Consider the following 57,671-nt stretch of genomic DNA (forward strand, 5'->3'; position numbering starts at 1 on the left):
TTGGAGGTACTCAGGCGGCCTGATTATCAAATCACGGAGAAAGAATTGCTGGCGGCCTGGGTATTATTCGCCAATCAGTTGCTCAAATATGGCTATGCTATGGCTGATTTATGAGGGGATCCTTCAGAGCTACATGACTAAAGATTTACATAAACACAATAACCTAGGCTACGTTTCTTACTCTCACTTTTGCTAAAATTGTTGCTGAAGCATACTTCCTTCATAAATGGCAAAAGTTAAAAAATCATTACTTTCTGAACTTAATGTTTAGTAGCGAAGCGTATCTGTTATTTAATAATTTTATAAAAAACACAAATTAGATTTATTAAAGCTGACACAAAAGATAGGGATGCGTAGCTTGCGAAGCATCTAACCTATCTTTTGTTGGAGCTTGACTAGCAGAGCTAGACAAGAAAAATTCGTCTTCAGTCACGACGCATTAATGATCTTAATTTAGCAGATTTAACCTTTAACTCTTTAACATTTTCTTCTTTTACCTCAGCATCAATTACAGGATTATTTATTTCATTTAGTTTGTTTTTTAATGTACTAATTCGAATATCATTTATAGTTCTTGGTATTTCTTTTTGAGCATGTTCTGAACGCGAAAAACAATAACGAGGTGCACCTATCGCGTCTAGTGAAGGCTCGGAACCTGCGCTAAAATCAACATTACGATCTAAACATACTTGAAGACTTGCATCTTCACATAGAAGCTCCTGTAACCTTTCAAAGGCCTTCTCATACATGCTCTGCGTCTTATTCCATAGCGCAATTTTATCGTTAACTGGTGCGCTCGCATTAGCTGATAATTTTTCATACCGATTGTTTACTTTATCGGCTTTATCCAGCATATCTGCATAATCACTCAACTGCTCCCACAGCTCTTCTTTGTGCTCACGTATACTCTTTTCTGCTTCCCATTCACCATTCATTTGCTCAATTTCTTCGCTAGTAAGCACGGCTTTTAAGTCACGTTGAGTGACTTGCGAGCCTGCTTGTAGTTTAACGATATGTGATTCAAGTTTGGCTTTGAGTTTATCTGGTGATTTTAGGGTCACAATTACTATTCATGGGATTACTCGTCTAAAAACAGTACACGTTCTATCACTAGTAATGCAACTAACGCTCAGCCAAGCAATATCAAATTAATTCCACAGCAGCAGTCAACATCGCATCATTAACATCAATATAGCGTTGTGTTGTACTCATGTGCTTATGTCCTGCCAAGGTCATTAGAACCTTAGCAGATACACCTTTATGAGCCAGATTTGTAATGAATGTTCGGCGTCCACTATGGCTACTAGCGCCTTCTATAGCAGCCGTTGCGTAGAGCCGTAAAAACACCTGACAAAGCGAATTACCTGAAAAACCATTGCCTTTTTGAGAACGAATCAACGGCTGCATTGGATTTCTACTAGACAAGTTATTGCCCGTATAAAACAACTCCAGTAAAGCCATCAACTTTTTACTCAGTACCACTGTCCGCCCTTGGCGCCCCTTTGTTTGCTCAGCGCTAAGTAGCACAAAGTGATTAGCTTCACCTTTGTCATTAAATACATCGTTAATTCGCAGAGCTGCAATCTCCTTAACACGCAAGCCAGCATAGTATGACAGTGACAAAGCGAGGACGTTACGCTCAGCGTGTTTACCAGCATTCGCCACTGCGATTACTCGCTTAAATTCACGCTCATTAAGTGTCTTTGCTTGTTTCATATAGTAACCCAACATCATCTATTGTTGTGTTTAGTATATTTTATTATGTTTTAAGCGGACGACCTAAATCATGCATTTGATTTACTATTTAGAATCAAATAGTTAAATATAGATATAATCTTCTATGTATTTGATTATATTTTCCATATTCATAGTGTCTAGGCTTGATATGAACAGTAGTGAATGAATGAGTTGGCTTATATGTAGGGATAATTTTCCCCCTCAGTGTGCTGCACAGCAAATCCGGTCAAATCCCTGACCGCGTTGAAACCGCGCAGCTATTTTTTTCGGCACAGTATATGGGGATGAAGCTATGCACCTTTAATGTTAACGGTCCTTTCTTTAACTATCGCGAAGTTATCTGTAAACCCAACGCTGCTAACGTAGTAAATCTCAGGCGCAGGTTTAGTTACGATGCGTTTTTTGACACTGTGCTTGTACACTTGGTACTGGTCTTCAATCACTTTTGGCGCTCCTTTCTTATCATGCGCCCACCCAACCAAATACTTCTGCCGCTTTTTAGTTGCTTCCGATTTTCGCTCATTGTCTACAAGCAGCTTTCCTAATCCACTAATATTGCTAAAAGCGCCGTCTTCCCTGTAGGGTTCGGACAACAGTCCTTGTTCTAGCAATCTCAATTCATCCTGGTCATCATTTTGCTCACTTAATGCCATCCAAGCTAACCCGTCAAACGCCAGAGTCATACTCGTTCTATGTGCTTGTATTTTTAGGCCATTAGTAAACTTAATATCAAATGCAACATGCCCTTGTGTAACTTGAAAACAGTTAATTTCAGAGACTGTGTTTAATAATTTATTGCGCATCGCAATACGTAAGTCATGCTCATCAAAATTTAATACTCGCTCATCAATCTCTTCCCATACAACGATATCTTGCAACAGTGCTTGCCTGCGACGTTTAATCTGTTCATTTTTCTGTTCTATTAATTTTACATCACTAGTAAGTTCATTGATGCGTTTAACCAGTGGTTGAGATTCAACGCCTTTACTAACAGCATCAACCAAATTAGAGATTTCACGTTGTTTGGCTGCTAATTCCTTTTGTAAACGCTGTTCAATCAGTGCCACATCACTCTCCATCTGATTTGGCTTATATGTGTTGTTGGCAGCAAGCCTTAGAACTGTATCTTCTACCCAAGTCGCATTAAATGACCAAGCACGACACCCTAAATTTTGATGGCCTTTGCTGCAAATGTAACGGGGCTTTTTTCGCTGTGTAAATGCATACATATTACAACCACAATGCCCACATTTAAGAACTCCAAGACCCGATAACAGGGGGCTGCTTTTATTAGAAGTAGGCTTACAGCATTTAGCTCTTTTGATGTGCTGAAGCTTGTAGTACGTATCTTCATCTACAAGCGCTGGGTAATAGCTTTTCAGCACATATGACACGCTATCAATGGTAATGTGCTTCTCACCAAGTAGCGCTCTGTTTAAATGAAATCTAGCAACAAGATTGGACGACCAATGATTGTGCTTGTTTTGCGTTGGGGGGATTAGTCCTTTCTTGTTGAGCAACTCCAGTATGCGATAACTACCATAGCCTTGTAGTATAAGTTCTACCATTTCTTGGGCGACTGCATAATAAACTGCATGGGGCTTCACCGTTCCATCAGTACAATCACTCCACCAAATATTACTACCAACTGACTTTATTGCGTACGCATAACCATTATTCGCTCTCTCACCCGCGAGATGTAGTTTAACTATCGTAAGAGCATTACCATATGTCCGCTTTGATTTCGTTTTGGACTCTTCATGTGCCCGTGCAAACAGCATTATTGAATACATTAATTCCATTGGATTTTTGATAACACTAGCACTGGTGTATATCTTTCGGTCCATGCCTGTAACGATAGTAATTCCGAGTTCAAGCATTTCCATAAACAAGCGTTGAGCTTTTAAAATGTCTTCACGGCTCAAGCGATCTAAATTTTCGACAACTAACCATGAATCAGATGGCACAAGCTGACACTTAACAGCATCCATAAACGCACCTAACATACCATCTAAACGATTTTTGCCCTTAAAAGCACTTACGCCACTATCTAATAGCTCTATTAGTTCAAGTCCATGTTCATCGGCAATAGCCTTTGCTGTAGCTAACTGCCGCGCTAACGTTGTCCCAGCCGCTTGCTTATCGCTAGACCAACGGATATATGAATAGCAGCGTCTTTTGGTATTGGTCGTAAACCACTGTTCAAGAACCATTGTTGTTATTTCATATCTCCTAATTCTGTTACATCTGGATACATGACAGTCTGGTAGACAGTCATTAGAGAAAAGCGAGGCAATTACAGCGTAAAATTTTGTACATTTTTCACGCTGTACCTTTTAACTAGCTGCGGTATAATCGCCGCCTTATTTTTCTGGGCCATAGGCTCAGCCAATTAATAGCATCGCGGAACGCCTATCTTGAAAAATTCAGTTGAAACTTTTAATCCTAAGCAAACAACCACGCTTGAGACCCCTGCCAAAACATTGGAAGCCGCCAGTGCTGACTCTGTTAATACGGGCAATGCTGCCACAGGCAATCGCATCGGTTTTGTGTCTTTAGGTTGCCCAAAAAACCTAGTGGACTCAGAGCGCATTCTGACCCAATTACGCATCGACGGCTATGAAGTCACCAACAGCTACGACAATGCCGATCTGGTAATCGTCAACACCTGTGGCTTTATCGATGCGGCAGTTGAAGAATCCTTAGATGCGGTGCGCGAAGCCCTAGAAGAAAACGGCAAAGTGATCGTGACCGGCTGTTTAGGCGCCAAGGAAAACCAAATCCGTGAAGTACACCCAGACGTGCTCGAAATCACAGGTCCACACAGCTACGAAGCCGTGTTAAAGCATGTACACAAGTACGTGCCAAAACCAGCGCACAACCCATTTACCTCATTAATCCCACAAACTGGGGTTAAGTTAACGCCTAAGCATTACGCTTATTTAAAGATTTCAGAAGGTTGTGATAACCGTTGTACCTTCTGCATTATCCCTGCACTGCGTGGCGATTTAGACAGCCGTCCAGCGGGTAGCGTATTAGACGAAGCCAAGCGTTTGGTTGAATCGGGCGTGCAAGAAATTTTAGTCGTAAGCCAAGACACCTCTGCCTACGGCAAAGACAAGGGCGGCCGCACCGACTTCTGGAACGGTATGCCAGTGAAGCAAGACATCACTAGCCTTGCTCGCCAACTGGGCAAGATGGGCGCATGGGTACGCTTACACTACATCTACCCATACCCATGGGTTGACGATCTGATCCCATTAATGGCCGAAGGTTTAATTCTGCCTTACTTAGACATTCCAATGCAGCACGCCAGCCCACGCATCCTGAAGATGATGAAACGCCCAGGCCGTGTTGACCGTCAATTAGAAGCGATTCAACGCTGGCGCGAAATCTGCCCAGATTTGGTTATCCGCTCAACCTTTATCGTGGGCTTCCCAGGTGAAACCGAAGAAGACTTCGAAATGCTGCTCGACTTCCTGCGTGAAGCGCGTCTCGACCGCGTAGGCTGCTTCAAATATTCAGAAGTCGAAGGCGCAGTCGCCAACACTATCGCCGAGCTTATCAGCGAAGAAGTCAAAGAAGACAGATACCACAGATTTATGGAAGTCCAAGCCGAGATCAGCGCTGAGCGTTTAGCTCGTTTCGTTGGCCGCACAATGGATATTCTGATCGATGACGTAGACGAAGAAGGCGCGATTGGTCGCAGCTTCGCCGATGCTCCAGAAATCGACGGCATGGTATTTATCAACGGTGAAACCGAACTCGAACCCGGCATGTTAGTCCGCGCTGTGATCACTCACTCGGACGAGCACGATCTGTGGGCCGAGTTAGTCGACGCCGATGCAGAAGATGATATCGAGGCCTAAGCACTCGACTTAAGCGTGCTACTTAAGCGCTTGCCCTTCGCATTCGATTAACCGGATTAAAAACATAAATAGCGAGCCCTTGATATTAATACTAATAATCAAGGGCTCGCTTTTTTATGGGCAATCGTTACTGGCCTAGTGATAGGCATTGAAGGATATAGGCTGCAAATGGCAGAGCAAATAAGTCGAGGAATAGGCTCAGGAATAGCGCTTTAAGAGGTTTACAGGATAAGCATCAAAGAGAAATCGAGCCGAGATAAGGGAAAAACAAGTTACAAGGCGGGCAAAGTTAAGGTTTCAACACTAAGCACCTATGATACAAGCCCCCATAAAGCCGAAAGGGGTATCGCCCCTATGCTGATACCCCTTTCGGTTTGCTGCTTTACGGTTGTAAGACCCTTTGCCCTTTTTCGGCTTTTCGGTGCGCATTCTAAACAGTGAACTCGTCACCACTGCCTTAAGTGCGTTGTCGGTAATAGTGCCGCGACCATTTTCATGTTCGAGCACGCTAGTATTTTTAAGCTTTGCCATAGGAACTCCTCAATTAATTTCATACAGGCCAAATGTACCTCACCCGACCTGCGGCGACACTATAGCGCAATATGACAGGATGTACAGAGTTTGTGCAGTAGTGCAAAGAATCGCACTTTTTATTATCTAAAAGTATGATAGATTAACTCAACAAAAATAACACATTAGAACAACAAAGCCTTTTCTTAAAGACTACTTTGGGTCGCCATTAATCGACACGATTACCCTTGGTAATCACAGCAGAAGGAGATCATTTTGCAGTTTGCAGTTATTTATCGGCCTTTGCTTTGCTTAGTAGTCCTGTTACTCAGCCTCTCCCCTAGTCTATCGCAGGCTTTTTCAAGCTCTGAGTGCATCATTACCATGGGTTATCGCACCAGTGAGCGCCTTCCTTTTATCCAACACGAACCCAATAACCAAGGGTTTTACCACGATATCTATCAGGCCGCAGCAGAGAAAATTGGTTGCAAATTGCGGGTAATCCGAGCCCCAAAACTGCGGATTTTACGGGATCTCAAACTGGGTAATGTCGATTTTTATCCTGGGCTGCATTTTAGTGAAGAACGAGCCCAATTTACCTATTTTATTCCTAATGGTCTGTCGGAGCGCATTATTGGAATTAGCCGAGCGGGTGCGGCAAATGTTGGTTCATTAGAGCAGTTATCACAGAGCGGTATGACGCTATTAATTGCCCCGGGCAGCTACGACTTTAATGGCATATCCGAAACCATGTCGGTCCGTAAACCGCCAGAACTCAATGTGCCTAAGGCCTTAGATTACCTTATTAGTGGCCAAGGGGACTTTTTTATCTACGATCAAGCAACCATCAGTTATTACCTTAAAAATCGAGATACAAGCCAATTTAAGCTACACCCTAATTGCTGCCAGCAACCTCAAGCTATGTATCTGGGATTTTCGAAAAAAAGCCGCCATTTTCGTGGGCAACATAACCCTAACTATCGCGCCGATCTTCCCTTAAGTCCGAATAACAGCCCAAGCGTACTCGCTGAAGATTCAAAGGCATACGAATTTGCCAAAGCACTCGCCGCGATGGATGCAGAAGGGGAAACCCAGCGTATCTACTTTAATCACTTCGGTTAATCCAAGGGCGTGTTAAACCGCGCCGCTTGATATCCTCACCTTGGCGCTAGCTTATCCTCATCTTGGTGCTAGCGAGAACTTCAGGCCGCTATTTCAGCTTTATCTTTATAAGCTCTGCGACAATATGCCGCACTTGTCACACTTAGATGATCTTTATAATGCAGCGCAATTTATCTAAGTGAATGGAAGACAATAAGATGGCTGCAAACGCTTCAACTATTCCCCACGGCTTTAAATGCTCCGCAATCGCCAGCGCGCTGACCTTAGCATTAGGCGCTTCAGTTGCCTCACAGGCCATGGCCGACGAGACAAATCAAACTCAAATTGAACGTATTCAAGTCCATGGCGAACAGAGTATTGGCCGTAATGCCTTAGGCTCGGCCGATGCTTTGCTAAAAGACCAAGGCGTGGATTTTTCCGAAGCGGGCGGCGTTTCCGCCTTGCCCGTGCTTAATGGCATGATGGGCGATCGCATTAAAGTGTTAGTCGATGGTGCGGATATCACCGCCTCCTGTGCCAACCAAATGAACCCACCACTTTCCTACGTTTCCGCTAACCAAATCAGCTCGGTAGAAGTGGTCGCGGGCGTGTCCCCCGTCAGTGCGGGCGGTGACAATATCGCCGGAGTGATTAAGGTTAATAGCCTGAATCCTAAATTTAACGACAGCGAAAACCTCAGCTTTGAAAGCGGTGAAATCTCATCGGGATACCGCAGCACCAGCGATGCATTCCTACTCGGCGCTAAGGCAGGGATTGCCAGTAAGGACTTAAGTTTCAGCTATCAAGGCGCCTATGAAGACGCCAATAGCTACCACGATGGTCACGGCGATAAAGTACTCGATACCCTCTATCGCGCCCAAAACCATGCGTTAACAGCGGCATGGCGCGATGACACACAACAACTGGCGATTAAGCTAACGCACCAGGCAATTCCATTCCAAGGTTTTCCTAACCAATACATGGATATGACGGATAACAAGAGCTACGGTGCCCTAGTCCGCTATCTGCGGGATTTAGACAACGACGGCGAGTTTAGTGCCCAGTTAAACTGGCACAGTGTGAAGCATGAAATGGGCTTCTTCACCCCAGAAAAAACCGGCAAGATGCCAATGAATACAGAGGGTAGCGATTACAGCTACCAACTGCATTGGCGCCTACCCATGGGCGATAACAGCACGCTACTCGTCGGTCAGGAATTTTATAACTATCAACTCGATGATACTTGGCCAGCTGTGCCCGGCACTATGATGGCACCCAATGACTATATCAATATCAATGACGGTGAACGCCGCCGCGCCGCAGTTTATGGCGAGTGGCAGCAAAACCTCACGCCACTCTGGTGGTTGTCTGCTGGGGTGCGTTATGAATATGTCACCACAGATACGGGCGAAGTGCAGGCTTACAGCAATATGCCCATGATGGGCATGCCCAATGTGGATGCCGAGGCGGCAAAAGCCTTTAATGCCATGGATAGAAGCCGTGACGATAACCTTATTGATGCGACATTGCTGGCACGCTATCAATTGTCGGCCAAACAACAATTGGAATTTGGCTTAGCCCGTAAAAACCGCGCACCAAACCTGTACGAGCGTTACAGCTGGGGCCGCGGCGTGATGGCAACCACTATGATTGGCTGGTATGGCGACGGTAACGGCTATGTCGGCAACCCCGATCTTAAGCCCGAAACGGCGCATACTCTGAGCGCGGCCTACAAGTTTAATGGCGATGAATGGCAATTCTCTACCACGGCTTGGTATAGCGCGGTGACAGACTATATTGATGCCGAGGTGATTGGCAGCTTTAACCGTACTGGCCTTGCCAGTGGTAAACGCAATATCCTTAAATTCACCAACGAAGATGCCAATTTATATGGCGCTAAGTTTAGTGCGGTCTACCTATTAGCCAATACCGACAGCGGTAAATGGCAGATGCAGGGTAAGCTCGATATCACCCGCGGCGAGCGTGATGAGGGTAATGAGCCACTTTATCAAATCAAACCGCTACATACCGAGTTAGCCCTTAGCCATCAACTGGGTGATTGGGAAAACCGCCTATCATGGCAATGGGTAGCGACTAAGGATAAAGTCGATGAGCGCCGTTTAGAAAATGAGACCGACAGCTATTCGCTGTTAAATTTAAGCAGTAGTGTTAAATGGCAAGAGCTGAGTTTAACCTTTGCAATCAACAACCTGTTTGATACTTACTACGAACTACCGCTGGGTGGTGTCAACCTTGCCGAGTTTAAGGCTGATAGCACGGGTGGCTTTAGCCAAGTTGCAGGCTCGGGTCGCTCATTTGAATTAAGTGCCAGCTACAAATTCTAATGAGCACCGCCGCTAACAAGTGGCAATGCTATTTAGGGCGGGTCAGTTAAATCAAAAAGGGCAAATGCAGCTGCATTTGCCCTTTTGTGTTTCAATTGACTGAACCGTTATATGCCGATGGCTAGTTACCCGCAACCTTCATCTCGGATAATAAGATCCCGCCGGTGCGGATAGATGAACGTAAATCGAAGTCCTTACTGACCGCCTGAATCCCACGGAACATATCCTTAAGATTGCCAGCAATGGTAATCTCTTCAACGGGGAACTGGATTTCACCATTTTCGACATAAAAACCGGCAGCGCCGCGGGAATAATCCCCCGTTACCATATTCACGCCTTGGCCCATCACTTCTGTGACAATCAAGCCAGTGCCCATGCCTTTGACTAACTCATCAAAACTTTGGCCAGTGTGCGCCAGCGTCCAGTTGTAAATGCCGCCCGCATGACCTGTGTTAGGTAGGCTCAATTTGCGCGCCGAATAACTGGTTAGTAAATAGGTTTCTAATATGCCACTGTCGATGATGCGTCTATCTTGGGTCGCCACACCTTCGCTATCGTAGTTGGCACTGGCGAGTGCGCCTAATAGATGCGGCTGCTCTTCAATGCTGAACCAGTCAGGGAAGATTTGGGTGTGAATGGCATCGAGTAAGAAACTTGATTTACGATACAAACTACCGCCACTGATGGCACCAATCAAATGGCCGATTAAGCCAGTCGCAATCTCTGGCGCCAGTAATATTGGCAAACGGGTGGTGGCAATCTTACGTGCCCCTAAACGGCTCACGGTTTTCTCGGCGGTTTTTAGCCCCACCAATTCAGGTGAAAGCATCTCATTGAATTTACGGGCGATAGTGTAATCGTAATCCCGCTGCATATTGCCGTCACTGTCTTCACCGATCACGCTGCAACTTAAGCTATAGCGCGAGCTGCAATAGCCATTTAAGAAGCCGTGGCTATTACCGTAAACCTTAACCGACGTATGGGCGTTTGCACTGGCGCCGTCAGAATTATTGATGCGCGGATCGGCATCGAGCGCCGCGGTTTCGGCGCGAATGGCCAATTGGGCTAATTCGTCGGGGGAAATATCTTCAGGATAATAGAGTTTAAGATCGCGGATCTCAGTCGCCATTAAGGCTTTATCGGCTAAACCGCTAAACGGGTCGGCCGAGGTGTAACGGGCGATATCATCTGCCGCTTTAACCGCAAGAGCAATTGCTTCAGGACTGAGATCTGAGGTAGATGAACTGCCCTTGCAACCATCGCGATAAACCGTAATACCGAGGGCGCCATCTTTATTAAACTCTACCGTTTCAACTTCCTTTAAACGGGTTGAAACCGATAATCCCTGTTGTTTACTGATCGCCACTTCAGCGGCATTTGTCCCTAATTTATTCGCATATTCGAGGGCCACAGCAACCGCATCTTTCAGCGCGGTCAATTCACTATCGATTCTGTTCAAAGACACAAAGCAACTCTTTAGTTATAGGCAATGGCGCTAGCATAACAAACACCTATCCCATTCTCATTATTTATTGCGCGCTTTACTGATTGAATCGCGCTTTAACTAGGCGAATTTTGGCGGGAGATGTTATTATTAGCGCGTTATTTAACTGAGGTTTTATCTATATGAAGATTGTTGGTGATTCAGAACATTTTAAACAGCCCTATGACAGTAACGACGATTATGTCAGTAAAACTGAGGATAAGCGTGACTGCGAAGCGGCTCAAAAAGTCGGTATGGAACTGGTCTCACTCAGCAAAACCCAGCTAGATAAAATCGAGCTGGACGAGCACTTGTACGACAGCATTCAGCAAGCTCATAAGATTAAGCCAAAGACCGAAGCCTATCGCCGCCATATGCAGTATATCGGCAAGCTGATGCGTAACGTCGATATTGAACCTATCAAGGCATCGCTCGCGGTCGTGCTTAACAAAAACAGCAACGAAACCGCCAAGTTGCAAATGTTCGAGAAAATGCGTGAGCGTTTACTCACCCAAGGCGACGGTGAAATCCAAACCTTAGTGGAACATTACCCACAGTTGGACAGACAAAAACTGCGTACCTTAGTGCGCCAAGCAACCAAAGAGCTGGCGAAAGGTCCTGAGTCTAAATCCTCAAAAGAGCTGTTTAAATATTTACGCAGCGAAATCCAAGACTAGCGTGTTGAGTTTTTGAGATTACATTTTACTGTTCAAGCAAGCTCTAGCTCGCGAAGCGAGGGATAACACACCGTTATTCAACTCAAATGACGGGCGGCTCTTATGATTAAAAGTAAGAGTAAGAGCTTGCCAGAACACCCTCTTGGCCAGCATATGGCTGCAAAATAACCCTGAAAGTCAACACGCCCCAATCCCCGCACTTCGGAATATTGCCTTAGGCGCTAGGCGCGATTTAGCAAAAGTTAATGTCTCTAACCTTGCTTTCTATGGGTCAACAAAACTGGGAAAATTTTATCCACGAGTTTTGCAAACGAACAACATGGCGTCTCCAGTCGGCGTAAAAAAATGTCGTTCACTCTTAAGCAAACGACATTAGCATGCCTCAGTGCTGTTACTTTATGAGTCAATACCTTAGTTAACTCTGCAACTCTACCGCTTTGCGCAAACGTAGGCTGCGCAGCGCCAAATACAACATCCCTACAGCTCCCCAAATTAAGCCAAGTTCTAAGGACTGAGGCTCGAGGTTTATCCACAGCACGCCAATGGTCGCCGCACCACACAGGGGCAAGATAAAATACTGCAAATGTTCCTTAAGGGATTGATTACGTTTTTCTTTAATATAAAACTGCACTATCACCGACAGGTTAACGAAGGTAAAAGCCACTAAGGCGCCGAAATTGACCAAAGCCAAGGCCATTTCTAAATCAAATGACACCGCCGAAAGCGCCAGTAACCCCACCAGAATCACGTTAAATGCCGGAGTACGCCATTTAGGGTGAACATAACCAAAACCTTTATTGGGCAGCATATTGTCGCGCCCCATCACATAGAGGATGCGCGCCACCCCCGCATGAGCCGCCATGCCCGATGCTAGCACCGCAATCGTTGTCGCCACCAGCACGATAGACTGGAATAAATTACCACCCACATACAGGGCAATCTCAGGCAGCACAGCGTCTAACTGCTGGAAGCGAGAAATATCAGGGAAATAGAGTTGTAAGAAATAGGACACGCTCACAAAAATCACCCCGCCAATCAGCGCTGTCAGTACAATGGCGCGGGGGATCACTCGCTTAGCGTCCTTGGTTTCTTCACTCAATGAACTTAAGCCATCAAAGCCTAAGAAGGAGAAACACAGAATGGTCGCGCCAGTAAAGAGCGGCGCTAAGGTTATCTGCTCCGAATAGAATGGACGCACGCTGGCAATCACCCCTTCACCTTCGCCAAGGAACAAGCTATTGGCCATTAAACCGATGAAGACTAAGATAATGGCTATCTGGGCAAATACGATAACGCCATTAAAATTCGCGACTAAATCAATGCCCCTCAGGTTGAGTACCGTCATGACAGTGACTAAACCAAAGATGAAAATCCAAGGCTCCACGTTGGGGAACATGGCAGTAAGGTAGATTTTGGCCAATAGCATGTTGATCATCGGCATAAACATGTAATCGAGTAGCGATGACCAACCCACCATAAAACCGACATTTGGGCTAAAGGTTTTTTGGGCATAGGTATAAGCCGACCCCGCATAGGGATATTTACGCACTAAATGACCGTAGCTAAAAGCGGTAAACAGGATACCCGCTAATGCGAGCAAGTAAGAGGTGGCCACATGGCCTGAGGTGATCTCTGAGACAATGCCAAAGGTGTCAAACACGGCCATAGGCGTGAGATAGGCTAATCCCATCACCACCACTTGCCACAGACTAAGGCTTTGCTTTAAGCCTGGATTTTGTTGGCTCATATCCAACCTCCCTTTGCAGTAGGTGGAATGGCAAACGCAACAGCTTGATTTACGGCAACTACCGAAAATCCGGTAAACAACAGCCCCATTGAATTGTCCTCAGTAAAGTAGGTTCAAACGAACCTCATATCATTTCCGGATGTTTACCGGCCTCATTTGGTTTAAAACCCATACGCTCAAAAAGAAAATAACCGGGATACTGAATACCCCGGTTATTTTTGCGGCGCGAATTTTCCCCCAAAACAGAGGAGAAGACAACCCAATAAGGACATTAAGTTGCCTATCTGTGTCGTCTGCACGGTAAAACCGCTAAATACAGATAAACAAACCAGACCATTAAGGCTATGTTTAAAGCAAAGGAAAGCTTATTTTAGATGCAGAGACTATGTAGTAGATGCAGAGACTATGCGGCAATAGGAAAGATGAACAGAGCGACTCCCATTCCCGCGCCCGACGTTTAATTCCTAAAATCGCAAGACCAAAAAACAGCACAAATAGGCCCCAAAGCTGTAACCATTTTGGCAGCACATTCGCCCAGCTTGCGCCCATTTGATTCAGCTCCAGCATCCCCATAATGGCGGGCACCGCAGGGATAATCTGCGAGCCCAGCACCAAAGGCTCGGGGATTAAAGCAATCGGCCAGACAAAGCCGGAGACGAACAGAATCGGCATAGAAATCAGCAGCAATACTTGGGTCGGTAAATCGCGGCGGGTAAACAAGGTGCTCATCGCAACTCCAGCCGCCGCCGTCGCCAGTAAAAACGGCAACAACCAGAGCGCCACTAGCCCAAAACTCGCTTGAATACTCACCTTATACCAGTGGTAGCAATACCCCACATAAAAGCCGGTAAACACCATATAAATCAACATAAAGGCAAGAATACGACCACAGACCAATTGCAACGGCGACACCTGTTGCCAATAGCTGCGGCTGCGCCACTGACCCGCGCCTAAGATCCCAGTCCCAATCAATAAAGTTTGATGCAGGATAAGTAAGAAGAGCCCAGGCACCACGTAGGGCGTATAACCCAGACTAGGGTTAAAGGCAGGCACGCTGTTTAAGTGCAGCGAATTCAGGTTTTGCTCAGCTTCTTTCGGATTTTTCCCCTGCGCGAGCATCCCAATCAATTGCACTTGTTTGCCCGCATCCATCCCCGCGCTGACAAGCCCCTCGGCCACCGCCGAATAAATCAAGAAGTAACTGGCATCGCCGCCGTAGCTTAAAGTCACGCCCTTGCCCAGCAGCAAGTCGCGGCGAAATCCTTCGGGGATCACCAATAAACCATGGGCTTTGCCGGTTTCGATAAAACGCTTCGCCTCGGTAATGGAGCCAACTTGACCTATCACCTGAATTTTTGCGCTGGCATCCGCATGGCGAATAAGTTGACGGCTCAGGGAGGAATGATCTAAATCCACCACGATAAGCTGTTGTTCTGTTGGGACTTGGTGCAAGTAAGGCAAGGGATAGAGCACCGAATAAAACAGCACTCCGCCGAATAGGGTCACGGCAATCGCCTTGTCACTCACAATCGCCTTTAATTCTGTCAGCACTAACTGCCATAAATTCATGCTATTGCCCCTTCGCAGGCAGAGGCGCCGCGTCGTATTCCGCCGCTTCCGCCTGAGCTTTTACCGTCATCGGCAAAAGTTTGTTCGCCAAGACATAAATCACGGGAAATAGGCAAATAAATCCCCAATAGCTACTCAATTGCTGTGCCACCGTTGGCCAAGCAGCACCATAGCTGACCACACTCACATGGGACTCAATATAATGGCTAGATGGCATAACAAGTCGCCACCACTGGGCGAGTTGCGGCATATCATGGGTAGGAAAAGTGATCCCCATAAAGGCAAAGGCAGGCGCAAATAACGCCGTGCAAAAGCTGATAACCCGCGCGCTATCGCGCATCAGCACAAAGATAAACAACACTAGGCTCCACACCGCCAGTAGCATAATCAACTGGGCAAACAGCAGCAGCGCTAAACTGCCAGCAAAAGGCAAAGCCAGATACAGATACAACCAAGTGAGGATAAACCCGCCTTGCAGCATCAATATCGGAGTAAACAACAGAATTTTAGCCAACACCTTAGGCCAAAAATGCTCGATCAATCGATTAGAGATCCCATCCTCTGACTGCGCGACATTAAGGTGCAACTCGCGATTTAAGCTGTTGGCCATCACCAACATAGATAATAGCTGCCACAGCGCGACCAATACCGGCGGCACTAAAAAACCTATGTAGTTGTTATTACGGTTAAACAGCGCGGTCGTTTGGCTCTTTACTGGGCTTAAATTCACCGCCACTTGGGATTTTGGCGTGCCCGTCATCAGTTGCTTAAGGCCTGCGACCTGTAACAGCCCATCGCCTAGGCTCAGCTGAATTTGGCTCGATAGCAGTTTTCCCACCAACAAAAACTGGCTGTTGTAACGCACATCGATTGTTGGTTTATGGCCGGTGAGTAAATCCTTTTTCATATCATGGGGAAATACCACCACGGCATAGACCTGCGCCTGCTGCATCGCGGTAATGGCCGAGGAAAGATCGGTAAAACTCTGGGGATCTGTCACAGGGTTGGCTTTGAGTTGACGGGTCAACATTCGGCTCAATTGGCTATGGTCTTGGTCGACAATCGCCACGGGTAATTGCCGTGGTAGCCCAGCACTAAATAGCCACCAGAGACACAAGATGCCCAGCAGCGGGATGTAACTGATAAGGGCCAGTTGCCAAGGATCGCGCCATAGCGCCCTAAGCTCGCGCCGCACTAATGCAATGATGCCTGAAGATGCAGGATGCGCCGCATTCTGAGCCTTATTCAACGGCTTAGGCTCGCTCAAATGCGTTTGCTCGCTCGGTGACTTGGCCACAATGGTTACTCAGCACTGAGCAGCACAGACATACCGACACGCAGATCGGGGATCGGCGCAGTTGGGCGCAGCTCTACCTCGAAGGTGCGCATATCAAAATCGTGGCCACTTTCGGTTGAACGCCAAGTCGCAAAGTCGCCCATCACACTGATATGAGAGACTGTGAACTCCACGGTTTTATCCAGCGCGGGAATGGTTAATGGCAGTTTGTCGCCCTTTTTAAAGCGTTTGAGTTGATCTTCACGCACTTGGAATACTGCCCAAGCGTCCTGCATGTCGATAAGGCTGACCACTGGGAAGCCGCTCGGCGCTAACTCTCCAGCTTGCAACAAGACTTCGCTGATTTCCCCAGACTTAGGTGCGCGCATTTGGCTGTCGGCCATAATGGCACTGACTTCTTTCACCGCCCCTTCGGCCATGCGAGCATTACCCGCCGCCGCGGCTTTGGTTTCGACCCGCGCGCCTTCTTCGGCCATTTGATACATGGCTAACGCCGCTTGTTCTGTGTACTTGGCCGCTTGCCACTGGGTAAAGGCTTCATCACGTTTTTGTCTTGCGGCAACCCCTTCGTTAAAGAGATTTTCCACTCGGGTATAAGTGGTTTTCGCCAGCGTCGCCGCTGCTTGCGCCTTGAGCCATTGTTCCTTAGCCGCCATCACCTCTTGGGTGCGGGCGCCGTTATTCGCTTCCTGTTGCAACGCCTTAGCCGCATCTCGGCCGCCTTCGGCCTGCATCAACTTGGCATCTAACTCTGGGCTATGAATGGCAAACAACAAATCACCTTCGCTGACGCTATCGCCACGGCGCACAAGCACTTGCTCTACCCGCCCAGGTACTTTGGAGGATACGTTATATTCACGGGCTTCAATTTGCCCCTGTAATAGACTCGGCTGCGGGCTGTAAGCCAGTTTGAGCCCATAGGCTAAGATAAGGCCTAATGCGACCAACGCCGTTAGGGCAAGAATTCTGTTAGCGCGCATTGATAGTCTCCTGCGATTGAGCGCCTGTGGCACTGCGACCGATAAATTCATCTAATTGACCACTGATGGCCATTAATCTGGCATAGGCTTGCACATAGCGATAACTGGCACCGAGCTGCTGGGTTTTAACGGCGCTCAGTTTTAATTCGGCATCGACCCTGTCGATAGAAGTGGACAACCCTTGGTTAAAGGCGATTTCCCTTAAGCGCAGGTTTTCACTCGCCAGTTCGAGTGAGGTATTCAGTGCCTTGACCTCTTCCTCAGCCTGCAATAACTGGCGATAACTTTGGTCCAGCAGCAAACTTAAGTCTTGGCGGGTCTGCGCCTTAGTGTAACGGGCTTGCAGCAAGGCACTCTTAGCCGCTTCCACTTTACCGCTGCGACCATCACGACTCAGCAAGGGCACTTTTACGCCGACACCGACCATCCAGTCCGGCTCCACTTTAGAAAACAAGCTGTCATCTTCGTATAAGGTGTAATTACCAAAGAGGAAAACCGTCGGGTGGTATTTGCCTTTCTCTAAGGAAACCAAGCCATTCGCCTGCGCTTCTTTAGCCTCGAGCAGTTTAAGTGCGGGATGTTGGCTCAAGGTCACTTGGGTCAAATCCCCCAATGAAGGCGCCTGTGGCAACACAAATAGGGGTGAGTTAGTGCTGACATCGCTCTGCTGCAACATGCGTGATAGGGCGATTACGGCCATTTCATGTTGACGGCGGGCGCTGCCTAAATTGACCTTAGCGTTGTCTAAGGCAACTTGAGCATTCAGGCGCTCGACCTTAGCGATTTGCCCTTCGCGCTCCAGCGCTAGCGCGTGGTCAACGTGCTTAGTTAAGGAGGCTACCAGCTCGGTTTGGGTGCTGACGAGGGATTGAGTCACATCAACGGCATAGTATCTATCGACTAACTGAGTGAATAAGTCGCGGGTCGCTAACTGTAACTCCTGTTGCTTCTCGGCCACCATGGCGGCATGAATGCCTTGAGCCGCGGTGATCTGGCCGCCAGTATAAATCGGCCACATCGCCTGTAAGCTGGCGCGGAAAATATCTTGCTCGGTAAATGGCGTGACAAATAATGAACCCGGAATACTCGCCAAGGCACCGCCGAGAGCGGGTGGCAAGGTCGAGGGGTCAAGCGAGGCTAAGGGATTAAGATCCCTTAAATCTAATTCGATTGGTTTTTCGAGGTGGGTATAACTGCCATTCAGGCTGAGGGACGGCAGATTTAAACTCTCGCCCGCCTCTTGTTCGCCCTTGGCGCGATTCACCTCTTGGGATTGGGCCTGGAGTTTATCGCTCACCTTAAGCACTTGCTGCCAAGCCTCAGTAAAGCTACTGGGCTGGGCACTAGCCGCTAACGGCAATAGCGAGGGCAAAGGCAATAAACACAGCCATGCCAAACGTGATAGTTTCATTAACACCTCTAGAGTAGTTACTCTAATTTCCTTTGCAAATGATAACATCCATCATGGAAGGCGGCTAGAACCCACCACAGGAAGTGTTGGGTAGGTTCGAGGTTTCTAGATTCTAGATTCTAGATTCTAGATTCTAGGCTCTAGCTCTCGCTTTATGCAGTACCGCCTACAGTCAGCTTGTCGAGCTTAAGGGTCGGTTGACCGACACCCACAGGCACACTTTGACCATCTTTACCACACACACCAACGCCCTTATCTAGGGCCATGTCGTTACCCACCATGGAAATCTGGCTCATGGCTTCTGGGCCATTACCAATCAGGGTAGCGCCCTTAATCGCTTGAGTCACTTCACCATTTTCAATCAGATAGGCCTCAGAAGCGGAGAACACGAACTTGCCCGAGGTAATATCCACCTGACCGCCGCCAAAGTTAGGCGCATAAATGCCCTTCTTCACCGACTTGATGATCTCGCTCGGATCAGACTCGCCCGCCGTCATATAAGTGTTAGTCATACGAGGCATAGGCAGATGCGCATAGGATTCACGGCGACCATTACCCGTCGGCGCCACGCCCATCAGGCGCGCATTTAATTTATCCTGCATATAGCCTTTGAGAATACCGTCTTCGATTAACACGGTTCTCTGGGTTTGTACGCCTTCATCGTCGATGCTCAGTGAGCCACGGCGATTCGCAAGTGTGCCATCGTCCACCACGGTCACGAGTTTCGAAGCCACTTGCTCGCCGACCATGCCACTGAAGGCGCTGCTGCCCTTGCGGTTAAAGTCACCTTCTAGGCCATGACCCACGGCCTCGTGCAATAACACGCCCGGCCAACCATTACCGAGTACCACAGGCATCTCTCCGGCGGGCGCATCAATAGCATTGAGGTTAACTTGCGCCTGACGCACCGCTTCACGGGCGAAGGCAAAGCACATAGGTAAACCGGTTTCATCCGTCACCATAAACACGCTGTAATCGTGACGACCACCGCCACCGGCGCTGCCACGTTCACGCTTACCATTTTCTTCTAAAATGACGCTGCAATTAAAGCGCACTAACGGGCGAATATCGGCGGCCAAAGTACCGTCACTGGCGGCAACCAGAATTTCTTCATGCACGCCCGCGAGGCTAATGACCACTTGGATAATGCGGCTGTCAAGGCTACGAATATAGGCATCGGCCTCTTTCAGCAGGTTGATTTTTTTCACTTCTTCCATGGCAGCGATAGGATCGAGACTATCGTACAGCGCCAAGGCTTGTTGACGTTTGAAAGCCTGAACCTTGGCCTGCTCACCCGCCCCAGCAATACCACGCGCCGCCTCGGCCGCAGCGCTTAATGCCGCTGGCGTAATATCATCGGCATAGGCAAAACCAGTTTTCTCGCCGCTGATGGCACGCACACCTACACCACGCTCGATATGGAAGCTACCATCTTTAATAATGCCATCTTCGAGCACCCAAGATTCATGGCGACTGCCTTGGAAATAGAGATCGGAAAAATCGACTTTATGTTGATGTATGGTGTTTAAATAACTCTGTAACCCATCTAGGGCTAAGCCACCCTTTAATAAACTTTGCTCTACTTGTGCTAAAAAAGGCATCGCGGTTCTCTCTGAAAGCTTGGCTAAAATTGGCAACTCACTCATTTTTAAAATAACTTAAATTCGCTGTGAGTCTATTTCATCTAAATCTGTTGAAGGCTTAATCTGTTCAAGGCTTGATCTGTTCAAGGCTTAAGGTTCGGTGCAGTAAAGCGATTATGTTGCGTCACGGGCATTTTACTGCGGATGCTGTGCACCTCGGCCACATTGATATCAGCATGCACCCAACCTGTACCGGTTTTCTGCTCGGCAATCACCTCGCCCCAAGGGCCTATTACCATGCTCTGCCCCCAGGTCTCGCGACTGCCTTCGTTATGAGCGCCCCATTGGGCGGCGGCCAAAATAAAGCATTGGGTTTCAATGGCTCTGGCCTGTAATAACACCTGCCAATGGGCTTCTCCCGTGACCTTAGTAAAGGCCGAAGGCACGGTAATAATCTCGGCTCCCGCGAGGCGCAACGCCCTGAATAAGTCCGGGAAGCGTAAATCATAACAGATGGTCAAGCCAATTTTGCCAAAAGGGGTGTCGATGACGCTGATATGATTGCCAGGGCAGAAGGTTTCACTCTCGCGGTATTGCTTAGTGCCGTCGGCGACATCCACATCAAACAGATGCAGTTTATCGTATTGCCCTAAGGTATCACCTTTATCATCAAACAGATAACAACGGCTGTAGACGCGTCCATCCTCCGCCAGCGCAGGGATGGTTCCCGCCACCATATACACGCAGTAACGGGCGGCTAAGGCACTTAAGGCGGATTTTAACGGGCTAAGATGACTGTCGCCAGCATAGGCGAGTTGCTGACTCTCATGGCCACCAAACAGCAGGCTGCATTCTGGCAGCACCGCTAAATGAGGAGCATCTTTATCCCATTGCAGGCGCTGACGGGTTAATTCCTCAAGCTGCGATTCGATAAACAACAGATTCGCGCTGACGTCGCGACTGCTCTGACATTGCAACAGGCTGATGCGCATGACTATCTCCTTGAATTGTGTTTATCGACAATACCACCTTGGTGCTCAAAGGCTTAGGCTGTTCTGGTTCGACTTGGGGCGGCTCAGCAGGCTCTACCTTGGGGAGCATTGGCGCTTGCGGCGATGCTTCTTCCTCAATCGCTTTTACTGGTTCCTCTTTAGGTTTATCAGCATCTGGCGCAGGCTGCCCATTGTTTTTTTCAGGCTCGATGGGCGGCGTAGCGTCAGTCTTAGTCGGAGCGCTATTCTTGATGGGCGCCGCATCAGCCTTAGGCTCAGCGCCCTCGGTTGGCGCAGGCAATTCGCCCCCCACCATAGGCAGAATCGACTCGGGGATCTCAATCTCTTTGCTCTTACGTTCGAGCTCTTCCACCACAGGATCGGACATAGTGCCAGTGACTCGGAAGCGGATTTCCGAAATCACCTCAATCACAGGCTCGAGCACTTTGGTGAGTGCAAACGCGCCAAGCCCGAGCGTCCACGCACTGGTACTGAGCAGCACCACAGTTGGCACACTCGACGCCAACTGCGGCACAAAACGGATATCGTAATTTAAGCTTTCGCTGGTGAGGTCCGTATAGCCGCGCACCTTCATATTGCCCGCAATCGCATCCATTTCGGTATCCGTGGTTTTAACCACGCCATTATCGATTTGCAGATTGCCGCTAAAAGAGTTGAAGTACATGCCCTGGCCGAACACGTCACTGAAATCTAAGGATAACTTACGCACTAGGGAGTCGAGGCTGAACAAGGAGAATATCCGCGCGCCCTTATCGCTCACTTGGGATAAATGCCCCTTACCCAGCTCAAACTTCACTTTGCCGTTTAAGGTATTGAGGGAGAAAGCATAGGGCGCACCTTGCCACTTAAGCTCGGCATTCACCTTCAAAGGCGCCTCATTCACACCAGGATCGATGCCCAATTGCTGACTCAAATAATTAAACTGACTGGCGTTTAAGCTCACCGTTAATTCAGTTTGGTTTTGACCATTCTGCTGCTGCCAAATGCCGTTGCCCTGTAAGGACACCTCTGGCGTCGTTAACGATAGGGTCTGAATGCGATAGCCCAAAGGTTGCGGGCTCGCCTGCAATACCAACTTACCGAAGGCTTTGTCGAAAAAGCGAAAATCTTCCACATTCACGGCAACCGGCGGTAAATTAGTGAGCACCTGATCCGCAGCGAAATCCGCTTCCCCTTCGGGTTTCACTTCGGGGGAGAAATAAAACTTGCTGGCGTTAACTTTTAATCCTTGGGTCATCCAGTTGGGATAAAAATCAATAGTTCCTTCAAATTCACTGGCTTTAGCATCAAAACGCCAGCCATTGTCGTTAGGGTTGGCGCTCAGTCTTAAATCTGTCAGTCCCTGTCCCAGTAAATCAAATTTGCCGATATTGGCGTCTATCCCAACAACGGCAGGGAACAGAGCGGAATGATCAGCCTCTTCGACTAAAATACCAGTGCGAGTGGGCTTGTTGTCTGTGCCGACAAAGGCATTAATTACAGGTAACCAATTGGCGAGCTTGCCGCTGGTCACATCAATCTTGATATGCCCCAGCTCGGTATTGGGCACCTCGGCCGCATCGAAGAGTCGGCCCAATAACAAATCAAAATAGCTGAATTGAGTGCCCTTTTCCGCCTCGAAGCCACCGATAAACTCGGCCTGTTTATCCAGTTTTACCCTTAGCGTTGCCGTTTGCTGATCGCCAGAAAACTCCGCCATTAAGGGTCTAGGCTCATCTTCGGGTTTGGCAAAGGCACCTGGTAATTTCAAGGTGGCACCAACCAGATCTGAGCCCAGATTGGCTTGAATTTGATAACCTTGATCGTCGAACACCATATTCAAGTTGCCGCCCCAAGCGACTTTACCTTGGTAAAATTCACTCAAGGGATTTTGCAGCTCTTGTGGTAATCGGCTGAGATCCCAACGGCTCTTCATATCCACATTAAGCGCAAAGTCTTTGCCTTCGGGTTTAGTGGCAAAACTAAATTCGAAGGGCTGCTCAAATAAGCGGGATTTAATGCCTTTGCCTTCAACAATCTCATTTGCAAACTGCACTGTGCCCGTCACGGCCTTGAGCTGTAAGCCAGGTTGGGCAATAAAGACGGGAGTGTTATCAAAGGCTATTTGACCACGGATATCCTCGGCCTCACCCTCGTACAAGGGGATGCTGATATCTAAGTTCCCCGTCACCGCGCCCTGCACTTGCACAACGCTTAAGGTCTTGCCCACAGTATCGGCGAGTGGTGATGCCTGCAGTACTTGAGTGGCGGCGCTACCATTGGTGGCGAGATCGGCCTGAATTTTTAACAGCGAATGCTCGCCTAATTCGGGGATAAACACATGGGCGCCATCGGCCACCACATTCATCAATTTGCCTTGGTTAACCCAGATATCCATGCGGGCATTTTCAAATAAGGCATCGAGGGAAAGCTCAGTGACTGCTGGCCAATCGGGTTGAAATTGGTACTCGGCGTTATCTAAGGTAAAGGCCGCTTGGAATACTCCGCTATTATCCTCAAAGGGAAAATGCGCTAGGGCGCCCTGCCATAACACCTGAGCATTTTGGCTCTGACCCGCCTTGATAGCACCATCAAGATACTCAGCCAGTGATTCCCCCATGGCTTTAACGGGAAAGTATCTATCCGCATTAGCGGCATTTTTAACGGCCACATTGGCGGCGAGTGACATGCTGGCTTCGGCGCTAAAATCCAGTTTTAGGGCGGCAGACACGCCAATATCGTCGTTTTCGAGCAGAACCTCAGGCACAGATAAGGTCGCCCTTTGAGTATCGAAGGCGCCAGTTAACTCAGCGCCATGCAGCACTAGAGGGGCTGAAAATTGATCGCCAAAATCGAGGGTATAGGTCTGCTCTGGCAGCGAAAACACTAAGCTGTCATTCTGCCACTGCAACTTAATGTCTAATGGGTTGGTGTTAGGTATGCCTTCAACTTTCTGCCAATGCAATTGCTGGATATGTGTACTGGCGAGCAAGGGTTGCTTGGCGCTTTGATAGAGGCGAATCGGCCCAACACTGCCTTCGGGCGCGAGATGGAACCATTGCTCAAGTACGGCTAAATCGACACCAGGAAATAATGGTAAGAGTGGAAATAAGGTCGGTAAATCCAAGCGGCTCACATAGGCATAAAAGGCATCATCTTGCTGCTTGGCCGCGAGCTTAAGATCGGGCCAATGCTCGCCGTTAGTGACAAAGTCCAGATCGGTGCTGCTGATTTCCCAGCCTGTGTCCTTGGGTGCCCAGCTAATACTGCCAGACTGGATTTCAAACTTTTGTGGTGCATCTTCCATCGACCACTGCAACCAACTGGGTTCAAACTGCACTAAGCCCGCGCTGATGCTACGATGGGCAAAATCAAACCACGCCTTAAGATTGACCACCCCTTCTAAGGGTAACTTCTTGCTCGGATCATAGGGATTCGGTTGGCGTGATGCCCATTCGCCCAAATCTAAGGACTGGGCCGCAAGATAGATTTGCCCCTTCAACGTATCAGGCGCAGTTGCGTCACCCTGAAGATCGAGTTGCAAACCCAGCGACTCATTTACCATGGCATTATTATCGAGGTAAATTTCCCCCGCGCCGCGGTGGCGCTCACCACTATTACGCCAATTGAGGTGACGAATATGAATGGGTCGATATTCATGTTGCAAGCTAAGCAGTTGCACCGAAGCATCCGTCAGCGAGAAACGCTCGAGCTGCTTTAAGAGCAGCTTATACAACCAATCGGTTTGCGCCGTTTGATTGGGAGACCCCTGCGCCTTATTACCCGATAATTTATCGATATCGAGGGCAATATGAACACCATCGAAATTGACATCTTCAATTCGTGGACTGGTGGTCAGTAGCGATTGCCAAAAATCCAATTTGATTTGGACATGCTTCACCAACACGGTAACAGGGAGCTTGTCCTGCGTAGGGATCACTAGATTATCAACCGTTACCGCTGGGCCAAAGGCCTGCCACTGGGCGGATAACTCGCCAACTTGGATATCAATTTGATATTCACTTTTTACATACTCAACTAACTGCTGGCGTACTTCATCGACCTGAGGCAATAATCCACGGATCAAGCTTACCGTCAAGGCAAACAAGACTAAGATCAGTGCCAGTAATTGCCAGCAAAAACGGCTTAGTTTTTTAGCAGTAAAAAGCGTTGCCACTACATCATCACCACGTCGTATTTATGCTGGGAATACATAGGCTCATTTTGCAGGCGAATACGCTTACCTATATAAACTTCAAGCTCGGCGACCAAATGACTTTCATCTCCACTTAAGCTGTTATAGACAGCGGGCGAGCAGTAAAGCAAAAACTCGTCGGCGTCATAGGCCCGATTCAAGCGAATAATTTCGCGGAAGATTTCATAAGAAACAGTTTCTACCGTCTTCATGCTACCCGTGCCCTGACAGGCTGGACACTCACTGCATAGCACATGCTCTAGGCTCTCGCGGGTGCGCTTACGGGTCATTTCAACTAGACCCAACCCAGAGAAACCACTGACATTAGTCTTAACTCTGTCCTTGGCGAGCGCACTATTTAAGCTATTGAGTACCCGCGTTTTATGCTCGTCGCTCAGCATATCGATAAAGTCGATAATGATGATGCCGCCGAGATTTCGTAGCCGCAGTTGCCGTGCAATCGCTTGGGTGGCTTCAAGGTTAGTGTTAAAGATGGTTTCTTCAAGATTACGGTGGCCCACAAAGGCACCAGTGTTGATATCGACCGTAGTCATAGCTTCAGTCTGATCGATAATCAGATAACCGCCAGATTTAAGCTCCACCTTGCGTCCCAGAGCGCGCTGGATTTCATTTTCGACATCGTACAAATCGAAAATTGGCGCTGGGCCAGAATAGTGCTCAATCTTGTCAGCGATTTCCGGCATAAACTCTTGGGCGAAGGCTTGCAGCTCGGCAAAGGTGCGGCGCGAATCGACTTGAATTCGGTCTAATTCGGTGCCGACAAAGTCGCGCACAATGCGCACCGGCAGGGCCAGATCTTGATAGAGTAATGCTACGCCACGGCGCTGACGCCGCTCGGAGACCTTAGACCATACTCGGCGCAAAAAAGCCGCATCTTGGGCAAGTTCATCCTCACCTACGCCTTCGGCGGCGGTACGGATAATAAAGCCGCCGTCTTCATCGACGAATGGCAGAGTGATTTTTTTAAGACGACTGCGCTCTTCTTCCTGCTCAATCCGCTGGGACACCCCAACATGGCTAGAGCCAGGCATAAACACCAAATAACGGGAAGGCAGTGTGATATCTGTGGTTAGGCGCGCACCTTTAGTGCCCAGAGGGTCTTTCACCACTTGCACCATAATATCTTGCCCTTGGCGAACCAGCTCGGCGATATCACGGACCACAAAATGGCCCTTCTCCACATCGGCGACGCATTCGGTATGCGGCACAATGTCGGAGGCATGTAAAAACGCGGCTTTATCTAAGCCAATATCCACAAAGGCGGCTTGCATGCCGGGCAACACACGGCTGATTTTGCCCTTGTAAATATTGCCCACCAGACCACGCTTCATGCGCCGTTCAATATGGACTTCTTGCAGCACGCCGTGCTCGACCAAGGCAACGCGCGCCTCAGAGGGGGTTACATTAATCAGTAATTCTGAACCCATCTTGCGCTGAATTTTATTCGGATTTAAGCGACTGGTATTCACGACTCACCCCATTAGGGAAATTAAATTAATCTCAGTATGTTCTAAGCCTGAAAACCAATACCGCAGACTAGATAATGCCCGCCTCAGATAAGAGTTGGCGAGTTTCGACTAATGGCAAACCGACAACACAGGAGTAACTACCATCAATTGACTCGACAAAACAGCCACCTAATCCTTGGATCCCATAACTGCCCGCTTTATCCATGGGCTCTTGTGAGGCAACATAGGCATCGATATCTGCATCAGAAAGCACACAAAAACGCACTAAGGTTTCAACTAAACGCACTGCGGTATGATTGACACTTGCTAAGGCGACGGCAGTCATTACTGTGTGCACCTTGCCAGAAAGCGCACGCAGTACCCGCTTGGCATCGGCCTCATCAACTGGCTTACCTAATATTTCATTTTCAAGCACCACGATAGTATCAGAACCTAATACAGCAGGCTGTGACATACCTGAGCATAATGCAAGCCCAGCCTGGGCCTTTTCAGCCGCAAGGCGCTGAACATAATCCCGTGGTAACTCTCCTGTCTTCGGAGTTTCGTCAATATCTGGTGCTACTTGCGCAAACGTAAAATCAGCCCGTCCGAATCCAATATGAGTCAGTAATTCTTTCCGGCGCGGCGATGTCGAGGCTAAAACTAAATTCACAACTAACGAACCTTATAATGACGTCGAATGCGACGTAAAATCCAAAAAATCCAAGGCCAAAAAACGAGGCCCGATAGTGCAGGCAAAAACAGTTCAGAGTGGAATATTGCGCCATCCATCACAAACTCAACCCAATAAACAATGAGGTGATAGATAGCAATTAACAGCATTATGACCAGCGACTGTTGCCATTTCGGGAAGTTACGTAAACGCTGACAATGTAAAATAGCAATATAAATCACCAGCGACATTGCCAAAGAGCGAACACCTAAAGTCGCGCCCAAGAGAATATCGAGGGCTAAGCCCATAACCCAAGCCGTCAGAATGTTATATCTGTGGGGCAATGCAATGGACCAATAGATCAAAATCATCAGTAACCAATCAGGACGCCAGGCCTCAACAATTACTGGCAGTGGCATAATTTGGCTTAAGAGCCCAACAAATAGGGTTAGCCAAACCGCGATGCGTCCATTAGCAGCTTGTAAACTCATTAGTGCACCTCTGCTGGCGGTTGGGTAGTAGCAGCGTTAGATGCCCCATTCGCGTTACTGGATGCTGCATTGGGATTACTGGGTACCACATTGACATTTGTGCCCTGAGTACCGCCTTGAGTCGTTGGCGTTCCATTACTGGTATCAGGCTTAACGTCTTGTGCAGGATGATCTGCGGCTGGTACTGGCACTTGATTAGGCAGTGTCACACCCGAATCTGGCGATGGCCAAATTAACAGGAGATAACGAATACGGTCGAGTGCCGCCAGAGGCTGAGCCGTGACTCGCGCATAACTTTGGCCATCTTCGGTAAAGACTTCCACTACCCGCGCAACCGGATACCCTTCAGGGAAGCGGTTACCTAAGCCAGAAGTGACCAGCAGGTCGCCCACACGAATATCGGTACTCTTGGCAACATGGCGTAACTCAATTTCATCAAGTTCCCCCGTCCCGTTGGCGACAAGGCGCACATCATTACGGGTAATCCGTACGGGTAAACCATGGGACACATCAGACAGTAGTAACACTCGGCTAGTCATCTCACTGACCTGCACAACTTGCCCCACCACACCTTGCGCATCCACAACAGGCTGACCAACAAAGACGCCACTGCGGGAACCTCGGTTTAAAACCACATAATGATGGGAAGGATCGCTGGCAACCTCCATGACCTCTGCAACCATCTTGAGAGAATCCTGATAGGCAGGCGAACCTAGCAAGGCGCGTAAACGTTCGTTTTCCTGACGTAAATGCTCGAAACGCTGTAAGCGTTCACTCATTAATAATTGTTGCCTTAACAGCTCTTTATTTTGCAATGCCAACATATTGCGGGTCGCAAAACTCTCAGAAGACCAATCGAGGATCGCACTGGGGACACTCGCGAGGTATTGAATAGGGCTTAAAGCGGATGAAAGGGATTCACGGGCAGGCTCAAGGCGGTGATTTGCCGCAAGCAAAATCACCGACAGGATAATTGCCAGTGTTAAACGGAACTGGTTCGAAATACCACGAACAAAAATTGGCTTCATAGGAAAGCTAAGGCGGTGATTAGCCGCCCTATACCGAAGTTAGATTAGGTTTCTTCGGAGAACAGATCGCCGCCGTGCATATCAATCATTTCAAGGGCTTTACCACCACCGCGCGCTACGCAGGTCAATGGATCATCTGCCACCATGACTGGAATTCCCGTTTCTTGCATCAATAAACGGTCTAAATCACGCAATAAGGCGCCACCACCGGTTAACACCATGCCGCGCTCAGAGATATCAGAAGCTAATTCTGGTGGTGATTGCTCTAGTGCCACCATAACCGCACTCACAATGCCCGATAATGGTTCTTGCAACGCTTCTAAAATTTCGTTGCTGTTGAGCGTAAAGCTACGAGGTACACCTTCGGCCAAATTACGACCACGGACTTCAATCTCTAATACTTCATCACCTGGATAAGCAGTACCGATAGTGTGTTTGATACGCTCAGCGGTCGCTTCACCAATCAAACTACCGTAATTACGGCGAACATAATTGATGATGGCATCATCAAACTTGTCACCGCCAATACGCACAGAAGAAGAATATACCACACCATTCAAGGAGATAATGGCAACTTCAGTGGTACCACCACCGATATCAACAACCATTGAACCTGTGGCTTCAGACACAGGTAAACCTGCACCGATAGCCGCAGCCATTGGTTCTTCAATCAAATACACTTCACGGGCACCCGCGCCCATGGCTGACTCGCGGATCGCACGGCGTTCAACTTGCGTTGCGCCAACGGGAACACAGACTAAAACACGTGGGCTTGGGCGAAAAAAGCTGTTGTTATGCACTTGCTTAATAAAGTGCTGCAACATTTTCTCTGTCACATAAAAGTCTGCAATCACACCGTCTTTCATTGGACGGATTGCTTGAATATTGCCAGGAGTACGGCCTAACATCTGTTTAGCTTCTGTACCTACAGCCGCTACAGATTTCTGACCAGAGCTGTTACGCTCGCCACGTATAGCAACAACTGAAGGCTCATTGAGGACGATGCCTTCATCACGAACATAAATTAAGGTGTTAGCTGTACCCAAATCGATCGATAGATCATTAGAAAAAATGCCACGCAGCTTCTTGAACATGTAACTAGCCTGTATTCTGTGGAGTCAGAAGAAAAGAAAAATCAGCTAACTTTATCAATGCCACCCTGATTCCACAAGACCGTTGAGGTTAACAATCGCTAATGGAGTGATTTTTTTTCAAATAGACCACTCAAAAACACTATTTAATCGATAAACGCGCCTTATTGAACAAAAATCAAACAACCCAAAACCCCATTTAATACAAGCTGGCAACATGCGTAAAACCTGTATCTTGCATTTTAGCCTCAGCATGATGCTTTGAGTTCATGCGACAAAACGCATCGCATAACGATAAATCACTACGGACTAATTCCAATTCAGCAAAATCGATCTACCCCACTAATTAACTTCTCGCCAGTAGATGATTCTGTCATGACCTCGGTAACGCCCAAAAAATGCACTCGCACGGGGTTCGGCTAAGCTAGTTGGAGAGACCCCATTCCAGTTCCAATACCATTCTAACCAGGTTGGTACATCTAAAGGCGCGGTCACTTGACCGCGATATAAGTTGCCACTAGAGGTGAGGGCTCGCCACAGCAAATCAAATTGCCCCGCTTGAAATGCTGAAGATGCGCCAGTGCGAGTAATACTCTGCCCCGTGGCTAAATCGGGATCAAAGTTGTAGCCAAGGCCTGCATTATCCACCTGCGACCCTAGGCCATAGGTGGCAATCGTGCAGCTATCATTTCCATTTATTACCCAACTAGTGCCATTCCAATACTCAGCTCTTGTCGGCATTTTAAGGATTTCAGTCTCTGGGCCATAGGTATTGTCCATCACCACCCTGCCGTGGCGCAGGATCTGTGTGGAGATTTTCTTGGCATTACAGTTAGTGCAATTACCCGTGGTTGCTGCATCCATATCCGGTAAAGCCACATAGCTGTATACCCCATTTGGTCTTGGGTCGTTGTCCAGCAATTGCACGCCAATATCAAGCAGTTCGAACGGGCCATCCTGATACAGATTGGCAGCAAGATTTGGCGTTATTCGACTAAAGGTTGCTCGATAAGCGCCATCCACCGTCGCCACACCCTGACTCCAACTATCAACCTTTACAGGCAAGGCACTTAAGCGACTCTGTAAATCGACACCATTGTTATTGTTTTCTCCGACCAATTTCGCGGTCGCAAGGGAAAATGGTGGGAAATAGTTTTGTGTCACCGCGCCGCCGATATTCAAGGCTTTGATGCTCATTGACATGGGAAAAGGTTGATCCATATAACTAAAACTGCCACAGGCAGGTAAGACAGAAACGTCTCCCACTAAAAATCTATCGGGCACAAAGCGACCAATATTGGCTGAATAGCCAATCGGAATATTCAAACTGCTGGCTGAGCCAAGATAATTAGGACTCGCCTGCGCCGTAATTTGAAATACGCCAACTTCGCTAATACTTTGATTACTGATGGTGTTGAGATTATTAGTTTGCGCGGTATGGCTATAGGAAGTGACGCCTAACACCCCATCATGGCCACCACTGGCGATACTAGGCGCAACAACTTTACTGACAAGCTTCATGGCTTGGTCGCTAAAGTTAGGTGTCGATAAGTTGCCCGAACAAAAATCCGTATCGCCATCTTTTTCCCATGCCATGGCTTGTAGTGTCATACCGAAATTCTGCCCCGCTTTACGGTAAGCACTACAGCTCATATCCGCACTTGGGCAGCTGGCACTGGCATCCACGGGTTTGACACATAATCCTGCCGGCACACTGACAAACTGATCGGAGCCTGTCATGACTAGACCTTGTTCATTACCACTACCAATATATTGCGCATCGAGCTGTAATTTACCCGCATCGGGATAATTCACCGAAATATTTGCTTGTCCGTTCGTATCAAATAACAGACTCAGCGCCGTTGGCGAGGCGCTCGAGCTACTAATTGCCGTATTGTTGATCGTGACGGCTTTCGGCGAGATGGGCGCACTTGGGGTCTGATAACTGCTCCAGAAATTCAGCGTCTTAGTCTGACTTTGGAAGCTTGGAACACACTGCTGAGTCACATCAGATTTTTTCACAGCCTTAACTACTACCTGCTCGGGGCGATTCGCACGCTTATCAGGCACATCGAAGACAAAACCACTGTCGGCAAAGGTGAGTGAACAGTTGTTTTCACTCAGGCCACCATTTCCGATACGGCAAAGGGTTTTACTTAAAGGTTTGGTTGTCGGGCTCGAACCTTTTACACCTAAAGTCACAATGCCAGCAGTATTGCGCCGTAATTGTAATTGCGTAGTACCCCCACTAAAGCTCACCTGATTACCACCAATCCATACGCCTTCGGAGGAGGATTCAGGTAGCAAGGTCGCCGTCAAAGGGTCAGTAAAAAGCTGGCTACAACTGGCGTTTGCACAGGCTCGAATTGTCACAGTTTCGGGATTACAGGTTAACCCCTGACCCGTATGGTCAAACTCAAAATGATCGATTTGCGCGCCAATAGGATTAGATTTCAACGCACAAATCTGAACGTTATCAATTTCATGGTTGTTATTCGAGCCACCGGTTGACCCTGTAAGCGAGAGTAAGAAATCACTCGGTGTTGCCGCTTGTCCCGTTTGCGCGATGGCATTAAAAGCGGGAATTAAGGTGACAAATCCCGAACCCGTATTACGTTCAATCTTCACCATCGACTGACCGGATACCTGCGAGTCGATAGTGATTTTATATCTATGTGCTGGTGACACATTGTTGCCATCGACCGTGGGAGATAAACAGTTACCACTGGTATTGGTCGTGCCATTATTACAAGTCCCACGCAAATAACGGTAACCGGATGTGCCTGAACCAGAACCGCGAACAGCAACTGACTGACGCCGTTGTCCCGAAAGATTTATGCTCCCGCCTTCACCGGAAAAGTTGCCAAACTCATCGATCCCGATACCTAGCCAGCCCCCCGCAAATCCGCTAATACCGGGCTTGAATCCATAACCTAAGGGACCACCAAAGGCACCAGGCTGGGGAGTGATGGCCGCATCTGATAACACCAACGCGATACCGTCGGCACCACTACCGCCATAGGCATAGTGATCAAACTGGATCTCAACTAAGTTATTGGCCGCGGGGAATAATCTTTGATAGGTCGAGGCCGTGGATTGATTGGATTTTGCCTCGGTTAAGCGCATACGACCACTGACAATAGCAGGGGTAAAAGTACCACTACTACGGGATACTACCCAGTCGTTACTTAAGGCACTCTGAGAGAAGTTATCGTTAAAGCACTCTAAAACGGGCGCAGGATTACAATTTGGAACAACATCAATCTTTGCAGCATTATCATCAAATTTAATACTACTGTTGCCACCTAAACTTATATTTCTTGCAGTAATAGCTCCTTCCAAATAAGAACTACCGTCTAGCACCGCATTTCCTTCTGCAACAACATAGGATTTAAGAGATGCCCCTCCATTGAGAGTGAAATTTGAATAGCTATAAATGAGAAATTTTTCAGCCTGGCCAATGGTGTTTAAGTTGTAATGTCTATAGTTATTCTTAATAAAAAATGACACAGTACCAGTTGATGGAAAGACCAGAGTTACACCGTCATTAATAGATAAAGTTTCAATCCAATATTGCCCTGCAGCCAGTTCGATCCGACCCGAAGTAGCTGTAAGGGACTTCATTTTATATATGCCACCTTCACTAACAAAACGAATTGTCTTATCAGAACCGCCCTCCAGTAAAATACGATTATATTCACCTTCAACGATATCAATTTTTGTATTATTCCATGTTGGAGGGCCGACATTTACAGCACTTGAAGACGAACATTGAGAGAAATCAATACGATTAGAAGGTAAACTGGCAATATAATTTCCTGCTCGGCACCAACGATAGGAGTTATTAGTCGTCAAGCATAAAGTATCAAGGTTGTATCCACCTTGAATATAGTTATATGTTGGTAAATAGCTATACCAAATGAGCGCATTATCAGGTGCATTATATAAATAAGAGCTATTGAAGGTAATTGAACCATTTCTACTGTAATTGTTTACACCTTCTATAAAGGTTGTAGTCCAATCAGCTTTCACCAGATGGGATGTGAATGCCATGATTATGGGCAAAAGAATTAATGGGAATTTGGCTATTATTTTGTTAAATATCATTTTTGATAGCTTAGTTGCCACGGGCTTCTACCTCTACTTGGCGGCTCACTCGGGTATCCCCACTCTCACACACCGCTTTACTATTAATCCGAAACTGAGTGACAGTACCGACGGAATAGGATGCACAACTTAAATTCACGCTACAGGCATGAAACCCCACCACATTGGGTGGCGTCCAAGAGTTTGCAACACTGGTACATGTCGCCGTCGCATTAGCGGGGGCGTTTAATGGGAATAATTGCGCTAATGCGGCATCGGCACCGCTGTTTGCTGCGGCTAATGCACGGGTCCCCCACACCTCTTGGGTTAATCCGCTATCTGCATCTTCAACAATATTGATTAAGGCGGCGGCCAATAAAAACATCACGGTAATGACAAAAATACCGATGACTAAGGCGCTACCATCTTGGCGCCGAGCCGAAGACTGACAATACTTTGAGCGCGATAGGCTAACTAAGTTAAGGGACATTAATCACCTGCACTTGATGTCGATATTGAAATGTCTCGCCGTTGACATTAAATCGTGGTTGTAGATGCACCATCGCATTATTGACTAGACTGGATGGTGTTAAGATCAGCGGTAAATCGGCGTTATTACTCAACACATTAGCCACATTCTGTGCCATTAGCACACCCGAACTCATATCCGCAGGTGTTGGCTGGCTGGCATTCAAACCATAGCCAGTATAACGCTTTAAGCTTAACTCATTAGTCGATGACGCTTTTTCAAAGCAATAACTCACAGGTGCCGAAGCAAAATAGATCCGTTGACGCGGAGAGGCTTCGGCAAATCTCGCATTGGCAGTAAAGGTTAAAGTCACTTGGTTTGCGGCGCTGCTAATGCTGTTTATCTGCGCGCGTTTTTGTCTCGCGCTGTTATACACATCGCTATCGGTTAAGGGATAAATCCATGCATATTGGTTCGTCGCGATCTTACTGTTCAGATTATCTAAAATCACAGTTCCTGTGAGGGTGGCAGCACTCGGCGCAATTGGCATCGACAAATAAGTAGTACTCGCCTCAATAGGGACGAATTCAACGCACTGATAGGTTAAGCTATTACCATTGAGCCGCACACTGTTAGGCACGGCGCTGCGCAGCTCGCGAGTCATACGCTCGATGGCGAAACGACTCTGGCTTAGCACTTGATCGACCGAGCTTGACTCCACAAAAATCCGCGTGCCGAAAATAATAAAGCTACTTACACCCACCACCAGAATGCCTAAGATAAGGATCACAGTGACCATTTCGACCAAGGTAAAACCCCGTGAGGAGCGCGCTATGCGCTTTGCGGATAAAGCGCCCATTAGTAATTGCTCCTCACCAGATTGTAAGTGATCACTTCGTTATCTGGGGTAGTCACATTAATGGTCACTAACTTGGTATTGGGTGCAGAACCATAGGCGACAGAGACACTTAATTGATAGTTCGGATACACCTCTGCATAAGTTTGGCTGGAATTGAGCATAGTGGCGTTTTGAGTTAAGCCGTGATAGTCATCCACATCGTTAAAATCGTTGCGTCCCTCTCCCGCTTCGGGCCCCAAGTTGGCCGAGCAACTACTGCCTAATGGACTCCCGCAAGCCGGCACTCCGCCATTGGCATTGGTATTTTGATCATAACGTTTGCCCCAAATCTCATTCATTACCGAATGAGCAAGTTCGGCACTTTTTACTCGGTGTAAAGTCTTGGCCGCGCGATCCGCCTGCGGAAATAACATGCTACTGAGCATCACAATAGCGATGGCAATGACTAACATGCCGACCACTAATTCGATTAAAGTAAATCCTTGTTGTGGTTTGGATTTTAAGAATGGCGTTATTATTCTGCTCTCCAGCAATCGAGGATTAATTCGCATAAATATAGCCCTCGCTGGAGATATTAATCGCCACAGTGTCATTGGCAATCACATTGATACACGGCCCATTACAAGCAAGCGACGCTCGACCATTGATATCAAAATCAAGATAAAAGCTCTTGGCATTGTTGCTGATAAGCACTAACTGCGCACCACCTTGAAAAGCTTGGCTGGATAAAGGGTTAGGAGATAAAGGCGTGCCCGTACAACCAGTGCTATCGCGACTGGCAAACTGACTCACTTGATAGCCTGTCGCTGAAACGACTACGCGGTAACATCTATCGGTATTATTCAAGGCTTTTTGCTGAACTTGGCGCAGCTCGGCCATAAATTCATTGCGCAGGCTAAAGGCGCTGTAGGATGACTGGCTAAATAAGCGCGGCAATACCGTCACCGACAAAATCCCAATCAGGATAATAGTGGTCACAAGTTCGACTAAGGTAAACCCAAACTGTCTGCCGCTGGAAAATCTTCGCATTGTCCGCTTTGCCGTGATGTTAGGTTCTAGGTTCTAGGTTCTAGGTTCTAGGTTCTAGGTTCTAGGTTCTAGGTTCTAGGTTCTAGGTTCTAGGTTCTAGGTTCTAGGTTCTAGGTTCTAGGTTCTAGGTTCTAGGTTCTAGGTTCTAGGTTCAGTTTCTGCCAACTTGATTCGTAAGGCAAATATTTCGCCTAAACAAAAGAAATAATGAGCAAATTCAATTTATTATAACCAATAAACTAATAGATTGTTGGCCTAAAAAAAAGGCCTGCTAGGCAGGCCTTTACGTATAACTAAAATTAACAAGCCGAAGCTGCTGGTGTTGCAGTAAATGTTGGAGCTGCTGTTGCTGTAGCAGGTGTATATTCAATAAAACACGTTGCTGGCGCACCTGCCTGCCAGAACTTAGCTTTACCTGATGTAGTTGTAGTATCTACGACCCAATCAGTTGTAGCACCAGTCGGTGTTGTACCTTCGCTGATAGTAATATCCAATGAATTTTTAAAGTTATTTAGAGAAGCTCTCATATAACCATAGTCGGTAGTAACTAATACAGCAGTACTAGGCGTAGCTGTAGCATCTCCGCTTAAAACAACAGATTGGTTTGTTCCTTTCTCTAAACCTGCAAGCGCTGCTTTTGAATAGACTAAAGTATTCGCTCCTTGGATCGAAGCCTTCAGACCATTCAGCGCAGACACTCGCGCATCACCTTGCAAATTAATAAACTTAGGTGCTGCAGTAACAGCTAAAATACCTAAAATAATAATTACAACCACTAATTCGATTAATGTAAAACCACTTTGCTTTTTCATTCTTTAAAACTCCGTTAACACGCTGTAGCTACAACCTTATAAACAGGTAATTGAGTATTCGTTGCAGGTGTATATTCCAAACGGCAATCTTCAGTGTCTTTCTTTCCCTTAGGAACAATAATGAAAGATGTCGCACTTTTATACACAACACCAAAGTCATTCACTGCACCAACCGTATCAGTTGCTAAGGCATCAAACTTCATATCCAAAGCATTTTCTAGGTTAGTTTTCACAACAGCAGAACTAGTAGCACTGTTGAGGTATCCATAATCAGTCGTAACATCAACGCCAGTTGCAATAGTTACAGTCTGAGCAGCGGCTTTTTCTTTACCTGCAAGAGCAGCCTTTGAATAAATCAAAGTATTAGCCCCTTGTAAAGCAGCTTTCACACCCTCAACTGTCGATTTACGCGCATCTGATTGAAGATTAATAAACTTAGGTGCTGCTGTGACAGCAAGAATACCTAAAATAATAATAACTACGACTAACTCAATTAAGGTAAAACCTTGTTGTCTTTTCATCATTAACTACCTATTTAATAACAATTCTAAATACGTAAAATTCACGCCTGAATAATTAAGGCGTAAATGGTGTTTGAGTGAAACTTAATACTTTGCCTGTACCCGGATTATAAACCACGCCTTTAGCGCCAGTGGTTGATAAATCTGGTGCCGGAGTTGGCACACCTGTATTTTGGTTTAACACCAGTGAGGCTACTTGATGATAAACACATAAATCCAAACCACTCACGGCTGTACCCGCAATTGAATTAGTACTGCCACCCGCACCATCAATTACACGTACTGTATAACGTTGATTTCGCGCATCTTGCGAATAGAGCACATTACGTGGCGCACTTTGTAATACCGTATTGAATACCTGCTGACAGCTCGCATCCGTCATCGCCGTTGCATCGGTACCAGAGGTACCCGTTGGATAACCAAAACGTGGGTCTAAAGATACTGAAGTACCATCTAAGATCACACTGCTATTTTGGCGACCATCGACTTCCCATTGTGAACGCACAAAACTTACGGCTGTGGATAAACCACCGGCCACACCGTCCACACTAGCATCTTCAGCATCATCGGTGACGTTTAAAAAACGTGGGATAGCTGTTGCCGCAAGCAACCCCAAAATTACGATCACTATGACCAGTTCAATCAATGAAAAACCATTTTGCTTAGTTTTCATTAGTCTCTCCCTATCTTGATGAAAGTCCATTCTAACAGCTAAATCAGTTTAAAAAAGCCCGTTACTTAACAATATTTTAGGAAGACGTCAAAAAAATGACCCTGCCAGAATTTAGTTGATAGCCGATACTATCGCCATTTTGTGACCGAAAACGGCAGCTATTATCCTTAGCAAAATACGAGCCTGTAAGGGATTCGCTCCCCGGCTCCTGACCCATTAATTGCTGCCAGAGTGCTTGGCAACCTTGGTCATCAAATTGGCTAGGCTGCGGCCAGCCCTGTACGCCCATCACCACAAACGTTTGCTCGCTATTTGTACTTTGCTCGTTAAACACTTCCCAATCTAGTCGCATTTGTTGTGGTTTGCCAAGGGATAGCCACTGGGAGCGCACCATAGCCAACACATTTAAGAAGCGCGTATGTTCGAGCTCCACACTGCGGGCAGCAAGTTGTGGCATAGAGGCAAAATATTTAACGCCAATTACCGCGAGAATAGCCAAGATCAAGGTCAAGCTAACGAGCCGACCATACACACGTAATAGATCGCTTTCAGCCTTCTGCTGGCTCTGCATCTATTTGATCCTAAATGAGTTAAATTCTCGACTCGGCATTACTTCCCGCCTTTAACCACGTTGAGCATGTCCCACATGGGCAGGTAAATACCCAGCGCTAAAATCAATACAATCACAGCTACGATCCCGATCAAAATCGGCTCTAACTTAGCCGTAAGATTTTTAAGATCGTAGTCGACCTCACCTTCGTAAAAATCGGCGGCATCGTTTAATAGTTGGTCAATTTGTCCGGTTTCTTCACCGACGGCGACCATTTGCAACACCAGTGGCGTAAACAATTTGCTCTGGTTAGACACCCTCAGCATAGATTCGCCTGACTCTATGCCACGGCGCATCCCGACAATTTTGTCGTGCATATAGGCATTATCCACCGCATCGGCCACTAGACTGAGTGCCTGCGTCATCGGCACTCCCGCGCTCAACATCATCGAAAAACTGCGGCAATAACGGGAGAGGGTCGAGCGCTCAATAATCGAACCCACGGCGGGAATGTGTAACTTCCACTGATCCCACTGTTTCTCGCCTTTTTCCGTATGATGCCAGTAGCGGATGCCAATAATGGTCCCGAGCAGTATTACCAGCATCAGGGGCCAGTAGTTGACAAACAGATTTGATGTACCGATTAACACCTTAGTCGCCCAAGGCAGGTCGGCACCAAAGCGAGCAAACATCTCGGCAAATTTGGGGATCACCATGATGTTTAAAATCACCATGGCTAGCGCGATGGCAATCAATACAAATATGGGATAACGCATCGCAGCCTTAATCCGGCGGCGGGTTTCCTGCTCACGCTCGATATAACCCGAGAGCTGAATAAAAGCATCCTCTAACTTACCGGTGTTTTCGCCCACATGAACCATAGAAACAAACAGAGAATCAAATACATCTGGATGTTGATTCATGGCCGATGACAACGGGCGCCCCGCCGTTAACTGCTCTGAAATATCATTCAACGCATCCTTCATACGTTGGGAATGCGCGGTTTCAGATAAACCGGCAATAGCCCGCAAAATCGGGATCCCCGAACGCGTAAGGGAATACATTTGCCGGGTAAAAATTTGCAATTCATCTAAACCGACTTTACTGCCAAAGAGCTGTGTCAGTGAAAATGACTTAGTCACCTTTGCCGCTTTAACCTCCAAGGGAATAATGCCGCGCGCTAACAGCATATCGGCCGCCGCCCCCTCGGAGGCAGCATCGAGCTGACCTGTTACGGCCTGACCTTGTCCACTGCGTCCACGGTATTGATAAACCGGCATAATTACGCCTCAACGCCTTGCTGACTGATAATATCCCGTGAGAGTGGCACCTGCGATTCACTCACATCCTCAACTAGCTTAGCCACCTCTTCAATGGTCGTCATGCCCTCGCTCAAATATTGCAGTGCTGACTCGGCAAGCGGAGTAAAATTCGGGCTTTGCAGGGCTGCACGGGCAAAATCCTGTGGATTACCGGTACGCATCGCATCGATCATCTTTTCATCCAACTCGAGGATCTCAAAAATACCGATACGGCCGCGATAACCACTGCCGTTACAGCTTTGGCAGCCAGTGCCAATGCGGAACTTGGCCGATGAAAAATCCTGACGACTCACACTATTCAGCCAGGCTTTTTCCTGCGCCGTAGGCTGATATTCCACCCCACAGTTATGGCACACGCGGCGCACTAAGCGCTGGGCAATAATCACCCTTAACGCACTCGCCACTAAGTAACTAGCAGCGCCCATATCGAGCAAACGTAGCGCGCTGGTCACCGCATCGTTAGTGTGCAATGTGGATAACACAAAGTGACCCGTAAGTGCGCCCCTAAGACCAATCTCCACGGTTTCTTGGTCACGCATCTCACCGACCATGATAATGTCCGGGTCTTGACGCAAAGTAGTGCGCAGCACGTTCGAAAAATCGAGCCCAATCTTATGGTTAACTTGAACTTGGTTAATCCTTGGCAATTGATATTCGACCGGATCTTCTACCGTGATGATTTTGCGATCCGCAGTATTCAGCTCACTTAAGATGCCATACAAGGTAGTGGTTTTACCGCTACCCGTAGGTCCTGTCACCAGCAACATGCCGTGGGGGCGTTTAATCTGCTTACGGATACGCGCCAAAATATGCGGCGGCATCCCCGTCTCATTTAAGGTCAACAAGCCTGCAGATTGGTCGAGTAGACGCATCACCACAGATTCGCCGTGGTAGATCGGCATGGTCGACATACGCACGTCAATCTTGTGGCCCTTAATTTCCATATGGAAACGCCCATCTTGCGGCAGACGTTTTTCAGAAATATCCAGCCCAGCCATAAGCTTAAGGCGCAAAACTAAGGCCGAAGCAATGTTGACTTCGTTTAGAATGGTCTCGTGTAACTGGCCGTCGATACGTTGGCGGATCCGCAGCGCTTTTTCGCCAGGCTCAATATGAATATCCGAGGCACGCATTTGCACCGCGTCTTCAAAAATCGACTGCAGCAGCTTAACGACGGTAGTTTCATTATCGCTATCGCTCGAGGTCAGGCTCGCCAGATCAAACATTTGATCTGCGGCATATTCCTCTTCGAGCTTACCGGCGATTTGCGCGATTTGGTCGGTGCGACGATACAGGTTATCGAAGGCTTGCAGTAATTGCTGCTCGGGCGCGACCGCAACACTGAGCTTTTTCGGTGCGATTAAAATTTCTAAATGGTCGAGCGCCTGCAAATCCGCCGGATCGCTCATGGCCACTAATACCGTATCACCCCTATCTTCCACCGCAAGAGCGCGGAAACGCCGTGCTTGCACCTCGGGGATAAGGCTCACCACTTCGGCAGGGATGGGGCGTTTGCTGATATCTAGCAGTGGCAAATTGAGCTGCTGCGACAAAAATTGCAGCAGTTGGGTTTCGGTAATGGAGCGCAGTTCAATCAGGGTGCGGCCGAGCTTATGCCCTGTCTTGCGCTGCTCACCCAAGGCTTGCTGTAACTGCTCTTCGGTAATAATCGATTCTTGAACTAACAGATCGCCCAAACGCATCTTTAATCTGGGTTTCATTGGCTATCTCCTAGTTGTTGTAAACGTTGTTCAATAAAAGCCGTGGCTTGGCTCGACAGGCCTGAATAACTTAAGGCGGTGCGATAGGCCTGACTGGCGGGGCCGAATTGCTGCTGAGAATCGAGGGCATAGGCTAATCCCATCCACCATTTCCCCTGCTGCGGCTCCTGCTGTAATAACTTACGGTAAGCCTGTTCAACTAACGAATATTGCCCTTGTTTTTGAGCCAAATCCGTTTGCGCTAACCACTTTTGTCGAGCTAAAGGATAGCTATCGGGAATTTGAGCAAGGCTAGTAAGAGCCAGATCTGTCTCGCCCATAGCATGTTGCACCCTTGCCAATAGCAAAGCAAATTCAAACTCTTGCGGATAAAGTAATATTCCCTGCGCTAACACTTCGGCCGCTTGAGTCAGCTCCCCTTGACCATAGTGCAGCGCCGCCAGTTGTTTGCGCGACTCGTGCAAGCTCGGGTCAAGCTTGAGTGCCTTAGCGTAGTAATCCATCGCCTTAACCAACTGCCCCTGCTTTTCAGCATCTGCCGCCAACACTAACTGCTTTTGCGCGAGTTGGCTTGGGGACAACTTCACTTCTCGAATCGCCATTTGCCCAGTTGATTGAGCTTGGCTTGAAGCTTGAACCGAAGCTTTGCTCGAAGATTGAGTCGCAGCAGGCACGACTGGCTCACTCGCCTTGCCCTCTGTTTGAGTTGTTTTTACTTCGCTCTGGCTTGCGGTAACGTCTACTTGATTTGTTTTAGCAGTAACCAGTTGTGACTCACTTTGGACCTGCACCGACTCTTGGGTTAATCCCGTCTTGCTAGGCGTATCGCTTGAGGTGTTTGCCGCAACTGATTCGGTTGTCGGTTCACTACTTGGCTCCACGGGCGCCGTATTTACACGGGGAGATTGAGCCACACTTGGGGCAGATTCTGCTGACGCAGATATATTCTTTGCAGGAGCCTCTGTCGACGACGGACGCACTTGCGCCATCTCTGCTGTTGGCTGATTTGGTGTAATCGTTTCTGTTTCCAGAGGACTCGTATCAGTCTGTGGGCTGGCATTATCCGGCTGAGTTTGCGCACTCGCTACAGGATTTACACTGTCATCCGCGACGCTCTTTACACCGTAACTCGCCTGAAAAGCATATACCGATAAGCCGCCCACCAGCAGCGACACTAAACTGATGACTAACCATTTGCGCGATGGATTGGGGCGCCCTAAATACTGCGCCTGATGCACTGCGACATTACTGAGGGAATGCCCCTGCTGGCGCTTATCGAGATCCTGCAGCATCTTGTTGATCACACTCATGCGGCGCCTCCCCACAACTGTTGCAGGTTAACGCCAGAGAGCAGTAATGCCACAATTGCCGCGGCACATGCTATCAGTGCGATCGCCATATACGCTGGCCACCTTTGTAAGCCGCGACTGGCATCTTCGGTATCTTGTATCGCGCCCTTGATGTGGGCCATACGCACTTGCGTTGCGCCTTCGCCAAAACTGAGCATCAGGGCCTTATGGGCTAATATGTTGATTAATCTTGGAATACCACGTGATGCCTCGGCAATTTTACGGGTCAGTTTAGGGCTGAATAACGCCAGTCCCGCATAGCCTGCCACCGCTAAGCGATAACGAATGTAGGCATCGGTTTCATCCCAGGTTAGCGGCCGCAGACTGTAGCTAAAGGTAATGCGCTGCCGTAATTGTCTAAAGGCTTGACGCTTTAATCGCTCATCCAACTCGGGCTGACCAAAGAGCACCACTTGCAACAACTTACGGCTCTCGGTTTCAAGATTGGTAAACAGTCGCAGCGCTTCGAGGCTCTCATCGGGTAAAGCCTGCGCTTCGTCCAGCACTAATACAATGGCGTGACCATGGGCGCTCAGGGCGAGTAATTGTTGCTGGATAAGTCCGGTGAGTTGCTGCTGATCGATTTCGCTGGTGTACTTTAACCCAAGCTCATTAGCCACCGCCCAGCGCAGCTCGGCGGGGGTGAGATAAGGATTAGGAAGATACGCACAATGGAAGCCCTGCGGCAGCTCATTAATCAACTTACGGCAGATTAAGGTTTTGCCCGTGCCCACTTCGCCGGTGACTTTGATAAAACCTTCCCCGGTTTGTAGGGCGGTCTGCAATACTTGCAGCGCCTCTACGTGCGGGGATAACCCGAAAAAAAATCCGGTATTAGGTGTTAACGAAAATGGCGTTTGGCTGAGTCCAAAGTGCTTCAAATACATGAAAGCTTACTTATTTTCTGGATACCAACGGTCGAGTAAGGTCTTAGAACGCTCTAACTCGTTTTTCCAAGTATCATTGCCTACTACGGTCGGCTTTAACATGATAATCAACTCGGTTTTCTTCTTCTGCTTGCTGCGGTTTTTAAACAATTCGCCGACGAGCGGAATATCACCGAGCAGCGGCACCTGAGAAACCACTTCGGTATTTTCGCTCTTCATCAAACCACCGATCACCACCACGTCGCCAGAGGCCGCGCGGATAACGGTATCGGATTCGCGGATCTCGCTCTGTGCCAGCGGCAGTTCTAAGGATTCGCTGCTGACCTTAATATCCTTGGTTTGCTCTTTAACATCGATAACCGAAGGATGCACATGCAGTAACACATTACCGTCTTTGTCGATTTGTGGCGTCACATCCAATGCGATGCCCGAGAAGAACGGCGTTAACTCTACCTGAGGCGTGGTCACAGGCGTAGTGCCCGCTACTGTGGTCGATGACACGTCGGTGACGAAGTACTCGTCGGTACCGACTTTAATCACCGCCTTTTGGTTGTTCGATGCCGTCACCCTTGGGCTGGACAACACATCCACATCGCCTTGGGTGTCGAGCAGGCTAATCATGGTATTGAAATCCGAGCCTTTAATGCTTAAGGACGTCACGCCACCGAGGGAAGCGGTAATTTTATCGCTCAAGCCTGCGCCCGCAGAGGTGCCAAAATTGATATTGGTATTACCTACGTGACCCAATACGTTATCCCATTGAATACCTTGCTGATAACCATCAGACAAAGTGACTTCAAGGATTTTCGCTTCGAGGATCACTTGGCGTTGCAAATGACTTTCGGCGGAATTTAAAAAGGCACGTACTTGGCGCAGCTCATTAGGATAAGCACGAATCGTCACTAATCCCGCCTGTGGCGTCACCACCACCTGACGACCACCGCCAGTGTCACCAATAATGGCGCTCAAGGTTTCTTTCAATTCGCCCCAAAAATCGGTCTTAGTGCGCGAGCGAATAAAGGTGCCGTTGGTGCTATCACTGCTGTTATTGTTGCCGTAATTACCGTTGTTCGAATTATTATTGTTGCTGTTATTGCCAAAATTGCCGTTGTTCGAATTATTATTATTGGAGTTATTGTTATTCGAGTTGTTATTGTCGGAGATCCGGCCCGAACTCACAGAGGTCAGCGATAGACCATCGCGCTCCATGTATAAGTAATTTAATGGGAAAGTCTCAGTTCGCATCCCCGCAGGGAATACTCGCAAAATACGTCCTTCACGGCTGACTTCATAGCCATAAATATCTTCAACCACTTGAATGGCTTCGCTCAATGTCACGCCTTTTAGCGACAATGAAATCGTGCCCTGCACATCGGGATGCACCGCCACACTAAAGGGGGTGCCCTGAACGAGGCTAGGGAAAAATACCCTCGCATCGACATCATGGGCAGAAACATCGATACGACGTTCGGTTTCCATGGGCGCAGCTAAACTGCCCATTAAGGTATTAGTATTCAGTTCACGCTGCACCGCGTCTGGCATAACGGCTGGCGGAGGTGGCGTTGACTGCTTCGCGGCCTGCATCGACGCAGAAAGAGCCTCTTTTGATGCCATCGGCTGCGGTCTATCTGTAGTTTGGCAAGCCATAAGGCAAAGTGAGAGTAAAGGTGTGAAGTATTTAATGGCGGTCATCTGAGTCTTATTCCCTATCTCTCTGTTATTGCTTGAAATAATGCTAATTTCCGTCCGTCAGAAAGTGATACTGACGAGGGGGTAATACGCACGACTTTGACCCCTTGGATGCTATCACCTACGGACACAATTTTATTATTAATCACGGCGTAAGCCGTGTTGCCTGAGCTGACAATACTGTTGAGCACTAAGGCTTGATGCTGATTTTGACTCGCAGCGCCTACAGCCGAATAGCCTTTACCGGGCAAAGTAGGGTCCCGTAAGTTTTCAGCCGACACTTGTGCCGAAATCACCAGTAATGCGATGAAAATATAAGGCTTATTGAGCAACACTGATAAAGTCCTTATTAATACTCAAAGTATAAAGCTCGATATCGATTTTCCCTTTGGGGTAATCAGCCACTTTATAGTCGAGGCGTTTCCAGTAAAGTTTGTCGGGCATGGCTTCTACTGCTTCAACAAAACGCAATACCGAGAAATAATCACCTTCTAAGCTCATGCGGATCCCATGGCTATACAAATTCAACTTTTTCTCTTCACCCACCGCAAGCAGTGGTACGGGCGCTACAGAGGTAAACTTCAGTAAGGTAATTCCCTGAACCTGCCCAAGCAGATTACCCAATAGTTCAGGCATATAATCGGCGGGCACCATATCGACCATCTGCTCGTTAAGCTGAGTATCAAGCTGTTGATTTTGTTGCTGTAGCAAGGTTAAACGCTGGCGATAGTCCTGATTGGGATCTAGCGCTAATCGCTGCTGGTATAAATCAATCTGTTGCACCGAAACCTGATTTTCTTGCTCTATGACCTTTAACTGCTGCGCCGTCGAATACTGTTGTTTCCAAAGCGACTCAATAGGCATATAAGCCAACATAGCGATCAGTGCTAACAAGGCAATGGCGATTAGCCCACGCTCGCGTTGGCTGAGAGCATCAAACTTTTGCGCTAATTGTTCAAATTGGGCTTTCATCGCGCCTGCTCCTCTGGGGTCTCACTCGTCAGCGTGAAAGCCAGCGGTTTATCCTCACCGCGATCCATAGTCATAGACGAAAAAGCCTGCCCTTTTAAGGTCTGGGTCGCTTTTAGCTTACTCACCCAAAGCGGGATACTCTGTGGATGATCAGCAAATCCTTCAAACATAAAGTGCTGCTCGTTAATCACAATATGGTTAAGCCAAACACTCGCATCGGCCACCATAGCCAAATCCTTCAATACAGGTGCAAAACCTCGGCTGGTGAGGGAGGAACGCAGTGCCAGCTCATTCATTAATAATTGCTTTAGCTCGAGCTGCTGTGACTCTAACTCGACGCGCGCAACTAACTCAGGATCGGGTTTACGGGCGGCGATTTGTGCTTCAAACTCCGCCTTTTGCTGGTCAAATTGCTGTTTTTGCGCTGACGCTTGGCTTAGCGCCTGCACAGACTCATTTAATGTCCAATAGCTAAAACCGGCAACTGCACCGCAGACAACTAACAAGCCTACGGTATAACTGATTAATTTAGCGAAGGTTAAGCTCTGCTTTGGCGGCAATAGGGCGGCAGAATATAGGTTGACTCTCGATTTTATCACTCGTCACCTCGTGAAAGCTCACTAAAGGCCAATCCCGCCATTTTCGCGCCAACGGAGGTCTTATTAACCACGTTTACAGCTTGATTAAAGTTGGCTGACACCAACTTCGCTAAGGCATCGATCGCACCGTCGGCAAATAACTCAATGGAGTTAACAGGAGGCTGGCGCAGTTGACTCTCAAAATAATCCATAGATCTTTGAATTTCTAGGCTTAAGTTATCTGCCAATCCATAGTTTAGTTCATCCACTTCAGCCTTATCTAATTGGCTAAAACCGCGTACACGGCGCTGCATATATAACAGCCCCTGTTTTACCACCGTCAGTAACAACTCCTGCCCAGAATGATGGCTAACGACCAATCTTGCCTGATTATCATCCATAAACAGGTTGGTCATCGCGAGTTCTTCGATGCTAATCCCTAAAATAGTCAAGCCTTGCTCACTGATGGCTTGAACCATATTGATCAATTTGTCTTTATCGACCACAACAACATTGAGTTTATTGCTTGGCAAAGGGGGCTCAAAATAATCCAAGTGAATTTGCGGCACAGGAATATTGACCATATCTTTTATAGACCAAATCAAAGCTTGAGATAATTCTTCACTATCGACATTCGGTTTATCGGCGACGAGCAATTGATAGCGACCACTACTAAGAGTGATCTGTAAAGCGGCATGGGGGAAAGTGCTGGCAAGTTCAGCAAAGACACTTTGCCATTGATCTTGTTGTAATTCAAAAGAAACCCACTGCTCATGCTGACGTTCGGTGGCAGGTGCATAGACCCACAGCTTATCAGCACAGACATACACCCCCAGTGCAACCCCCGTCTGTTTGGCTCGCCAAAAGGCCAACCGAGCAAAAAGTCCTTTATCCATAAAAATGCCTGTCTTCCGATAAAGTTAAGCTTGAGTGATAAGCCAGCGAATTGCGCTATTTCTACAACACCAGACGGAGATAAGCTCACAGCATTTAGAATGCGAAATTCGTCATATCCAGCGTCATAATTTTGGCACAGGCTAGTTTATCCGCTAATCTGTGAATTTTATAGAGAAATTCAACAACCCAGCCCTATTCTTCCACGAGGATCACATCACTCGGGGAAAACAATACGACTTATAACACCTCTGCTGGATCGCTAAAATACATGCCCTGGGCCATCCCCACCCCGAGAATTTGCAAAGTTTGCCATTCTTCAAACACTTCAACCCCCTCCGCACACACTTGCACTTCAGTACGGTACAAACCACCGATTAAACTACGAATAAACAATTGATTTTCAGGGCGTAAATGAATATGACGTACGATAGAACGGTGCAGTTTAATCATGTCGAAATGGCACTCTCGGATATAGTAAGTGCCAACAACCTGTTGTCCAACATGGTCGACACACAGACGAGCTCCCATCTTACGGATCATATCGAGTTTAGGCTGAAGCTTGTCTTGATGCTGGATCACTATATCCTCTGACACCTCAAAAATCAGTTGAGGTGTCAGATGGCGATGCTCAAGTAAGGTCGTTTTAAGCCACTGGGTAAAGGCCCGGCTCATCAAACTATCTAAGCTAAGATTCACACTATAGATTTGATCTTTATGCTGCTCTTGGCCGAGCAACCCCAATACACGCTCAATCATCTGCCGTTCAATTTGTGGCATCAAACCACATTTGTTTGCCATGGGGATAAACAACGTCGCCCGCACTAATGTCCCTTGATTATCCCGCGCCCGGGTAAAGATCTCTTTATGGTGCTCTCTCCCATCTAAATCCATAATGGGCTGACTAAAGGGATAAAAACGCCGCTGAACTAAGGCATTCTCTAAGAAGCTGCGCCAACGCACTGAACCTTTGGCAAACTCCTCATCAATCGCGCCCTTATCGTACATAAACCAATTACTATTACCTTGTAATTGAGCAGCACGTAACGCCATATCGGCCTCATCAAGCAGCTGATTAACATTATCCCCGGCGGTAAAATAAGCACAGCCCAAGTGGTAAAAGTTATCTCTATTGTCCACATCATCGGGCAAGGTTTGACTCAAGCAGACTTTAAGTAACTTACTGGCGAGCTGATCTGCCTCAATCAAAGAAACATGGGGCACAACTATCGCAAATTGATTGTGGCTACGCCGCGCAAAAATACTGTTCGGCAAGGTTTGCAAGATAGAGTTAATACTATTGACCGTCGCATGGAGTAACTCTTTAACAGCAGCTTCACCCTTTGCCTGCTGTATCAAATCGAGATCATCCATTTCTAACAGATAAATCACCCCATGAGCGACCATACCTTGGTCATGGCTCATGGCATCGAGACGGTTATTTAAAAACAGCCGATTACCAATACGGGTTTGCGCATCTAAAAAGGTATTGGAGCGAATAAACTTATCGAAACGACCTCGTTCCTTATGGGCATCCTGCAATTCCTCAAGCAGTTTGGTTAAGGCTCTATTGATTAGCCTTGGCTTACCATTACCAGGGGTTGCCAGCGCTTGTTCATGCTTACCTTGTAAAATTAATCGACTGCGCTGAGCAAGCTCTTCGATACCATCCAACTGCTGCGAAAACCATATATGCCCGAAACGTACCAAAGCAACCACAGCTAGTAAGCCAATGCCCAAGATAAGCAACTCATACCAACTCACACTGTAATGTTCGAAAGGTTGTGGCAAGCTCAGAGCCATTGTGAGACCCGACTGAGGATCGAGCAAATGGGTATACACCATGGCATTTTGCGTCTGCACATTGCCGTGATAGGCGAAAAGCACTTCGCTCTTCATGGTTAAACGAAATTCAACGGCGTTATACGCCAGCAACATGGGAGGCAGCCAAGACTCCAACTCCCAATCGGGCTGGGAGTGATAATGCTCTATTAGAAGGGATTCAAGTTCAGACACTTTCTGCTGCTGAAACTTATAGGTTAATTGTACAAAACTCATCATTGCGCTGAGTAAAAACACGAAGGCAATAGCGGCTAAAGACATTAACCAGAAGCTGGTTAGTTTTGTTGTTAACATTCGAGTGAATTTCATCGAGCCGCTATCCTGCAGGATTATTATAATTATTGGTGCACTCTTAACATGAGTTAAACAAATGCTACTCAAGATTATTCAGTAGCATAAGCTAAAAGGCAACCTAGGATTTATTTTCAAAGACATTGAAAATCGCGCCAATAGCAGAGATTTCAGCCAACGTTAAAACAAAAAAGAGGCTAATTAGCCTCTTCTTCTATTAATTCTCTTGTCGCTTAATCCGCATATTGGGGCAAAGTCGTTATTGCAGCAACACCCGAATCAATGGCCGCTTGCGCCACGGCGCGGGCCACGCGCGGCAATAAACGTGGATCCATCGGTTTTGGTAACACATATTCAGGACCAAAACTTAATGAACTTACCTTTGGATAAGCTTTAAGTACACTTGCTGGAACTTCTTCTTTCGCTAATCCGGCAATGGCATGCACAGCCGCAATCTTCATCTCATCGTTAATGCACGATGCACGCACATCTAATGCACCGCGGAAAATAAACGGAAAACACAGTACGTTGTTCACTTGGTTTGGATAATCGCTGCGACCAGTGCCCATAATTAAATCGCTGCGCGTTGCGTGGGCAAGTTCAGGTTTTATTTCAGGGTCTGGGTTTGAGCAGGCAAAAATCACTGGCTTATCCGCCATCATGGCCACTTCTTCAGCACCAATCACATTTGGGCCGGATAGCCCTAAGAAAACGTCAGCGCCTTTAATCACATCTTGCAAAGTACGCTTGTCAGTCTCATTCGCAAACAAGGCTTTGTATTCATTCAGATCAGTACGACCCGCATGGATCACGCCTTTGGTGTCAAGCATGTAAATGTTGGCGCGGTTAGCACCACACTTCACTAACATGGTCATACAGGCAATGGCAGCCGCACCAGCACCCATACACACAAAAGTGGCATCGCTAATCAGTTTACCTTGAATCTCTAAAGCGTTAATCATGCCAGCTGCGGTAACAATGGCTGTGCCATGCTGGTCATCGTGAAACACTGGCACATTACAACGCTCAATCAATTCGCGCTCGATAACAAAGCATTCAGGCGCTTTGATGTCTTCGAGGTTAATCCCACCAAAGGTGCCAGCAATGGCAGCAACTGTATTAATAAACTCTTCAGCAGTGTTATGCGTTACTTCAATATCGGTCGAGTCGATATTAGCAAAGTGTTTGAATAATAGTGCCTTACCTTCCATAACTGGCTTTGAAGCCAATGGACCTAAGTTGCCTAGGCCCAGAATCGCCGTACCGTTAGAAATAACGGCAACAGTGTTACCTTTGTTGGTATAACGATAGGCATTTTCAGGATTAGCGGCAATTTCACGTACTGGTTCAGCCACACCCGGGCTATAGGCTAGCGCGAGGTCATGGCTCGTTTCAGCAGGTTTAGTGAGGCATACTGCAGTTTTACCGGGAACGGGGAATTCATGATAATCGAGTGCTTGTTGACGAATATCTGACATTTTAACATCCTGAAATGCGACATTTATAAGTATGGAAGTAAGGCCGACCGACTCAAGATCACCTCATTTATGGGTGATTTAAACAGTGTGGCAGGTCGGGGTAAGATACGCCAATTAGGTCACATTTTAAATAAGATCTTGAGAAATTTCGCCTTTACGGCTGAATTGTCGCCCTAAGCTAAGTTTTACAAACTTATCTTAGTCGATAACGGATGATTACCTGTTTAATTTTGTAGAAAACAAACGAAAATATGCAATAAAACAAGGGCAAAACTGTAGTCAAACCTAAAAAATGTTGACTAAATTACAATAAAGACACTAACTAGCATTATCTTATCGTTAATTACTATAAATAAGTCGATTTTGCGCAATTTCAACAGGAAGAAAGTGATAGTGGTGTTTTTTTAATTGAAGTCGGACCAGAAAGGCTAAAAAGTAGCGATTACGTGCCAGCTAACGACAAAAAGCAAAAAGGCGCCAGAGGCGCCTTCGAGAGAAATATTGCTAACGCAATTATTTCTTGCCAAGCATACCAAAACGCTTGTTGAACTTGTCGATACGACCGCCGGTATCAACAATTTTTTGTGTACCTGTGTAGAATGGGTGACATGCACCACAAACGTCTAAATGCAGGTCTTTACCAGCAGTAGAGTTTACTTTGATTACGTTGCCACAAGTACAGTTTGCAGTGATTACTGCATATTCTGGGTGGATACCTGGTTTCATTGGGGTTACCTCAAAAGTAAGGCCATGTCGCTCTTCCAACCCGAAGTCGGACACCACATGCAGTTAATAACGGATATGTTAGGGCGCAGGATATTACAGTATCACCTAAGCGGATACAAGTAGATTATCTGAGCATTTTAACGATAATCCACTTGTTTACTGCCCATCTGTCTCAGCTTTTATTGGCCGGCTTCCCTATCTTCGAAACTCGCCTTAGCGCCCTGTGCATTGGGATAACGCGCGAGTATCTCAGCCGATGGACAAGTTAAAATGGCATCTTTCTTTAAGGCATTGATACGATTTTTAGCAAATGCTTTAGGATTAGCGTCATGAATCGCCAACATCGCACCATATACACTGACTTGCCACTCAAGGGCATAGCGATTGGCAATCCGCCATAGGGTCTCGTTGTGATAATCCAACATACACTCACCCGAGCTTGTTGCATTGGCATTTGTCGAGCTAGCAATCTTAGTCACTTCGGCTGTCTTAGCTTCAGACACATCAATCCCATTTATACTCTTATCAGCTTTTGCCATATCTGCGTTTGCAGATGAGACTTGGGCAGCAGATGGTTCGGTCGATGGCTTAGCGATAGAAGGTTCTGTAGACAAACTCGAAGCTGAGGATGCTTTCGCGTCAGGCTTATCCTCTGGGAAGGTAAATCCAGAAGCGCGGGGCGCAGCAACGTTTGCCGTCACAGCCGCCACAATAACGGGCGCAACATCTGCTTCAGCGGTGACTAAATTCACCTCTTGCACAACCTTAGTTGATTTAACTGTGGTTTTGTCACTTTTAGCAGAGCTTGCCGCCAACTGACTAGTTTCGGCTTTGGCTGCTTTGCTTGATTTAACAACAGCTATTTTTGCTTGCGATACTGAAGACGTCGCAGAGGAAGTATTATCAAACAGCGGCAGATTTTTCACTTCATACCAGCGATCGACTCGATATTCACGAACTAACAAGCGTGCCTTAGGATCAGTGACATCCTCAACGCCCGTCAGCAATATCAAAAAACGATTAAGCTGCTCAGCCATCAGCTTTTCTTCACCGCTGGACTGATGCAACACAAACTCAAGCCGCGTCATATCCTGATTATCACTGATCACATTCACGCGCATTTTGGGATAGGCGCCCAATTCAAACATCCGATTGTTGATGCTGACATGGGAAACCTGTGCCTGCACAGCAGCACTACACACTAAGGCAAAGAGTCCTAATGATTTCGCTATTTTAGTCATTTACTTACTCTCAACTATCCTTGGATAAACTGTCATTAGGACTAGCCCTTGCTAGCCGCGCTGAGTACACTAAACCTCATTTCCCTTTTAGACTCGCCCAGCATATGTCACTGTTTGTTGAAGTTGCGTTACCTGTGCCTATGCGGCAAAACTTTACTTATCGCGTAAAGACAAACGAGCAAAGCGATGATAGCCCCCAAGCCAAGCCACAAATTGGCGTTCGGGTCAAAGTCCCCTTTGGACGACAACAACTTATTGGGCTCGTTACCGCGATTACCGACAGTTGCGATCTGGCGCCAACGCAACTGAAATCCGTTATAGAGTTTATTGATGACACGCCCTTATTGCCAGAATCGCTCTATAAATTAACCCTATGGGCAGCCCGATACTACTTTTGCAGCCAAGGCCAAATGCTCACCCAAGCATTACCTGTAGCACTGCGCAAGGGCCTAGATGCCGCGCCACAAAAAATCCAGTACTGGCACATCACAGAGCTAGGCAGCAATATTGCGCCAGAAACCTTAAAACGCGCGCCCGCTCAAAAAAAATTACTCGAACAGCTAAAACAAACCAGTCTCACCCAGGAAGAAGTCATCAGCCTAGCGCTGAACAAGACCGCGCTCAAAACCTTAGAAGATAAAGGCTGGATTGCCCGCCACGAAAAACTCGCCGAGCTCAATCTCGATTGGCGCAGCCAACTCGAGCTCGATGAAACGCCCCACAGGCTAAATAAAGAGCAAGCAATTGCCGTAACGGTATTAACGCAGCAACAAGGATATCACTGTACTCTGCTCGAGGGCATTACCGGTTCGGGTAAAACAGAAGTCTATTTAGCCTTGCTCGAACATATCCTTAAACAAGGTAAACAAGCACTTATTCTAGTGCCTGAAATTGGCCTCACGCCGCAAACCATCAATCGCTTTAAACGCCGATTTAAGGTGAATGTTGCCGTGCTGCACTCAGGTTTAACCGACAATCAGCGCCTCGAAGCCTGGCGACAAGCTCGCTGTGGCCAAGCGGCCATCATCATTGGTACTCGCTCCGCATTGTTTACGCCGATGGCATTTCCCGGTGTAATCATCCTCGACGAAGAACACGACAGCAGCTTTAAACAGCAAGAAGGCGTTGGTTATCATGCGCGCGACTTAGCGGTAATGCGTGGGCATTTAGAATCAATCCCAGTGATTTTAGGATCAGCAACGCCTTCCTTAGAAAGCCTGCAAAATGCGCTCAGTGGTCGTTATCATCATCTGCAACTCGGTGAGCGGGCTGGCAATGCTAAAAAAGTACGCCAAGGTATTATCGATATTAAAAACCTGCCCCTCAAGGCGGGCATGTCGGCACCACTTATCAACGAGATCCGCAGCCATTTAGAAGCCGGAAATCAGGTATTACTATTTTTAAACCGCCGCGGCTTTGCGCCAGCGCTGCTCTGCCATGAATGTGGCCACTTACATGAATGCGACCGCTGCGATGCATTTTTTACCGTGCATCAATCCCTTGGGGAAATTCGCTGCCACCACTGCGGTAATCAATATGCCATTCCAAGGCAATGCCATAATTGCGGCAGTACCATGTTGATGGGCCAAGGTATTGGTACCGAGCAGCTCGCCGAAGCACTGCAATTGGAGTTTCCAAAATATCCAGTGGTGCGTATCGATCGCGATACCACCCGCCTTAAAGGTTCGCTAGAAAACCATTTAAGTGCGATTCATAAGGGCGAATATAAAATCTTGGTTGGCACCCAAATGCTGGCCAAAGGGCACCACTTCCCTGATGTTACCTTAGTGGGCTTACTCGATGTCGATGGTGCGCTATTTAGCGCCGACTTTAGGGCGCCAGAGCGCTTCGGCCAGCTTTATACCCAAGTGGCGGGCCGCGCTGGGCGGGCCAATAAACCCGGTACAGTGCTTCTGCAAACTCACCAGAGTGATAACCCGATCCTTAGGGATTTACTCCACCGCGGTTATGGCGAATTTGCCCGCAGTCAATTAAAAGAACGGCAAATGGCGCTCTTGCCACCCGCTTGGCATATGGTACTGGTGCGCGCCGAGGCGCATTCTGCCTTAGATGCTGACAATTTTCTTAATGCGTTTGCATCCTTGCTGCCCCAAGATAAAGAGTTTGAGATTATCGGCCCAATGCCCGCGCCACTCGATCGAAAGGCCGGTAAGTTCCGCCGCCAGTTGATGTTTCAAGCCAAACATAGACATAGATTACAGCAGGAGTTTGAGCGTATTTATCCGCTTGTGGAACAACTGCCCGAAGCCAAACGCTGCCGCTGGAGCCTAGATAGGGATCCGCAGGATCTGTTGTGATTCAATAATTTGATAAAAAATCATCGGGAAGATAGCAATTAGTCACCACAAACGGCTAAAATACGCGGTTATTCCCTGTATTCACTCTTAAAGTTAGTAGCTAATTAACCCATGAAATCACATATCCAATCATTACTTGACCAAACCATCGAATCCTTTAAACAACAAGGTATTTTACCTGCGGATTTTGAGGCCCGAATTCAAGTAGATCGAACCAAGGATAAGAGCCATGGCGACTTGGCAACCAACGTAGCCATGATGCTAACCAAGGCAACGGGTAAAAATCCGCGTGAATTAGCACAGCTGATCATCGACAACCTTCCCGCCTCCGCCTATGTGGCAAAAGTTGAAATCGCAGGCCCAGGTTTTATCAACTTCTTCATCGATGACAGCGCACTGGCTAACCAATTACAAGCCGCGATTGGCGATGCGCATTTAGGGATCAAATTACCCGCACCACAAACTGTTGTGGTGGATTATTCATCACCAAACCTCGCCAAAGAGATGCACGTAGGTCACCTGCGTTCAACCATCATCGGCGATAGCGTGGTGCGCACCCTCGAGTTTTTAGGTCACAAAGTGATCCGTCAAAACCACGTGGGCGACTGGGGCACCCAATTTGGTATGTTGCTGGCTTACATGGAAGAATTACGTGCAGCCAATGGCGAACAAGCCCAATTAGAGTTATCGGATCTCGAAACCTTCTACCGCGCCGCCAAACTGCGTTTCGACGAATCGGCTGAGTTCGCGACCCGCGCCCGTCAGCTCGTGGTTGCACTGCAATCCGGTGATGAGTACTGCAACAAACTGTGGCGCGAATTTAACGATATTTCGCTAAGCCACTGCCACGAAGTATACGAGCGTTTAGGGGTGAGTTTAACCCGCGCCGACGTGCACGGTGAAAGCGCCTACAACGCCGATTTAGAGCAAGTTGTTAAAGATTTAGATGCCCAAGGTTTATTGACTGAAAGTAACGGCGCCAAAGTGGTCTTCCAAGAGGCCTTCCGCACAAAAGAAGGCGAACCACTGCCGGTTATCATTCAAAAAGCCGATGGTGGTTACCTGTACGCCACAACCGACTTAGCCGCGATGCGTTACCGCTCAAGTGTACTCAAA

45 protein-coding genes and 1 pseudogene (1 of these 46 running past the window's edge) are annotated in these 57,671 nt (G+C 47.6%); 6 read left to right on the forward strand and 40 right to left on the reverse strand.

Annotated features, from left to right (window positions below):
* Window positions 1–425: 425 nt before the first annotated feature.
* The 3 genes from AEA42_RS13710 to AEA42_RS13720 all read right to left on the reverse strand — a co-directional run bounded on the left by AEA42_RS13710 (window position 426) and on the right by AEA42_RS13720 (window position 3,950).
* Window positions 426–1,061 carry a hypothetical protein gene (locus tag AEA42_RS13710; protein WP_055648014.1) on the reverse strand — a complete coding sequence of 212 codons (636 nt, stop codon included), beginning with the start codon at window positions 1,059–1,061 and terminating at the stop codon, window positions 426–428.
* Between the two features lie 82 nt (window positions 1,062–1,143).
* Window positions 1,144–1,716, reverse strand: coding sequence for a site-specific integrase (locus AEA42_RS13715; protein WP_055648015.1), 573 nt, complete (start codon window positions 1,714–1,716; stop codon window positions 1,144–1,146).
* 311 nt (window positions 1,717–2,027) lie between these two features.
* On the reverse strand, window positions 2,028–3,950 hold the full coding sequence (locus AEA42_RS13720; protein ID WP_055648016.1) for a recombinase family protein: 1,923 nt from the start codon (window positions 3,948–3,950) through the stop codon (window positions 2,028–2,030).
* A 204-nt stretch (window positions 3,951–4,154) separates the two neighbouring features.
* Here AEA42_RS13720 and rimO point away from each other — a divergent pair, with 204 nt between their 5' ends.
* Window positions 4,155–5,606 (forward strand): 30S ribosomal protein S12 methylthiotransferase RimO, encoded by a 1,452-nt coding sequence (gene rimO, locus AEA42_RS13725; RefSeq protein WP_055648017.1) that lies wholly within the window; start codon window positions 4,155–4,157, stop codon window positions 5,604–5,606.
* A 303-nt stretch (window positions 5,607–5,909) separates the two neighbouring features.
* Here the strand turns inward: rimO and AEA42_RS13730 are convergent, their stop codons facing one another.
* Window positions 5,910–6,137, reverse strand: a complete 228-nt coding sequence (locus tag AEA42_RS13730; protein WP_055648018.1) for a ribosome alternative rescue factor ArfA — start codon at window positions 6,135–6,137, stop codon at window positions 5,910–5,912.
* Window positions 6,138–6,392: 255 nt separating this feature from the next.
* Here AEA42_RS13730 and AEA42_RS13735 point away from each other — a divergent pair, with 255 nt between their 5' ends.
* Window positions 6,393–7,238 (forward strand): transporter substrate-binding domain-containing protein, encoded by an 846-nt coding sequence (locus AEA42_RS13735; RefSeq protein ID WP_055648019.1) that lies wholly within the window; start codon window positions 6,393–6,395, stop codon window positions 7,236–7,238.
* Window positions 7,239–7,435: 197 nt separating this feature from the next.
* A complete protein-coding gene (locus tag AEA42_RS13740) occupies window positions 7,436–9,562 on the forward strand; it encodes a TonB-dependent receptor (RefSeq protein ID WP_156312343.1) in 2,127 nt (708 codons plus the stop codon).
* Between the two features lie 121 nt (window positions 9,563–9,683).
* Here AEA42_RS13740 and pmbA read toward each other — a convergent pair whose 3' ends face one another.
* A complete protein-coding gene (gene pmbA / locus AEA42_RS13745; protein WP_037430621.1) occupies window positions 9,684–11,027 on the reverse strand; it encodes a metalloprotease PmbA in 1,344 nt (447 codons plus the stop codon).
* Window positions 11,028–11,188: 161 nt separating this feature from the next.
* Between pmbA and yjgA the strand changes: the two genes are divergently transcribed.
* A complete protein-coding gene (gene yjgA, locus AEA42_RS13750) occupies window positions 11,189–11,722 on the forward strand; it encodes a ribosome biogenesis factor YjgA (RefSeq protein ID WP_037422477.1) in 534 nt (177 codons plus the stop codon).
* Window positions 11,723–12,137: 415 nt separating this feature from the next.
* Here the strand turns inward: yjgA and AEA42_RS13755 are convergent, their stop codons facing one another.
* From AEA42_RS13755 to AEA42_RS13925, 35 genes and pseudogenes are all read right to left on the reverse strand, one after another.
* Entirely contained in the window at window positions 12,138–13,469 is a 1,332-nt protein-coding gene (locus tag AEA42_RS13755) for an APC family permease (RefSeq protein ID WP_055648021.1), read from the reverse strand.
* 444 nt (window positions 13,470–13,913) lie between these two features.
* Window positions 13,914–15,038 (reverse strand): annotated as a pseudogene (locus AEA42_RS13760) (ABC transporter permease); the annotation flags it as partial.
* Between the two features lies 1 nt (window position 15,039).
* A complete protein-coding gene (locus tag AEA42_RS13765) occupies window positions 15,040–16,287 on the reverse strand; it encodes an ABC transporter permease (protein ID WP_055648062.1) in 1,248 nt (415 codons plus the stop codon).
* Between the two features lie 53 nt (window positions 16,288–16,340).
* Window positions 16,341–17,315, reverse strand: coding sequence for an efflux RND transporter periplasmic adaptor subunit (locus AEA42_RS13770; protein WP_055648022.1), 975 nt, complete (start codon window positions 17,313–17,315; stop codon window positions 16,341–16,343).
* On the reverse strand, window positions 17,305–18,726 hold the full coding sequence (locus AEA42_RS13775) for a TolC family protein (RefSeq protein WP_055648023.1): 1,422 nt from the start codon (window positions 18,724–18,726) through the stop codon (window positions 17,305–17,307). Before AEA42_RS13775 ends, AEA42_RS13770 begins: the two co-directional genes overlap by 11 nt.
* Before the next feature lie 152 nt (window positions 18,727–18,878).
* Window positions 18,879–20,327, reverse strand: a complete 1,449-nt coding sequence (tldD, locus tag AEA42_RS13780) for a metalloprotease TldD (RefSeq protein ID WP_055648024.1) — start codon at window positions 20,325–20,327, stop codon at window positions 18,879–18,881.
* Between the two features lie 125 nt (window positions 20,328–20,452).
* On the reverse strand, window positions 20,453–21,301 hold the full coding sequence (locus tag AEA42_RS13785) for a carbon-nitrogen hydrolase family protein (RefSeq protein ID WP_055648025.1): 849 nt from the start codon (window positions 21,299–21,301) through the stop codon (window positions 20,453–20,455).
* Window positions 21,225–25,478, reverse strand: coding sequence for a YhdP family protein (locus tag AEA42_RS13790; protein WP_055648026.1), 4,254 nt, complete (start codon window positions 25,476–25,478; stop codon window positions 21,225–21,227). Before AEA42_RS13790 ends, AEA42_RS13785 begins: the two co-directional genes overlap by 77 nt.
* Window positions 25,478–26,944: a ribonuclease G gene (rng, locus tag AEA42_RS13795; RefSeq protein ID WP_051714234.1), complete on the reverse strand. Its 1,467-nt coding sequence runs from the start codon at window positions 26,942–26,944 to the stop codon at window positions 25,478–25,480. The genes AEA42_RS13790 and rng overlap by 1 nt, the downstream gene beginning before the upstream one ends.
* 109 nt (window positions 26,945–27,053) lie before the next feature.
* Window positions 27,054–27,638 (reverse strand): nucleoside triphosphate pyrophosphatase, encoded by a 585-nt coding sequence (locus tag AEA42_RS13800; protein ID WP_037428165.1) that lies wholly within the window; start codon window positions 27,636–27,638, stop codon window positions 27,054–27,056.
* Window positions 27,639–27,640: 2 nt separating this feature from the next.
* On the reverse strand, window positions 27,641–28,129 hold the full coding sequence (gene mreD, locus AEA42_RS13805) for a rod shape-determining protein MreD (RefSeq protein ID WP_055648027.1): 489 nt from the start codon (window positions 28,127–28,129) through the stop codon (window positions 27,641–27,643).
* Window positions 28,129–29,157, reverse strand: coding sequence for a rod shape-determining protein MreC (gene mreC, locus AEA42_RS13810; protein WP_037422442.1), 1,029 nt, complete (start codon window positions 29,155–29,157; stop codon window positions 28,129–28,131). Before mreC ends, mreD begins: the two co-directional genes overlap by 1 nt.
* Window positions 29,158–29,201: 44 nt before the next feature.
* Window positions 29,202–30,251 (reverse strand): rod shape-determining protein, encoded by a 1,050-nt coding sequence (locus AEA42_RS13815; RefSeq protein WP_007651015.1) that lies wholly within the window; start codon window positions 30,249–30,251, stop codon window positions 29,202–29,204.
* Between the two features lie 339 nt (window positions 30,252–30,590).
* Window positions 30,591–34,355: a DUF6701 domain-containing protein gene (locus AEA42_RS13820; protein WP_082389654.1), complete on the reverse strand. Its 3,765-nt coding sequence runs from the start codon at window positions 34,353–34,355 to the stop codon at window positions 30,591–30,593.
* Between the two features lie 10 nt (window positions 34,356–34,365).
* The gene (locus AEA42_RS13825; RefSeq protein WP_055648029.1) at window positions 34,366–34,824 is read right to left on the reverse strand and encodes a hypothetical protein; all 459 of its coding nucleotides are present in this window, start codon (window positions 34,822–34,824) and stop codon (window positions 34,366–34,368) included.
* Window positions 34,814–35,662 (reverse strand): type II secretion system protein, encoded by an 849-nt coding sequence (locus AEA42_RS13830; RefSeq protein ID WP_055648030.1) that lies wholly within the window; start codon window positions 35,660–35,662, stop codon window positions 34,814–34,816. Before AEA42_RS13830 ends, AEA42_RS13825 begins: the two co-directional genes overlap by 11 nt.
* Window positions 35,662–36,213, reverse strand: a complete 552-nt coding sequence (locus AEA42_RS13835) for a type II secretion system protein (RefSeq protein WP_055648031.1) — start codon at window positions 36,211–36,213, stop codon at window positions 35,662–35,664. Before AEA42_RS13835 ends, AEA42_RS13830 begins: the two co-directional genes overlap by 1 nt.
* Complete coding sequence (locus AEA42_RS13840; protein ID WP_023267791.1) at window positions 36,203–36,691, reverse strand: prepilin-type N-terminal cleavage/methylation domain-containing protein; 489 nt, start codon at window positions 36,689–36,691, stop codon at window positions 36,203–36,205. Before AEA42_RS13840 ends, AEA42_RS13835 begins: the two co-directional genes overlap by 11 nt.
* Before the next feature lie 299 nt (window positions 36,692–36,990).
* On the reverse strand, window positions 36,991–37,503 hold the full coding sequence (locus AEA42_RS13845; protein WP_023266934.1) for a type II secretion system protein: 513 nt from the start codon (window positions 37,501–37,503) through the stop codon (window positions 36,991–36,993).
* Window positions 37,504–37,517: 14 nt separating this feature from the next.
* A complete protein-coding gene (locus AEA42_RS13850) occupies window positions 37,518–38,024 on the reverse strand; it encodes a type II secretion system protein (protein WP_055648032.1) in 507 nt (168 codons plus the stop codon).
* Between the two features lie 55 nt (window positions 38,025–38,079).
* Window positions 38,080–38,697: a prepilin-type N-terminal cleavage/methylation domain-containing protein gene (locus tag AEA42_RS13855; RefSeq protein WP_023266932.1), complete on the reverse strand. Its 618-nt coding sequence runs from the start codon at window positions 38,695–38,697 to the stop codon at window positions 38,080–38,082.
* Between the two features lie 76 nt (window positions 38,698–38,773).
* Window positions 38,774–39,268 carry a hypothetical protein gene (locus AEA42_RS13860; RefSeq protein ID WP_055648033.1) on the reverse strand — a complete coding sequence of 165 codons (495 nt, stop codon included), beginning with the start codon at window positions 39,266–39,268 and terminating at the stop codon, window positions 38,774–38,776.
* A gap of 38 nt (window positions 39,269–39,306) precedes the next feature.
* Window positions 39,307–40,527, reverse strand: coding sequence for a type II secretion system F family protein (locus AEA42_RS13865; RefSeq protein ID WP_055648034.1), 1,221 nt, complete (start codon window positions 40,525–40,527; stop codon window positions 39,307–39,309).
* A gap of 2 nt (window positions 40,528–40,529) precedes the next feature.
* Entirely contained in the window at window positions 40,530–42,290 is a 1,761-nt protein-coding gene (locus AEA42_RS13870; protein WP_055648035.1) for a GspE/PulE family protein, read from the reverse strand.
* On the reverse strand, window positions 42,287–43,600 hold the full coding sequence (locus AEA42_RS13875) for a tetratricopeptide repeat protein (protein ID WP_055648036.1): 1,314 nt from the start codon (window positions 43,598–43,600) through the stop codon (window positions 42,287–42,289). The genes AEA42_RS13870 and AEA42_RS13875 overlap by 4 nt, the downstream gene beginning before the upstream one ends.
* The gene (locus AEA42_RS13880) at window positions 43,597–44,526 is read right to left on the reverse strand and encodes an AAA family ATPase (RefSeq protein ID WP_055648037.1); all 930 of its coding nucleotides are present in this window, start codon (window positions 44,524–44,526) and stop codon (window positions 43,597–43,599) included. The genes AEA42_RS13875 and AEA42_RS13880 overlap by 4 nt, the downstream gene beginning before the upstream one ends.
* Before the next feature lie 6 nt (window positions 44,527–44,532).
* Complete coding sequence (gene mshL / locus AEA42_RS13885; RefSeq protein WP_055648038.1) at window positions 44,533–46,218, reverse strand: pilus (MSHA type) biogenesis protein MshL; 1,686 nt, start codon at window positions 46,216–46,218, stop codon at window positions 44,533–44,535.
* 14 nt (window positions 46,219–46,232) lie between these two features.
* Window positions 46,233–46,550: an MSHA biogenesis protein MshK gene (locus tag AEA42_RS13890; protein WP_055648039.1), complete on the reverse strand. Its 318-nt coding sequence runs from the start codon at window positions 46,548–46,550 to the stop codon at window positions 46,233–46,235.
* Window positions 46,537–47,187, reverse strand: coding sequence for a hypothetical protein (locus tag AEA42_RS13895; RefSeq protein WP_055648040.1), 651 nt, complete (start codon window positions 47,185–47,187; stop codon window positions 46,537–46,539). Before AEA42_RS13895 ends, AEA42_RS13890 begins: the two co-directional genes overlap by 14 nt.
* Window positions 47,184–47,786 carry a PilN domain-containing protein gene (locus AEA42_RS13900; protein ID WP_037422409.1) on the reverse strand — a complete coding sequence of 201 codons (603 nt, stop codon included), beginning with the start codon at window positions 47,784–47,786 and terminating at the stop codon, window positions 47,184–47,186. Before AEA42_RS13900 ends, AEA42_RS13895 begins: the two co-directional genes overlap by 4 nt.
* On the reverse strand, window positions 47,783–48,661 hold the full coding sequence (locus AEA42_RS13905; protein WP_055648041.1) for a hypothetical protein: 879 nt from the start codon (window positions 48,659–48,661) through the stop codon (window positions 47,783–47,785). Before AEA42_RS13905 ends, AEA42_RS13900 begins: the two co-directional genes overlap by 4 nt.
* A 238-nt stretch (window positions 48,662–48,899) precedes the next feature.
* Window positions 48,900–50,810: an RNase E specificity factor CsrD gene (gene csrD / locus AEA42_RS13910; protein WP_055648042.1), complete on the reverse strand. Its 1,911-nt coding sequence runs from the start codon at window positions 50,808–50,810 to the stop codon at window positions 48,900–48,902.
* 215 nt (window positions 50,811–51,025) lie between these two features.
* Window positions 51,026–52,270 (reverse strand): malic enzyme-like NAD(P)-binding protein, encoded by a 1,245-nt coding sequence (locus tag AEA42_RS13915; RefSeq protein WP_037422400.1) that lies wholly within the window; start codon window positions 52,268–52,270, stop codon window positions 51,026–51,028.
* 513 nt (window positions 52,271–52,783) lie between these two features.
* On the reverse strand, window positions 52,784–52,996 hold the full coding sequence (gene rpmE, locus AEA42_RS13920) for a 50S ribosomal protein L31 (RefSeq protein ID WP_037422397.1): 213 nt from the start codon (window positions 52,994–52,996) through the stop codon (window positions 52,784–52,786).
* A gap of 179 nt (window positions 52,997–53,175) precedes the next feature.
* The gene (locus tag AEA42_RS13925; protein WP_055648043.1) at window positions 53,176–54,237 is read right to left on the reverse strand and encodes a FimV/HubP family polar landmark protein; all 1,062 of its coding nucleotides are present in this window, start codon (window positions 54,235–54,237) and stop codon (window positions 53,176–53,178) included.
* Window positions 54,238–54,341: 104 nt separating this feature from the next.
* Between AEA42_RS13925 and priA the strand changes: the two genes are divergently transcribed.
* Together priA and argS are read left to right on the forward strand one after the other, a co-directional pair.
* Window positions 54,342–56,555, forward strand: coding sequence for a primosomal protein N' (gene priA / locus AEA42_RS13930; RefSeq protein ID WP_055648044.1), 2,214 nt, complete (start codon window positions 54,342–54,344; stop codon window positions 56,553–56,555).
* A gap of 111 nt (window positions 56,556–56,666) precedes the next feature.
* Window positions 56,667–57,671 carry the 5' portion of an arginine--tRNA ligase gene (gene argS / locus AEA42_RS13935; protein ID WP_055648045.1) on the forward strand. 741 nt of this gene lie beyond the right edge of the window, so only the first 1,005 of its 1,746 coding nucleotides appear in the window; the start codon lies at window positions 56,667–56,669; its stop codon lies beyond the right edge, outside the window.

The organism is Shewanella sp. Sh95 (assembly GCF_001308045.1).
Lineage (GTDB): Bacteria > Pseudomonadota > Gammaproteobacteria > Enterobacterales > Shewanellaceae > Shewanella > Shewanella xiamenensis.

Excerpts from the sequence above, each read along its gene's own strand:
- mshL (WP_055648038.1), bottom strand. The coding sequence starts at position 46,218 with ATGACCGCCATTAAATACTTCACACCTTTACTCTCACTTTGCCTTATG.
- AEA42_RS13825 (WP_055648029.1), bottom strand. The coding sequence starts at position 34,824 with ATGTCCCTTAACTTAGTTAGCCTATCGCGCTCAAAGTATTGTCAGTCT.
- AEA42_RS13820 (WP_082389654.1), bottom strand. The coding sequence starts at position 34,355 with ATGATATTTAACAAAATAATAGCCAAATTCCCATTAATTCTTTTGCCC.
- AEA42_RS13775 (WP_055648023.1), bottom strand. The coding sequence starts at position 18,726 with ATGAAACTATCACGTTTGGCATGGCTGTGTTTATTGCCTTTGCCCTCG.
- rpmE (WP_037422397.1), bottom strand. The coding sequence starts at position 52,996 with ATGAAACCAGGTATCCACCCAGAATATGCAGTAATCACTGCAAACTGT.
- AEA42_RS13855 (WP_023266932.1), bottom strand. The coding sequence starts at position 38,697 with ATGAAAACTAAGCAAAATGGTTTTTCATTGATTGAACTGGTCATAGTG.
- AEA42_RS13740 (WP_156312343.1), top strand. The coding sequence starts at position 7,436 with ATGGCTGCAAACGCTTCAACTATTCCCCACGGCTTTAAATGCTCCGCA.
- AEA42_RS13715 (WP_055648015.1), bottom strand. The coding sequence starts at position 1,716 with ATGAAACAAGCAAAGACACTTAATGAGCGTGAATTTAAGCGAGTAATC.
- AEA42_RS13785 (WP_055648025.1), bottom strand. The coding sequence starts at position 21,301 with ATGCGCATCAGCCTGTTGCAATGTCAGAGCAGTCGCGACGTCAGCGCG.
- AEA42_RS13770 (WP_055648022.1), bottom strand. The coding sequence starts at position 17,315 with ATGCGCGCTAACAGAATTCTTGCCCTAACGGCGTTGGTCGCATTAGGC.
- AEA42_RS13880 (WP_055648037.1), bottom strand. The coding sequence starts at position 44,526 with ATGTATTTGAAGCACTTTGGACTCAGCCAAACGCCATTTTCGTTAACA.
- AEA42_RS13860 (WP_055648033.1), bottom strand. The coding sequence starts at position 39,268 with ATGCAGAGCCAGCAGAAGGCTGAAAGCGATCTATTACGTGTGTATGGT.
- AEA42_RS13865 (WP_055648034.1), bottom strand. The coding sequence starts at position 40,527 with ATGCCGGTTTATCAATACCGTGGACGCAGTGGACAAGGTCAGGCCGTA.
- mreD (WP_055648027.1), bottom strand. The coding sequence starts at position 28,129 with ATGAGTTTACAAGCTGCTAATGGACGCATCGCGGTTTGGCTAACCCTA.
- mreC (WP_037422442.1), bottom strand. The coding sequence starts at position 29,157 with ATGAAGCCAATTTTTGTTCGTGGTATTTCGAACCAGTTCCGTTTAACA.
- AEA42_RS13845 (WP_023266934.1), bottom strand. The coding sequence starts at position 37,503 with ATGAAAAAGCAAAGTGGTTTTACATTAATCGAATTAGTGGTTGTAATT.
- tldD (WP_055648024.1), bottom strand. The coding sequence starts at position 20,327 with ATGCCTTTTTTAGCACAAGTAGAGCAAAGTTTATTAAAGGGTGGCTTA.
- AEA42_RS13830 (WP_055648030.1), bottom strand. The coding sequence starts at position 35,662 with ATGGGCGCTTTATCCGCAAAGCGCATAGCGCGCTCCTCACGGGGTTTT.
- AEA42_RS13720 (WP_055648016.1), bottom strand. The coding sequence starts at position 3,950 with ATGGTTCTTGAACAGTGGTTTACGACCAATACCAAAAGACGCTGCTAT.
- AEA42_RS13850 (WP_055648032.1), bottom strand. The coding sequence starts at position 38,024 with ATGAAAAGACAACAAGGTTTTACCTTAATTGAGTTAGTCGTAGTTATT.
- csrD (WP_055648042.1), bottom strand. The coding sequence starts at position 50,810 with ATGAAATTCACTCGAATGTTAACAACAAAACTAACCAGCTTCTGGTTA.
- rng (WP_051714234.1), bottom strand. The coding sequence starts at position 26,944 with ATGGGTTCAGAATTACTGATTAATGTAACCCCCTCTGAGGCGCGCGTT.
- AEA42_RS13925 (WP_055648043.1), bottom strand. The coding sequence starts at position 54,237 with ATGACTAAAATAGCGAAATCATTAGGACTCTTTGCCTTAGTGTGTAGT.
- AEA42_RS13730 (WP_055648018.1), bottom strand. The coding sequence starts at position 6,137 with ATGGCAAAGCTTAAAAATACTAGCGTGCTCGAACATGAAAATGGTCGC.
- AEA42_RS13755 (WP_055648021.1), bottom strand. The coding sequence starts at position 13,469 with ATGAGCCAACAAAATCCAGGCTTAAAGCAAAGCCTTAGTCTGTGGCAA.
- AEA42_RS13915 (WP_037422400.1), bottom strand. The coding sequence starts at position 52,270 with ATGTCAGATATTCGTCAACAAGCACTCGATTATCATGAATTCCCCGTT.
- AEA42_RS13840 (WP_023267791.1), bottom strand. The coding sequence starts at position 36,691 with ATGCGAAGATTTTCCAGCGGCAGACAGTTTGGGTTTACCTTAGTCGAA.
- AEA42_RS13905 (WP_055648041.1), bottom strand. The coding sequence starts at position 48,661 with ATGGATAAAGGACTTTTTGCTCGGTTGGCCTTTTGGCGAGCCAAACAG.
- priA (WP_055648044.1), top strand. The coding sequence starts at position 54,342 with ATGTCACTGTTTGTTGAAGTTGCGTTACCTGTGCCTATGCGGCAAAAC.
- AEA42_RS13870 (WP_055648035.1), bottom strand. The coding sequence starts at position 42,290 with ATGAAACCCAGATTAAAGATGCGTTTGGGCGATCTGTTAGTTCAAGAA.
- yjgA (WP_037422477.1), top strand. The coding sequence starts at position 11,189 with ATGAAGATTGTTGGTGATTCAGAACATTTTAAACAGCCCTATGACAGT.
- AEA42_RS13835 (WP_055648031.1), bottom strand. The coding sequence starts at position 36,213 with ATGCGAATTAATCCTCGATTGCTGGAGAGCAGAATAATAACGCCATTC.
- AEA42_RS13895 (WP_055648040.1), bottom strand. The coding sequence starts at position 47,187 with ATGAAAGCCCAATTTGAACAATTAGCGCAAAAGTTTGATGCTCTCAGC.
- AEA42_RS13875 (WP_055648036.1), bottom strand. The coding sequence starts at position 43,600 with ATGAGTGTGATCAACAAGATGCTGCAGGATCTCGATAAGCGCCAGCAG.
- AEA42_RS13815 (WP_007651015.1), bottom strand. The coding sequence starts at position 30,251 with ATGTTCAAGAAGCTGCGTGGCATTTTTTCTAATGATCTATCGATCGAT.